The 55991-nt window shown below is 71.9% G+C and carries 51 protein-coding genes, 2 tRNA genes, 1 pseudogene and 1 riboswitch (2 of these 55 running past the window's edge); of the genes and pseudogenes, 31 read left to right on the top strand and 23 right to left on the bottom strand.

Annotated features, from left to right (window positions below; genetic code table 11):
- Positions 1-877, top strand: partial view of a YlbL family protein gene (locus ABD954_RS11115; protein WP_345485757.1) — the 3' portion only. Its footprint begins 212 nt before the window's first position; only the last 877 of its 1089 coding nucleotides appear in the window; its start codon lies off the left edge, out of view; it ends in the stop codon at positions 875-877.
- 102 nt (positions 878-979) lie between these two features.
- Here the strand turns inward: ABD954_RS11115 and ABD954_RS11110 are convergent, their stop codons facing one another.
- Entirely contained in the window at positions 980-1537 is a 558-nt protein-coding gene (locus ABD954_RS11110) for a PPA1309 family protein (protein WP_345485756.1), read from the bottom strand.
- A gap of 144 nt (positions 1538-1681) precedes the next feature.
- Here ABD954_RS11110 and ABD954_RS11105 point away from each other — a divergent pair, with 144 nt between their 5' ends.
- The 4 genes from ABD954_RS11105 (at position 1682) to ABD954_RS11090 (ending at position 7087) form a co-directional block, all read left to right on the top strand.
- Positions 1682-4672 carry a UPF0182 family membrane protein gene (locus ABD954_RS11105; RefSeq protein WP_345485755.1) on the top strand — a complete coding sequence of 997 codons (2991 nt, stop codon included), beginning with the start codon at positions 1682-1684 and terminating at the stop codon, positions 4670-4672.
- Positions 4673-4719: 47 nt separating this feature from the next.
- Positions 4720-4793: transfer RNA gene (locus ABD954_RS11100), tRNA-Met, on the top strand.
- A gap of 185 nt (positions 4794-4978) precedes the next feature.
- Positions 4979-6940, top strand: coding sequence for a tetratricopeptide repeat protein (locus ABD954_RS11095; protein ID WP_345485754.1), 1962 nt, complete (start codon positions 4979-4981; stop codon positions 6938-6940).
- A gap of 73 nt (positions 6941-7013) precedes the next feature.
- Positions 7014-7087 (top strand) — tRNA-Met (locus ABD954_RS11090).
- A gap of 140 nt (positions 7088-7227) precedes the next feature.
- Here ABD954_RS11090 and ABD954_RS11085 read toward each other — a convergent pair.
- Positions 7228-7647 carry a Fur family transcriptional regulator gene (locus ABD954_RS11085; protein WP_345485753.1) on the bottom strand — a complete coding sequence of 140 codons (420 nt, stop codon included), beginning with the start codon at positions 7645-7647 and terminating at the stop codon, positions 7228-7230.
- 153 nt (positions 7648-7800) lie between these two features.
- Between ABD954_RS11085 and ABD954_RS11080 the strand changes: the two genes are divergently transcribed.
- Complete coding sequence (locus ABD954_RS11080) at positions 7801-9252, top strand: catalase (protein ID WP_345485751.1); 1452 nt, start codon at positions 7801-7803, stop codon at positions 9250-9252.
- 87 nt (positions 9253-9339) lie between these two features.
- Here ABD954_RS11080 and ABD954_RS11075 read toward each other — a convergent pair whose 3' ends face one another.
- Positions 9340-9732, bottom strand: coding sequence for a CBS domain-containing protein (locus tag ABD954_RS11075; RefSeq protein ID WP_345485749.1), 393 nt, complete (start codon positions 9730-9732; stop codon positions 9340-9342).
- Between the two features lie 135 nt (positions 9733-9867).
- Entirely contained in the window at positions 9868-10680 is an 813-nt protein-coding gene (gene hisN, locus ABD954_RS11070; RefSeq protein WP_345485748.1) for a histidinol-phosphatase, read from the bottom strand.
- A gap of 166 nt (positions 10681-10846) precedes the next feature.
- Here hisN and ABD954_RS11065 point away from each other — a divergent pair, with 166 nt between their 5' ends.
- Entirely contained in the window at positions 10847-11581 is a 735-nt protein-coding gene (locus ABD954_RS11065) for a TetR/AcrR family transcriptional regulator (protein WP_345492088.1), read from the top strand.
- On the opposite strand, the gene ABD954_RS11060 is transcribed toward ABD954_RS11065, so the two are convergent.
- The 4 genes from ABD954_RS11060 to ABD954_RS11045 form a co-directional block, all read right to left on the bottom strand.
- On the bottom strand, positions 11473-11796 hold the full coding sequence (locus ABD954_RS11060) for a DMT family transporter (RefSeq protein WP_345485747.1): 324 nt from the start codon (positions 11794-11796) through the stop codon (positions 11473-11475). The genes ABD954_RS11065 and ABD954_RS11060 overlap by 109 nt on opposite strands.
- A gap of 183 nt (positions 11797-11979) precedes the next feature.
- On the bottom strand, positions 11980-12990 hold the full coding sequence (gene rsgA, locus ABD954_RS11055) for a ribosome small subunit-dependent GTPase A (protein WP_345485746.1): 1011 nt from the start codon (positions 12988-12990) through the stop codon (positions 11980-11982).
- Positions 12991-12993: 3 nt separating this feature from the next.
- Positions 12994-14322 carry a 3-phosphoshikimate 1-carboxyvinyltransferase gene (gene aroA / locus ABD954_RS11050; RefSeq protein ID WP_345485745.1) on the bottom strand — a complete coding sequence of 443 codons (1329 nt, stop codon included), beginning with the start codon at positions 14320-14322 and terminating at the stop codon, positions 12994-12996.
- Positions 14323-14342: 20 nt separating this feature from the next.
- The gene (locus ABD954_RS11045) at positions 14343-15029 is read right to left on the bottom strand and encodes a M50 family metallopeptidase (RefSeq protein WP_345485744.1); all 687 of its coding nucleotides are present in this window, start codon (positions 15027-15029) and stop codon (positions 14343-14345) included.
- A gap of 62 nt (positions 15030-15091) precedes the next feature.
- Between ABD954_RS11045 and ABD954_RS11040 the strand changes: the two genes are divergently transcribed.
- The 8 genes and pseudogenes from ABD954_RS11040 (at position 15092) to def (ending at position 23071) form a co-directional block, all read left to right on the top strand.
- The gene (locus ABD954_RS11040; protein WP_345485743.1) at positions 15092-15907 is read left to right on the top strand and encodes an SOS response-associated peptidase; all 816 of its coding nucleotides are present in this window, start codon (positions 15092-15094) and stop codon (positions 15905-15907) included.
- Between the two features lie 136 nt (positions 15908-16043).
- Positions 16044-16676 carry an alpha/beta hydrolase family protein gene (locus ABD954_RS11035; protein WP_345485742.1) on the top strand — a complete coding sequence of 211 codons (633 nt, stop codon included), beginning with the start codon at positions 16044-16046 and terminating at the stop codon, positions 16674-16676.
- A gap of 254 nt (positions 16677-16930) precedes the next feature.
- Entirely contained in the window at positions 16931-17587 is a 657-nt protein-coding gene (locus ABD954_RS11030) for a sigma-70 family RNA polymerase sigma factor (protein ID WP_345485741.1), read from the top strand.
- Positions 17584-17895, top strand: a complete 312-nt coding sequence (rsrA, locus tag ABD954_RS11025) for a mycothiol system anti-sigma-R factor (RefSeq protein ID WP_345485740.1) — start codon at positions 17584-17586, stop codon at positions 17893-17895. The genes ABD954_RS11030 and rsrA overlap by 4 nt, the downstream gene beginning before the upstream one ends.
- A 209-nt stretch (positions 17896-18104) precedes the next feature.
- Positions 18105-19469: pseudogene (locus tag ABD954_RS11020) on the top strand (HD-GYP domain-containing protein); the annotation flags it as partial.
- Between the two features lie 557 nt (positions 19470-20026).
- The gene (locus ABD954_RS11015) at positions 20027-21313 is read left to right on the top strand and encodes an HD-GYP domain-containing protein (protein ID WP_345485739.1); all 1287 of its coding nucleotides are present in this window, start codon (positions 20027-20029) and stop codon (positions 21311-21313) included.
- Between the two features lie 79 nt (positions 21314-21392).
- Positions 21393-22373, top strand: a complete 981-nt coding sequence (locus tag ABD954_RS11010; RefSeq protein ID WP_345485738.1) for a tetratricopeptide repeat protein — start codon at positions 21393-21395, stop codon at positions 22371-22373.
- A 68-nt stretch (positions 22374-22441) separates the two neighbouring features.
- A complete protein-coding gene (gene def / locus ABD954_RS11005) occupies positions 22442-23071 on the top strand; it encodes a peptide deformylase (RefSeq protein WP_345485737.1) in 630 nt (209 codons plus the stop codon).
- 72 nt (positions 23072-23143) lie between these two features.
- Here the strand turns inward: def and ABD954_RS11000 are convergent, their stop codons facing one another.
- The 5 genes from ABD954_RS11000 to ABD954_RS10980 form a co-directional block, all read right to left on the bottom strand.
- Complete coding sequence (locus ABD954_RS11000) at positions 23144-23506, bottom strand: ribosomal maturation YjgA family protein (RefSeq protein WP_345485735.1); 363 nt, start codon at positions 23504-23506, stop codon at positions 23144-23146.
- Positions 23507-23553: 47 nt separating this feature from the next.
- On the bottom strand, positions 23554-24564 hold the full coding sequence (locus ABD954_RS10995; RefSeq protein WP_345485734.1) for a ribonucleotide-diphosphate reductase subunit beta: 1011 nt from the start codon (positions 24562-24564) through the stop codon (positions 23554-23556).
- Positions 24564-26933, bottom strand: a complete 2370-nt coding sequence (locus ABD954_RS10990) for a ribonucleoside-diphosphate reductase subunit alpha (RefSeq protein WP_345485733.1) — start codon at positions 26931-26933, stop codon at positions 24564-24566. The genes ABD954_RS10995 and ABD954_RS10990 overlap by 1 nt, the downstream gene beginning before the upstream one ends.
- Before the next feature lie 131 nt (positions 26934-27064).
- Positions 27065-27187, bottom strand: a riboswitch (cobalamin riboswitch).
- Positions 27188-27287: 100 nt separating this feature from the next.
- The gene (mctP, locus tag ABD954_RS10985) at positions 27288-28910 is read right to left on the bottom strand and encodes a monocarboxylate uptake permease MctP (protein ID WP_345485732.1); all 1623 of its coding nucleotides are present in this window, start codon (positions 28908-28910) and stop codon (positions 27288-27290) included.
- On the bottom strand, positions 28907-29122 hold the full coding sequence (locus ABD954_RS10980; protein WP_345485731.1) for a DUF3311 domain-containing protein: 216 nt from the start codon (positions 29120-29122) through the stop codon (positions 28907-28909). Before ABD954_RS10980 ends, mctP (ABD954_RS10985) begins: the two co-directional genes overlap by 4 nt.
- Positions 29123-29527: 405 nt before the next feature.
- Between ABD954_RS10980 and ABD954_RS10975 the strand changes: the two genes are divergently transcribed.
- From ABD954_RS10975 to ABD954_RS10950, 6 genes are read left to right on the top strand one after another with little or no spacing between them, the layout of a single operon-like run.
- Complete coding sequence (locus ABD954_RS10975) at positions 29528-30820, top strand: hypothetical protein (protein WP_345485730.1); 1293 nt, start codon at positions 29528-29530, stop codon at positions 30818-30820.
- A gap of 7 nt (positions 30821-30827) precedes the next feature.
- Complete coding sequence (locus ABD954_RS10970; RefSeq protein ID WP_345485729.1) at positions 30828-31817, top strand: AEC family transporter; 990 nt, start codon at positions 30828-30830, stop codon at positions 31815-31817.
- Positions 31814-33070 carry an Nramp family divalent metal transporter gene (locus tag ABD954_RS10965; protein WP_345485728.1) on the top strand — a complete coding sequence of 419 codons (1257 nt, stop codon included), beginning with the start codon at positions 31814-31816 and terminating at the stop codon, positions 33068-33070. Before ABD954_RS10970 ends, ABD954_RS10965 begins: the two co-directional genes overlap by 4 nt.
- A gap of 23 nt (positions 33071-33093) precedes the next feature.
- On the top strand, positions 33094-33324 hold the full coding sequence (locus tag ABD954_RS10960) for a DUF3311 domain-containing protein (protein ID WP_345485727.1): 231 nt from the start codon (positions 33094-33096) through the stop codon (positions 33322-33324).
- Complete coding sequence (mctP, locus tag ABD954_RS10955) at positions 33321-35000, top strand: monocarboxylate uptake permease MctP (protein WP_345485726.1); 1680 nt, start codon at positions 33321-33323, stop codon at positions 34998-35000. Before ABD954_RS10960 ends, mctP (ABD954_RS10955) begins: the two co-directional genes overlap by 4 nt.
- Before the next feature lie 22 nt (positions 35001-35022).
- Positions 35023-35223, top strand: a complete 201-nt coding sequence (locus ABD954_RS10950) for a hypothetical protein (RefSeq protein ID WP_345485725.1) — start codon at positions 35023-35025, stop codon at positions 35221-35223.
- Between the two features lie 153 nt (positions 35224-35376).
- Here the strand turns inward: ABD954_RS10950 and ABD954_RS10945 are convergent, their stop codons facing one another.
- Complete coding sequence (locus tag ABD954_RS10945) at positions 35377-36141, bottom strand: GntR family transcriptional regulator (protein ID WP_345492086.1); 765 nt, start codon at positions 36139-36141, stop codon at positions 35377-35379.
- 284 nt (positions 36142-36425) lie between these two features.
- Between ABD954_RS10945 and ABD954_RS10940 the strand changes: the two genes are divergently transcribed.
- The 4 genes from ABD954_RS10940 (at position 36426) to ABD954_RS10925 (ending at position 41150) form a co-directional block, all read left to right on the top strand.
- Complete coding sequence (locus ABD954_RS10940; RefSeq protein WP_345485724.1) at positions 36426-37706, top strand: extracellular solute-binding protein; 1281 nt, start codon at positions 36426-36428, stop codon at positions 37704-37706.
- 75 nt (positions 37707-37781) lie between these two features.
- Entirely contained in the window at positions 37782-38774 is a 993-nt protein-coding gene (locus ABD954_RS10935; RefSeq protein WP_345485723.1) for a carbohydrate ABC transporter permease, read from the top strand.
- Positions 38771-39619 carry a carbohydrate ABC transporter permease gene (locus ABD954_RS10930; protein ID WP_345485722.1) on the top strand — a complete coding sequence of 283 codons (849 nt, stop codon included), beginning with the start codon at positions 38771-38773 and terminating at the stop codon, positions 39617-39619. Before ABD954_RS10935 ends, ABD954_RS10930 begins: the two co-directional genes overlap by 4 nt.
- Before the next feature lie 10 nt (positions 39620-39629).
- The gene (locus ABD954_RS10925; protein ID WP_345485721.1) at positions 39630-41150 is read left to right on the top strand and encodes a glycoside hydrolase family 3 protein; all 1521 of its coding nucleotides are present in this window, start codon (positions 39630-39632) and stop codon (positions 41148-41150) included.
- Between the two features lie 122 nt (positions 41151-41272).
- On the opposite strand, the gene nagB is transcribed toward ABD954_RS10925, so the two are convergent.
- Both nagB and ABD954_RS10915 read right to left on the bottom strand, forming a co-directional pair.
- Complete coding sequence (gene nagB, locus ABD954_RS10920; protein ID WP_345485720.1) at positions 41273-42058, bottom strand: glucosamine-6-phosphate deaminase; 786 nt, start codon at positions 42056-42058, stop codon at positions 41273-41275.
- A 182-nt stretch (positions 42059-42240) separates the two neighbouring features.
- Positions 42241-42993, bottom strand: coding sequence for an SDR family oxidoreductase (locus ABD954_RS10915; protein ID WP_345485719.1), 753 nt, complete (start codon positions 42991-42993; stop codon positions 42241-42243).
- A gap of 85 nt (positions 42994-43078) precedes the next feature.
- Between ABD954_RS10915 and ABD954_RS10910 the strand changes: the two genes are divergently transcribed.
- The gene (locus ABD954_RS10910; protein WP_345485718.1) at positions 43079-43693 is read left to right on the top strand and encodes a TetR/AcrR family transcriptional regulator; all 615 of its coding nucleotides are present in this window, start codon (positions 43079-43081) and stop codon (positions 43691-43693) included.
- A gap of 331 nt (positions 43694-44024) precedes the next feature.
- Positions 44025-45491 carry a sensor histidine kinase gene (locus ABD954_RS10905; RefSeq protein WP_345492084.1) on the top strand — a complete coding sequence of 489 codons (1467 nt, stop codon included), beginning with the start codon at positions 44025-44027 and terminating at the stop codon, positions 45489-45491.
- Positions 45492-45674: 183 nt separating this feature from the next.
- On the opposite strand, the gene ABD954_RS10900 is transcribed toward ABD954_RS10905, so the two are convergent.
- Together ABD954_RS10900 and ABD954_RS10895 are read right to left on the bottom strand one after the other, a co-directional pair.
- Positions 45675-45932 (bottom strand): WhiB family transcriptional regulator, encoded by a 258-nt coding sequence (locus ABD954_RS10900; RefSeq protein WP_003953983.1) that lies wholly within the window; start codon positions 45930-45932, stop codon positions 45675-45677.
- 319 nt (positions 45933-46251) lie between these two features.
- On the bottom strand, positions 46252-47220 hold the full coding sequence (locus ABD954_RS10895) for a diacylglycerol/lipid kinase family protein (RefSeq protein ID WP_345485717.1): 969 nt from the start codon (positions 47218-47220) through the stop codon (positions 46252-46254).
- Between the two features lie 191 nt (positions 47221-47411).
- Here ABD954_RS10895 and ABD954_RS10890 point away from each other — a divergent pair, with 191 nt between their 5' ends.
- Positions 47412-47831 carry a hypothetical protein gene (locus ABD954_RS10890; RefSeq protein ID WP_345485716.1) on the top strand — a complete coding sequence of 140 codons (420 nt, stop codon included), beginning with the start codon at positions 47412-47414 and terminating at the stop codon, positions 47829-47831.
- An 81-nt stretch (positions 47832-47912) separates the two neighbouring features.
- On the opposite strand, the gene ABD954_RS10885 is transcribed toward ABD954_RS10890, so the two are convergent.
- The 3 genes from ABD954_RS10885 to ABD954_RS10875 all read right to left on the bottom strand — a co-directional run bounded on the left by ABD954_RS10885 (position 47913) and on the right by ABD954_RS10875 (position 49901).
- On the bottom strand, positions 47913-49013 hold the full coding sequence (locus tag ABD954_RS10885; RefSeq protein ID WP_382745873.1) for an RNA polymerase sigma factor SigF: 1101 nt from the start codon (positions 49011-49013) through the stop codon (positions 47913-47915).
- Entirely contained in the window at positions 49010-49423 is a 414-nt protein-coding gene (locus tag ABD954_RS10880) for an ATP-binding protein (RefSeq protein WP_015036094.1), read from the bottom strand. The genes ABD954_RS10885 and ABD954_RS10880 overlap by 4 nt, the downstream gene beginning before the upstream one ends.
- Positions 49424-49640: 217 nt before the next feature.
- Positions 49641-49901, bottom strand: a complete 261-nt coding sequence (locus tag ABD954_RS10875; RefSeq protein WP_345485714.1) for a UBP-type zinc finger domain-containing protein — start codon at positions 49899-49901, stop codon at positions 49641-49643.
- A gap of 57 nt (positions 49902-49958) precedes the next feature.
- Between ABD954_RS10875 and ABD954_RS10870 the strand changes: the two genes are divergently transcribed.
- Positions 49959-51551 carry a Na+/H+ antiporter gene (locus tag ABD954_RS10870; RefSeq protein WP_345485713.1) on the top strand — a complete coding sequence of 531 codons (1593 nt, stop codon included), beginning with the start codon at positions 49959-49961 and terminating at the stop codon, positions 51549-51551.
- A gap of 104 nt (positions 51552-51655) precedes the next feature.
- Here ABD954_RS10870 and ABD954_RS10865 read toward each other — a convergent pair whose 3' ends face one another.
- Both ABD954_RS10865 and ABD954_RS10860 read right to left on the bottom strand, forming a co-directional pair.
- Positions 51656-52600 carry a 1-aminocyclopropane-1-carboxylate deaminase/D-cysteine desulfhydrase gene (locus ABD954_RS10865; protein WP_345485712.1) on the bottom strand — a complete coding sequence of 315 codons (945 nt, stop codon included), beginning with the start codon at positions 52598-52600 and terminating at the stop codon, positions 51656-51658.
- Between the two features lie 28 nt (positions 52601-52628).
- Positions 52629-53219: an N-acetylmuramoyl-L-alanine amidase gene (locus ABD954_RS10860; protein WP_345485711.1), complete on the bottom strand. Its 591-nt coding sequence runs from the start codon at positions 53217-53219 to the stop codon at positions 52629-52631.
- Positions 53220-53483: 264 nt separating this feature from the next.
- Between ABD954_RS10860 and ABD954_RS10855 the strand changes: the two genes are divergently transcribed.
- Together ABD954_RS10855 and ABD954_RS10850 are read left to right on the top strand one after the other, a co-directional pair.
- Positions 53484-54899 (top strand): family 2B encapsulin nanocompartment shell protein, encoded by a 1416-nt coding sequence (locus tag ABD954_RS10855; RefSeq protein ID WP_345485710.1) that lies wholly within the window; start codon positions 53484-53486, stop codon positions 54897-54899.
- 113 nt (positions 54900-55012) lie between these two features.
- Positions 55013-55991: the 5' portion of a family 2 encapsulin nanocompartment cargo protein polyprenyl transferase gene (locus tag ABD954_RS10850; RefSeq protein ID WP_345485709.1), read on the top strand. The gene runs 74 nt beyond the window's last position; the window shows 979 of its 1053 coding nt (coding positions 1-979); it begins with the start codon at positions 55013-55015; its stop codon lies off the right edge, out of view.

Here is a 55991-nt window from a genome sequence, read left to right as displayed (position 1 = left end):
CACCAGCGCGGACTACAAGATGAACGCCGTCGAGGCCGTCTACGGCTGGCTGGCCCACGACAGCGTCGTGGTGCCCCACGACACGCTCTACCCGGACGGCAAGACCGAGGAGCAGTCGAGCCAGGAGAACGCCGAGGAGTTCTCCCAGTCGCAGGAGAGCGCCAAGGTCGCCGCCCTCCAGGAGCTGGACATCCCGGTGACCACCCGGGTCGTCGTCGCCACCGTCGTCAAGGGCACCCCGGCCGAGGGGAAGCTGCACGCGGGCGACGTCATCCGGGCCGTGGACGGCGTGGCCGTCAAGGCGCCCGGTGACGTGGCCAAGCTCGTCACCAAGCACAAGCCGGGCCAGGACGTCACCTTCACGATCGTCCCGGCCGAGGTGGCGGCCGCCGCGGAGAAGGCCCACAAGGACGCCACCACGACCCGGAAGGTGGTCCTCAGGACCACCAGCTCCCAGGAGGGCGACCGGGCCATCGTCGGCATCCAGGCCGGCACCGACCACGTCTTCCCGTTCACCATCGACATCAAGCTCGCCGACGTCGGCGGCCCCAGCGCCGGACTGATGTTCGCGCTCGGCATCCTCGACAAGCTCACGCCCGGCTCGCTGACCGACGGCCGGTTCGTGGCCGGCACCGGCACCATCGACGACAAGGGCAAGGTCGGCCCGATCGGCGGCATCGAGATGAAGCTGGTCGGCGCGCGCAAGGCAGGTGCCGAGTACTTCCTCACGCCGGCCGCCAACTGCGCCGCGGCCGCCTCCGACACGCCGGCCGGGCTCACGCTGATCAAGGTGGACACGATCGACGACGCCACCGCGTCGCTGGAGAAGCTCCGCAAGGGCGACACGGCGTCCCTGCCCCGCTGCTCGGCAGGCTGATCCGCGGCGAGCGCCCCGCGCCCGCCCCGCCCCGCCCCGCGCCCCGTCACACGCCCGCCCCGCCTCGCCCCGGGCCGTCACCGGCCCGCGGCGAGCGGGCTGCTACGACGCGAAGGTCGCCGCCAGCGCGTCCGCCAGGCCCGGCACCAGGTCGGGCCCGGTCAGCACCTCGCTCGGCGAGTCCTTCTCGCGGAGCCGGATCGCGGCCTCGCGCGCCCCGTCCCGCAGCACCGCGACGGTCATCCGGACCTCCTGGCGCTCCGGGTGGCGGGCCACCCACGCGGCCAGTCCGGCCTCGTCGAGGTCCTTCGGCACGGACGCCTCGGCCGACGGCGGCAGCATCAACCGCTCGACCGTGAGCGCGCAGCCGGCCACCGCGTCGGGCCAGGCGATGGTGCCGAGGAACTCGTCGAGGGGCTTGCCGGCCGGCAGTTCCTCCTGCTCGATGGGGGTGTAGCCGGTGACGGCGGCGTCCGCGCCGAGACCCAGCTGGGAGGCCAGCGAGGGTTCCTGGGCGCGCAGCCGGGCGGTGTCGACCAGGGCGAAGAGCCGGGCCGGCCGGTCCCAGCCGAGGCCGGACGCGTACTCGTCGATCTCCAGCACGGCTCGGGTGAGGGGACTCGCGGCCATCGGGGGACCGGAGGGGGAAACGTTGGACATGAGCAATATCCTGCCTCCTCCACCCCGGAACACGGGAACTAGGTAAAGCCTCAGTAAGTTGCATCAGTGGGCTCTACGATCGCGGAGCCTGCTTATCGACGCATTCGACGCATCAACCTCGAGGGGCGCACGTTGGCTTTCCAGATGCCGGACCGCGGAGGCGGCACAGGTCCTTCCGGGCCAAGGATCAGAGTCGGCCGCCCGTCCCGGCGCGCCCGTACGCTGCTGATGACGCTGGGCGTCCTGGCGGTCCTCGCCATGGCGTTCGTGATGTTCGCAGGGTTCTGGACGGACTGGCTCTGGTACCGCTCGGTCCGCTACCAGTCCGTCTTCACCACCACCCTGTGGACCAAGGTCGGTCTCTTCCTCGTCTTCGGCCTGCTCATGGCCCTGGCCGTCGGCCTGAACATCTGGCTGGCGCACCGGCTGCGGCCGCCGCTGAGCGCGATGTCGATGGAGCAGCAGAGCCTCGACCGGTACCGGATGGGGGTCGCGCCCTTCAAGAAGTGGGTGCTGCTCGCCGTCATGGCCCTGGTCGGCCTGATCGCCGGCGCCTCCGCCTCCGGTCAGTGGCGCACCTGGCTCATGTGGGTGAACGGCGTCCCGTTCGGCGAGAAGGACCCGCAGTTCCGCCTCGACGTGGCGTTCTACGCCTTCGACCTGCCCTGGTACCGCTTCCTGCTGGCCTTCGGCTTCGCGGCCGCGGTCCTCTCGCTGATCGCCGCCGCCCTCACGCACTACCTGTACGGCGGTCTGCGGATCACCAGCCCGGGCGCCCGCGCCACGGCCGCCGCCACCGGCCACCTGTCGGTGCTGCTCGGCGTCTTCGTGTCGCTGAAGGCCGTGGCGTACTGGCTCGACCGGTACGGCCTCGCCGTGAAGTCCAGCGACTTCAAGGCGACCGGCAACTGGACCGGCCTGCGGTACGTGGACGCCAACGCCTATCTGCCGGCGAAGACGATCCTGTTCTGCATCGCCGTGATCTGCGCCGTGCTGTTCTTCGCGACGCTGTGGCGGCGCACCTGGCAGCTGCCGGTGATCGGCTTCGGCCTGATGGTGCTCTCGGCGATCCTGATCGGCGGCCTGTACCCGGCCATCGTGCAGAAGTTCCAGGTCCAGCCGAACGAGCAGGCCAAGGAAGCGCCGTACATCAAGAAGAACATCGACGCGACCCGCAAGGCCTACGCCATCGACACCACCAGGCCGGAGGAGTACTCCGGCAAGTCGACGGTCAAGGACAAGGACCAGCTGCGGGCCGACGCCGACACGGCGGCGAGCTACCGGCTGATCGACCCGAACATCGTGTCGCCGACGTTCCAGCAGCTGGAGCAGAAGCGGAAGTACTACCAGTTCCCGCTCACCCTGGACGTCGACCGCTACCAGGGCAAGGACACCGTGGTCGGTCTGCGCGAGCTCAACATCCGGGGCATCCCGAAGCGGAACTGGATCAACGACCACTTCACCTACACCCACGGCTACGGCGCGATCATGGCCACGGGTACGCAGACGGACGCCAACGGCTCCCCGATCTTCACCGAGCAGGGGCTGCCCACCACCGGTCAGCTCGGCCCGTACGAGCAGCGCATCTACTACGGCGAGAAGACCGACCAGTACTCGATCGTGGGCGGGCCCCAGAAGGAGCTCGACTACGAGGAGAACGGCGAGAAGACCACCAGCTACCAGGGCAAGAGCGGGGTCAACCTCTCCAACACCTTCAACCGCGCCGCCTACGCGGTCGCGTTCAGCGAGCCGCAGATCCTCTACTCGGGGGCCATCGGCGACGGCTCGCGGATCCTCTACAACCGCACCCCCAAGGAGCGGGTCGAGGCGGTCGCGCCCTGGCTGACCATCGACGGCGACGCCTACCCGGCGGTCGTCGACGGCCGCATCCAGTGGATCGTGGACGCGTACACCACCACCAACGGCTACCCGTACGCCTCGCGCACCACGCTCGGCGAGTCCACTGCCGACGCCCTGACGGTCGGCAACCAGCAGCGCGCGGTCGTCGCGCCGCAGAACCAGGTCAACTACATCCGCAACTCGGTGAAGGCCACCGTCGACGCGTACGACGGCACGGTGAACCTCTACCAGTGGGACAAGCAGGACCCGGTCCTCAAGACCTGGATGAAGGCATTCCCGGGCACGGTCAAGGCCCGTGAGCAGATCGACCCGGATCTCATGCAGCACCTGCGCTACCCGCAGGACATGTTCAAGGTCCAGCGCGAGCTGCTCACCCGCTACCACGTGCAGGACCCGGCGCAGTTCTACAGCGGCTCGGACGCCTGGCAGGTGCCCGACGACCCGACCACCAAGGACGGCAACGCGGTCCCGCCGTACTACCTGAGCATCAAGATGCCCGGGGACCCGGCCGAGAAGTTCTCGCTGACGACGACGTTCACGCCGAACGGGCGGCCCAACCTGGGCGGCTTCATGGCGGTGGACGCCGATGCCACCAGCAAGGACTACGGCCGCATAAGGCTGTTGAGGGTCGGCGAGGACGTGCCGGGACCCCAGCAGGTGCAGAACAAGCTCAACAGCCTCCCGTCGGTGGCGACGTTCGTCCGTGACATGAAGGGCGCCGACTCCGACATCCTGTACGGCAACCTGCTCACGGTGCCGCTGGACGGCGGTTTCCTGTACGTCGAGCCGGTCTACGCCCAGGGCCGCAACGCGCAGTACCCGCTCCTCAAGAAGGTCGCGGTGTCGTACGTCGACGCGGACCAGCCGGACGGGGACACGACCAAGGACACCACGGTGTTCGAGGACAACCTGACCGCGGCGCTCAACACGGTGTTCGGGGTCGAGGGCACCGCGCCGCCGGCCACGCAGCCGCCGGGCACCAAACCGCCGGCGCCGGTGACGAACGACGTCGCGCTGAAGCAGGCCATCGCGGACGCCCAGAAGGCGTACGACGACGGTGAGGCGGCGCTGCAGAAGGGCGACTGGGCGGCGTACGGCAAGGCCCAGGAGGCCCTGGCGGACGCGCTCCAGCGGGCGGCTGCTGCGGGAGCGAAGCTCCAGAGCGACACCGGCCGGGGCGGCACCAAGCCCACCCCGAACGCGACCCCGAGTGCGTCGGCGAGCCCCGGCACGCCGGCCTCCCCGAGTCCGAGCGCGAGCCCCGGCGCCGGATAAGCGGTAAGAGCTCCCCTCCGCGTCGTGATAGCGTGTGAACACAACGACGCGGGGTGGAGCAGCTCGGTAGCTCGCTGGGCTCATAACCCAGAGGTCGCAGGTTCAAATCCTGTCCCCGCTACTGAAGACGAGGGCCCGGATCCATCAGGATCCGGGCCTTCGTCATGTCCCCAACGGCGTTGCGGAGGGGGCGAGTTGGCGCGGGACGTGTTTGACTTGTCTCTCTGTGGGCATGTCGACAAAACGCTGAAGTGACCTCACTGGCTGCGGTATACCAGGTGTACGCGGGTTGCAGGTGGTGCGACGATGGTATTTATGGGGGACAGGGCAACTCTGTTGGAGACAGGGCGGTTTGTGCAGCGGCATGCCGGAAACGCCGCAGACGAGATCATCGAGGCCGCGGGAGCCGCCGTCGATGCGGCCGTCGACACCACCACCGCCGAGACCGAGACGGAAGCCGAGACCGAGGCCCGCCACCGGCGCGCCGCCGAGCGCGGCGACGCCGCCGCGATGAGCGCTCTCGGAGCCCTCCTGCTGCGCCGCGGTGACCTGGACGGTGCCGAGCCGTATCTGCGCGGGGCCACTGCCCAGGGTGACCGCGCCGCCGCCAACAACCTGGGCGTCCTGCTGCACCAGCGCGGCTACCCGGACGAGGCCGCCGGCTGGTGGCGGATCGCCGCCGTGGCCGGATCCGCGCCGGCCGCGCACGCGCTCGGCCGCCACCACCGCGAGCGCGGCGACGAGCCGGCCGCCGAGTACTGGCTGCGCCAGTCCGCCGAGCAGGGCCACGCCCTCGGCGCGTACGCCCTCGCCGACCTCCTGGAGCACCGCAGCGACGTCGGCGCCGAGCGCTGGCTGCGCGCCGCCGCCGAGCAGGGCCACCGGGAGGCCGCCTACCGGCTCGCCCTCGCCCTGGAGCGGCGAGCGACGGCGCCGCCGAGCCGCGGCCCGCACGCGTACGACACCGGCACCGGCCTGCGCACCTCGGCCGCGTCCGGCGCCACCCACGGCACGGGCGGGGGCCAGGGCAAGGCCGAGGTGCCGTCGGTGAGCGGGGACTCGCTGGCCGAGGCCGAGCAGTGGTTCCGGCAGGCCGCCGCGCGCGGCCACCGGCGGGCCGCCCTGCACCTGGGCGCGATCCTGGAGAAGCGCGGCGAGCTCAAGGAGGCCGGCCGCTGGTACCTGTCCTCCGCCAAGGACGGCGAGGCCAAGGCCGCCTGCGCGCTGGGCTTCCTGCTGCGCGACGCGGGCGACGAGGAGAGCGCCGCCGTGTGGTGGCTGCGGGCCGCGCAGGACGGTGACGGCAACGCCGCCAACGCGCTGGGCGCGCTGCACGCCGCCCGCGGTGAGCACCAGACCGCCGAGCGCTGGTACCGCGCCGCCATGGACGCGGGCGACGTGAACGGCGCCTACAACCTGGGACTGCTGTGCGCCGCCCAGGAGCGGACCGCGCAGGCCGAGCAGTGGTACCGCCGCGCCGCCTACGCGGGACACCGGGAGGCCGCCAACGCGCTGGCCGTCCTGCTGCTCCAGGCCGGCGACGCGGGCGGCGCCGAGCCCTGGTTCTCCAAGGCCGCCGAGGCCGGCAGCGTCGACGCCGCCTTCAACCTCGGCATCCTCCACGCCGGCCGCGACGACGACCGCACCGCGCTTCTCTGGTACGAGCGCGCGGCCGCCGCCGGGCACACCGAGGCCGCCCTCCAGGTCGGCATCGCCTGCCTGCGCGACGGCGACGAGCAGGCCGCCGAGCGTTATCTGCGGTGCGCGGCGGGCGGCGGCAGCGCCGAGGCGGCCTTCCGGCTCGCCACGGTCCTCGACGCGCGCCGCCCGGCCCCCGGCCCGCCCGCCCTCGGCGCCCAGCGCGAGGAGAAGAGCGAGTGCGAGGAGTGGTACGAGCGCGCCGCCGAGCAGGGCCACCGCCGTGCCCAGGTCCGGGTCGGCATGCTCGCCGCCGCGCGCGGCGACGTGGCGGAGGCCGCCCGCTGGTACCGGGAGGCGGCCGAGGCCGGATCCCGCAACGGGGCCTTCAACCTCGGGCTGCTCCTGGCCCGTGAGGGCGGCGAGCGGGAAGCGGCCCTGTGGTGGACGCGTGCCGCCCACGCGGGCCACGGTCGGGCCGCGCTCCGGCTCGCCCTGCTCGCGGCCCGCCGCGGGGAGCTGACCGAGGGGCGCCGCTGGTGCGCCCGCGCGGTCGAGCTGGGCCCGGCGGAGGTGGCGGAGCGGGCGGCACGGCTGAGCGAGGCGCTGCACCAGGAGCTCACCGCGTAACGCGGCTCACTCCGTTCGCTCGACCTATCGATTTGCCCTGCTGCGAACGGTCCCGTAAGGTTGGGTTCACCGACGCGGGGTGGAGCAGCTCGGTAGCTCGCTGGGCTCATAACCCAGAGGTCGCAGGTTCAAATCCTGTCCCCGCTACTCAGTGGCACGAAGGCCCGGATCCGTCTGACGGATCCGGGCCTTCGTCGTGCGTCGGCCGCGCGAGGCCCACGGCCCGCCGCACGGAGAAGGCCCCCGCCGTCAGGGCGGGGGCCTTCTCCGTGCCGGACGGGGCGCCGTCAGGCGGTGGCCGCGCAGTTCGGGCAGATGCCCCGGTAGGTGACCTCGACGTCCGAGATGGTGAAGCCGAAGCGCTCCGAGTCGGGGAGGTCGGCCAGCGGGTTGCCCGCGGGGTGGACGTCCCGGATCGCGCCGCAGCGGCCGCAGACCAGATGCTGGTGCGGGCGGTGGGCGTTCGGGTCGTACCGCTTGGCGCGGCCGTCCGTCGCGACCTCCAGCACCTCGCCCAGCGTGACCATCTCGCCCAGCGTGTTGTAGACGGTGGCGCGCGAGATCTCCGGCAGGCGCTCCACGGCGCGGGCGTGGACCTCGTCGGCGGTCAGGTGTACATGGTCCCCGTCGAGCACTTCGGCCACGACGCGTCGCTGCGCGGTCATCCGCCAGCCACGGCCGCGCAGTCGTTCCAACAGGTCACTCATGGGGCTCAGCCTAACAGCCGGGCCACAAATCCCGAACCGGTGTGAGTTTGGATCTCTCCTTGACCTAGACAATGTCTATTGTAGGATCGTGTACGGCACAGGCCGGGCAGGCAGGACAGGCTTGCGGCAGAACCCATGCAGCAGGAGGCGCACGTGACGCAGGGACCGCTCACCACCGAGGCCGGGGCACCGGTGGCGGACAACCAGAACAGCGAGACGGCGGGCGTCGGCGGGCCGGTCCTCGTCCAGGACCAGCTGCTGCTGGAGAAGCTCGCCCACTTCAACCGCGAGCGCATCCCGGAGCGCGTGGTCCACGCCCGCGGCGCCGGGGCCTACGGCACGTTCACGGTGACCGCCGACGTCACCGCGTACACCAGGGCCGCCTTCCTCTCCGAGGTCGGCAAGCAGACCGAGACCTTCCTGCGCTTCTCCACCGTGGCCGGCAGCCTCGGCGCGGCCGACGCCGTGCGCGACCCGCGCGGCTGGGCGCTGAAGTTCTACACCGAAGAGGGCAACTACGACCTCGTCGGCAACAACACGCCCGTCTTCTTCATCCGGGACGCCATCAAGTTCCCCGACTTCATCCACACCCAGAAGCGCGACCCGTACACCGGCTCGCAGGAGGCGGACAACGTCTGGGACTTCTGGGGGCTGAGCCCGGAGTCCACGCACCAGGTGACCTGGCTGTTCGGCGACCGCGGCATCCCCGCCTCGTACCGCCACATGAACGGCTACGGCTCGCACACCTACCAGTGGAACAACGAGGCCGGCGAGGTCTTCTGGGTCAAGTACCACTTCAAGACCGACCAGGGCATCAAGAACCTCACCCAGGCCGAGGCCGACCTGCTCGCGGGCCGCGACCCCGACTCGCACCAGCGCGACCTGCGCGAGGCGATCGAGCGCGGTGACTTCCCGTCGTGGACCGTGCAGGTCCAGATCATGCCGGCCGCCGACGCCGCCACGTACCGCTTCAACCCGTTCGACCTCACCAAGGTGTGGCCGCACGCGGACTACCCGCCGATCGAGATCGGCAGGCTGGAGCTGAACCGGAACCCGCGGAACGTCTTCGCCGAGGTCGAGCAGTCGGTCTTCAGCCCGGCCCACTTCGTGCCCGGCATCGGCCCGTCCCCGGACAAGATGCTCCAGGGCCGGCTCTTCGCCTACGGCGACGCCCACCGCTACCGCGTCGGCATCAACGCCGACCAGCTGCCGGTGAACCGCCCGCACGCCACCGAGGCCCGCACCCACTCCCGGGACGGCTTCCTCTACGACGGCCGGCACGGCGCCGCCAAGAACTACGAGCCGAACAGCTTCGGCGGGCCGCGGCAGACCGGCCGCCCGCTGTGGCAGCCCGTGCCGGTCTCCGGTGCCACCGGCGACCACGCCGCCCCCCTGCACGCCGAGGACGACGACTTCAGGCAGGCCGGCGACCTCTACCGGCTGATGTCCGAGGACGAGAAGGGCCGGCTGGTCGACAACCTCGCCGGCTCCCTGGCCAAGGTCTCGCGCGACGACATCGCCGAGCGCGCCATCGGCAACTTCCGCAACGCGGACGAAGACTTCGGCAAGCGGCTCGACGCCGCGGTCCAGGCCCTGCGTGGCTGACGGCCGCCTGCCGTAGGGAGAAGAGGGCCGGACGTCCCGTGTCCGTACGGGAGTCCGGCCCTCTGCCGTCCGCGTCCGTCCCGGACGTCAGGCGGCGGTGGCGCTGTACACCGGAAGCCAGCAGCGGATGATGTCGCGCACGGACACGATGCCGACCGGGCCCTGGTCGTCCAGGACGACCAGATGACGGAAGCCGCCGCGGGTCATCGCCTCCGCGGCCTCCTCGAGGGTCCAGGTCGGGGCGGCGAAGACGACGTCCCGGGTGGTGTGGGCGTCGGCGGTCTCGAGGTCGGGATTCCGGTCGGCGCCGATCGCGTTGAGGATGTCGCGCTCGGTGAGGATGCCGAATCCTCCGGAGTCGCCGTCCTGGACGACCGCCGCGCCGACGCGGCGCGCCGACATCAGACGGGCCGCCTGGCGGAGTGTGTGGGCGGGGCCGATGGTGAGGGTCACGGTGCTCATGGCGTCACGGACGAGCATGGAGGGAACCACCTCCGAATCGGTGACTTCGAGAACTCTTTCACAAGTTCACAAAGGGGGGATTCTCAGAGTGGCACCGGGCCGGGAAGCCGACAAGGGGGCGCGCGAAGCGCGTCCCGGAGTACTGAGGGGCGGTCAGCCCTCCGCGGACGGCTGCTGGTTGAGGTAGGCGAGCAGCTCGCCGTGGAGCAGACCGTTCGACGCGGCCGCGTTCCCGCTGTGCGGACCGTGCCGGCCGTCGAGCCCGGTGAAGGTGCCCCCGGCCTCCTGCACCACGATCGCCGTGGCCGCCATGTCCCACAGCGACAGCTCCGGCTCCGCGCAGATGTCCACCGAGCCCTCGGCCACCATCATGTACGGCCAGAAGTCGCCGTACGCCCGGGTCCGCCAACACGCGCGCGTGAGGTCGAGGAAGCCGTCCAGCCGGCCGCGCTCCTCCCAGCCGCTCAGGCTCGAGTACGCGAACGAGGCGTCCTCCAGGCGGCCGACCTTCGACACCCCGATGCGGGTCGCCGACGCAAGGCTCCGCCCGGTGTAGGCGCCGAGCCCCTTCGCCGCCCACCAGCGGCGGCCGAGCGCGGGCGCCGAGACCACGCCCACCACCGGCTGGAAACCGGTCTCCCCGGCCTCCATCAGCGCGATCAGCGTCGCCCACACGGGCACCCCGCGCACGTAGTTCTTGGTGCCGTCGATCGGGTCGACGACCCAGCGGCGCGGGCCCGTGCCCTCCACGCCGTACTCCTCGCCGAGGATCGCGTCCCGGGGCCTGGCACGCTGCAACTGGCCCCGGATCAGCTCCTCCGCCGCCTTGTCGGCCTCGCTCACCGGAGTCATGTCGGGCTTCGTCTCGACCTTCAGGTCGAGCGCCTGGAACCGGTCCATGGTGGCCGCGTCCGCGGCATCCGCGAGGACATGGGCGAGACGCAGATCGTCGTGGTAATCGGCCATGGTCGAAACTCTATCCCCCGAAGGCGCGTCGCCCCGCCGCGGCCCTTGACAGTGCGTGGCCGTCCGTCAACGCTGTGCGCAGTACCGACCCGGCCGGGAGGCGACGATGCCGACTGCCCCGAAGACGCCGAAGGCGGCGAGGACGCCCAGGACCCGCACGGCGCCGATGGCCCGCGAGGCCCTGCTCGACGCGGCCCTCGCGGCGCTCGTCACGCTGCCCTGGTCCGCGGTGCGGATGGTCGACGTCGCCACCGCCGCCCGGGTCTCCCGGCAGACCCTCTACAACGAGTTCGGCAGCAAGGAGGGACTCGCCCGGGCGCTCGTGCGGCGCGAGGCGGACCTGTACCTGCGGGGCGTCGAGACGGCCCTCGCCGAACCGGGGCCGCCCGCCCGCCGGCTGGTCGCCGCCGCCGAGTGGACGGTCGCCGCGGCCGCCGCCCGGCCCGTGCTGCGCGCCCTGCTCACCGGCGCCTGGAACGAGCGGCTGCCCGTCCCGCGGCCCGCGCGCACCGGGACCCGCGCCGCCGCCGTGCCCGAACAGCGGCGGGCCGACGCCGGGGTGCCCTCACCGGCGGAGCTGCTCGTCCAGGCCAGGGACCGGGCGGCCGCGCTGCTCGCCGAGGACCCGCGGGCGGCCGTCCGCTCCTGCGAGCTCGCGCTGCGCCTCGCGCTGTCCTACGTGGTGGCCTCCGCGCCGGTGGTCTCGCAGCCGTCCCCGCAACCGCCGCCGCTGTCGTCGCCCCAGCGGTCGCCGCGGACCGCCCGGACCGCAGGGCCCCCCGGAGCCGCGGTTCAGTGCGCGGAGCCCGACAGCTGGAGGCCGATGACGCCGACGATCACCAGCGTGATCGAGACGATCTTGAGCGTGGACACCAGGTCGCCGAGGAACACCATCCCGTAGATCGCCGTCCCCGCCGCCCCGATCCCGGTCCACACCGCGTACGCCGGCCCGACGTCGAGCTTGCGCAGCGCGAGGGTCAGCAGGCCGAAGCTGCCGAGCGCGAAGCAGGCGAAGGCGACCGTGGGCCACAGCCGGGTGAAGCCGTGCGAGAGCTTCAGACACACCGCGAAACCGGTCTCGAGCAGTCCGGCGACCACCACCAGCAGCCACGCCATCGCAAGTGCCTCCCACGCCGTCGGTGACTGCTTCGTCTCGCTCGGTGCGATTATGCACTTACCGACGGTCGTGACCCGCAAACGTGCGCGATCCGGGTGACGCGTCGCCGGCCGCCCGAGGCCGGGCCAGGACAGCCGCCCTCCGGCGGGCCCTCCGGTCAGCCGCCCTCCACGGGCCTCCGGTCAGTCGCCCTCGCGCCGCTCGCGCGTCGCCAGCAGCCGCCGCAGCGAGTACAGCCGGGCCGGATCCGCGTGCCCCTCCGCCACCCAGGCGTCCAGCGCGCAGTCCGGCTCGTCGTGACTGCACGCCCGCGGGCACTGTTCCGTGCCCGGCTCCAGGTCCGGGAAGGCGTGGATGACCCGGGACGGGTCGACGTGGTGCAGGCCGAAGGACCGCACGCCCGGCGTGTCGATGACCCAGCCGTCCGTCTTGTCCAGCGGCAGCGCGAGCGCCGAGGTGGTGGTGTGCCGGCCGCGGCCGGTCACCGCGTTCACGTGACCGGTGATCCGCCGCCGCTCCTCGGGCACCAGCGCGTTCACCAGCGTCGTCTTGCCCACGCCGGAGTGCCCCACGAACGCGGTCACCCGGTCGCCCAGGTACTCCCGCACCCGGTCCGCCGCCCCGCCGTCGTACAGCTCCTCGCGGTTCACCACCACGTACGGGATGTCCAGGGCGCCGTACAGCTCAAGGATCTTGTCCGGCGGCGCCAGGTCCGACTTCGTCAGCACCAGGAAGGGGGTGAGCCCGCCGTCGAAGGCCGCGACCAGACAGCGGTCGATCAGGCGCGGGCGCGGCTCGGGGTCGGCGAGCGCGGTCACGATCGCCAGCTGGTCGGCGTTGGCCACCACCACCCGCTCGTACGGGTCGTCGTCGTCGGCCGTGCGCCGCAGCACCGAGCTGCGCTCGCCGATCCGCACGATCCGCGCCAGGGTGTCCTTCTCGCCGGACAGGTCGCCCACCAGGGACACCCGGTCACCGACCACGGCGGCCTTGCGGCCCAGCTCGCGCGCCTTCATCGCCATGACGACCCGGTCCCCGACCAGGCACGTCAGCCGGCCGCGGTCGACGGTGAGGACCATGCCCTCGACGGCGTCCTCGTGCTTGGGCCGGATGGTCGTACGGGGCCGGTTGCCCTTGCGGTTGGGCCGCTGGCGGATGTCGTCCTCGTCGGTGTGCTTGCCGTAACGCCGCATCGCTCAGACTCCGAGCATTTCGGTCCACATCCTCGGGAAGTCGGGCAAGGTCTTCTCGGTCGTCCTCACGTTCTCGATCTCCACGCCGTCGACGGCCAGGCCGATGATCGCGCCCGCCGTCGCCATCCGGTGGTCGTGGTACGTGTGGAAGACGCCGCCGCGCAGCGGGCGCGGCCGGATGTGGAGGCCGTCCTCGGTCTCCGTGACGTCTCCGCCGAGCCCGTTGATCTCCTTGGTCAGGGCGGCCAGCCGGTCCGTCTCGTGCAGCCGCAGATGCGCCACGCCGCGCAGCGTCGAGGGCGAGTCGGCCAGGGCCGCCACGGCGGCGATGCCCGGGGTGAGTTCGCCGACCTCGCCGAGGTCGACGTCGATGCCGTGGATCCGGCCGCCGCCGGTGAAGGTCAGCCCCCGGTCGGTGAGCTCGCAGGAGCCACCCATCTCGGTGAAGATCTCCCGCAGCGCGTCACCGGGCTGGGTGGTCCTGGCGGGCCAGTCCGGCACGGTGACCCGGCCGCCGGTGACCAGCGCGGCCGCCAGGAACGGCTGGGCGTTCGACAGGTCCGGCTCGACGACCAGGTCGCGGCCGAGCAGCGCGGACGGCGCCACCCGCCACACGTTCGGCTGCCCGCCGTGCTCCGGCTCGTCGACCTGCGCGCCGACCGCCCGCAGCATGTCGACCGTCATCCGGATGTGCGGCAGCGAGGGCAGCCGGCCGCCGACGTGCCGCACCTCCACACCGTGGTTGAACCGGGCGCCCGACAGCAGCAGGGCGCTGACGAACTGGGACGACGAGGAGGCGTCGATCTCCACGACACCGCCCTCCACACCGCCGCCGCCGTGCACGGTCATCGGCAGCGCGCCGCGCCCGTCGTCGTCGATCCGGGCCCCGAGCGCGCGCAGCGCGTCGATCACCCCGTGCAGCGGGCGCTCGTGGGAGCGCGGGTCGCCGTCGAAGCGGACCGGCCCGTCGGCGAGGGCGGCGACCGGCGGCAGGAAGCGCATGACGGTGCCCGCGTTGCCGACGTCGACGGTCGCCGGACCGCGCAGCCCGGCCGGGATGACCCGCCAGGCCTCGCCCGTGCCGTCGGGACCCATGCCCTCGTCGATCTTCACGCCCAGGGTGCGCAGCGCCTCCGCCATCAGCAGGGTGTCGCGCGAGCGCAGCGGCCGGCGCAGCCAGCCCGGCTCGGCGGCCAGCGCCGCGAGCACCAGGGCCCGGTTGGTGACCGACTTGGATCCGGGCACGGTGACGGTGGCGTCGACGGGGCCGCCCGCGTACGGGGCGGGCCAGAGGCCGGTGAGCGGATCGGGCTGCGCGGAGCTTTCGGTCATGCCCTCACTTTACGGGGGCGTCACCACCGTACGAGCCAGCGGAAGCCGCCGATCAGGGCCGACAGGGACACCGCGTGGAAGAAGAACAGCCACAGCGGAGCCGGCACATGGGTGAGCCGGGCGAGCTGGTCGGCGTCGGAGTCCCCGGCCCCGCCGTGGCGGCGCTTCGCCTGCAGTTCGAACGCCGGCCGCACCCCGCCGAGCAGCAGGAACCAGACCGCCGCGTACGCGAACACGGACTGCACGGCCGGACCGGTCAGCCAGGAGACGAGGAGGAACAGCGCGCCGGTGAGCAGCACGGTGAAGATCCCGTACGCGTTGCGCACCATGACCAGCATCGCGATCAGCAGCGCCGTGGCCAGCCACAGCAGCAGCGTGACGCGGTGGGAGCCGAGGAGCGCGGCGCCGCCGAGGCCGAGCAGCGGGGCGGCGGTGTAGCCGGCCGCGGCCGTCAGGATCATGCCGAGGCCGGTCGGGCGGCCCCGCGAGACGGTGAGGCCGCTGGTGTCGGAGTGCAGCCGGATCGACTGCAGCCGCCGCCCGGTCACCAGCGCGACCAGACCGTGGCCGCCCTCGTGCGCGATGGTGATCGCGTTCCGCGACAGCCGCCACAACGGGCGGGGCAGCACCGCGGCGAGGGCGGCGACCGCCGTGGCGATCACGATCCACTGGGCGGGCGCGGGCTGGGTGCCGAGGACTTCGGTCATGGGGGCACGGGCTCCTCGGTAGTGCGGTCGGGTGACGGGTGGGACGTGGCATCGTGGCACGTATGTGCGGACGGTATGCAGCGAGCCGGCGGCCCGAGGACCTCGTGGACGTCTTCGAGGTCGAGAAGTGGGAGCCCGAGGAGACCCTCGCCCCCGACTGGAACGTGGCCCCCACCAAAGAGGTCCACGCGATCCTGGAGCGCCCTCTCAAAGACGCGGAATCGCCCCGGCCGGTTCGGCAGATGCGCACCCTGAAGTGGGGACTGGTCCCGTCCTGGGCGAAGAGCCCGGAGGGCGCGGCCCGGATGATCAACGCACGGGCGGAGACCGTGCACGAGAAGCCCTCCTTCAAGCGGGCCTTCTCGGCCCGCCGCTGCATCCTGCCCGCCGACGGCTACTACGAGTGGGTGACCGGCACCGACGAGCGGGAGCTGGAGGTCGAGGGGAAGCGGAAGCGGCCCCGCAAGCAGCCGTACTTCGTGACCCCGGCCGACGGCTCCGTGTTCGCCATGGCCGGACTCTACGAGTTCTGGCGGGACCGCACCCTCCCGGACGACCGCCCGCAGGCATGGTGGGTGACCTGCTCGGTGCTCACCACGGACGCGGAGACCGGTCCGCTCGGCGTGGCCCCCGCCGAGGGGCCGCGCTCGCTCGCCGACATCCACCCCCGGATGCCGCTGATGCTCACCCCGGACCGCTGGGACGCCTGGCTGGACCCGGCCCGCACCGACGTGGAGGAGCTGCGCTCGCTGCTCGCCCCGCCGCCGGAGGGCCTGATGCGGGCCTATCCGGTGGCGACGGCGGTCAGCAACGTACGGAACAACGGGCCGGAGCTCCTGAAGGAACTGGACGGTCCGGAGGAGGCCACGCTCTTCTGAGGCCGAGGCCGAGGCCGCGCTCCCGGCCCGCGGCGCGGCAGGACGGGAGCCCGGCGGCCCGCGCGGCAGGGCGGCGACCCGGGCGGCCCGCGCGGCAGGACGGGAGTCCGGTGGCTCCGCGCGGCAGGATGGGGACGTGACGAAGAGCGAGATCGTTCCGACCGACGCCGGGGACGCCCGGATCACCTGGCACGCCGCGAAGAAGCCGTGGACCGTGCTCGCCGTGAGCCACGGCGCGGGCGGCGGCATCGAGGCGCGTGACCTGCGGGCCCTGGCCGCCGCACTGCCCGCCGAGGGCGTGACCGTGGCCCTGGTCGAGCAGCCCTGGCGGGTCGCCGGCAAGAAGGTCGCCCCCGCCCCGAAGACCCTGGACACCGGCTGGCGCGGCCTGTGGCCCGCGCTCGCCGCCCCCGGCCTGCCGGTGATCTCCGGTGGCCGCAGCGCCGGCGCCCGGGTCGCCTGCCGCACCGCCCAGGAGCTCGGCGCGAGCGCCGTGCTCGCCCTGAGCTTCCCGCTGCACCCGCCGGGCCGGCCCGAGAGGTCCCGGGCCGACGAGCTCCTCGGCGCGGGCGTCCCGACCCTCGTCGTGCAGGGCGGCAACGACCCCTTCGGCAGGCCGGACGAGTTCCCCGCCGGCCCGTACACCCTCGCCGAGGTTCCGCACGGCGACCACGGCTTCGCCGTCCCCAAGCGCGCCCCGCTCACCCAGGACGAGGCCGTGGACACGATCGTCCGTGCGGTCGGGGAGTGGATCACGGCACTCCGCTGAGCGGGAGGCCGCCGCCGGGAATGCGGGGCGGGGAACCGCTGTTGTGACGGACATCGATGCTCGAAAGCAAGGAAGAGGGAGTCCGTCGCATGGGTTCGACCATCTGCCCGGAGCGCCCGCAGGCCGCTGACCTCGACTGGACGGTCCTGCCGGGGCCCAAGGCCCGCCCTATTCGGGCGGCGGGCGGAGCGGTTCCTCGTCTATCCTCCGAAGCGAGCGGGTCCGCGTTCGGGTTCGCCGCAGCGCTGGAGGAGGTGGGTCCGGTCACTGGGACCGACACAGGGACCGACGACGGCCCCGAGGAGACGACCGAGGAGCGCAACGCGCGCTTCGAGCGGGACGCCCTCGGCTACCTCGACCAGATGTACTCGGCCGCGCTGCGCATGACGCGCAACCCCGCGGACGCGGAGGACCTGGTGCAGGAGACCTACGCCAAGGCGTACGGATCCTTCCACCAGTTCCGCGAGGGCACGAACCTCAAGGCGTGGCTGTACCGCATCCTCACCAACACCTTCATCAACTCGTACCGCAAGAAGCAGCGCGAGCCCCAGCGCTCCGCTGCCGAGGAGATCGAGGACTGGCAGCTCGCCCGCGCCGAGTCGCACATGTCGACCGGACTGCGTTCGGCCGAGTCGCAGGCCCTCGACCACCTGCCGGACTCGGACGTGAAGGAAGCGCTGCAGGCGATTCCCGAGGAGTTCCGCATCGCCGTCTATCTCGCCGACGTCGAGGGCTTTGCGTACAAGGAGATCGCGGACATCATGGGGACACCCATCGGTACGGTGATGTCCCGGCTGCACCGGGGTCGCCGCCAGCTGCGCGGCATGCTCGAGGACTACGCCCGTGAGCGCGGGCTGGTACCGGCGGGCGCCGGAGAGTCGACGCACGATCTGAAAGGCTCGGGCTCATGAGCTGCGGAGACCCGCACGAGACGGACTGCTCAGAGGTCCTGGACCATCTCTACGAGTTCCTCGACCGAGAGATGCCCGACGGTGAATGCACCAAGTTCGAGGTGCACTTCGAGGAGTGCTCCCCGTGCCTGGAGAAGTACGGCCTCGAACAGGCCGTCAAGAAGCTGGTCAAGCGCTGCTGCGGCAGCGACGACGTCCCGGTCGACCTGCGGGCCAAGGTGATGGGCCGGATCGACCTCATCCGCTCCGGGCACGGCGTGCCCGAGCAGGACGTCACCGCCGCTCCCGCCGCCCCGCAGGAGCAGTAGCCGGAAGCGGCCGCCCGCACGTGACCGGGAGCCGGGCGAGATCCTCGCCCGGCTCCCGGCTTTCCCGCCGACGGCCTTCCGCTTCCGGTTCCGCTTCTTCCGCTCCCGGCCCACCGGTCGGTCTGCCTATCGGCTTGTATCACCCGATGGTGCGAATCCGCCCCCGCTCGCCCGCTGCACCGTCCGCGCCTCGCTAGCGTGGCAGGGTGATGGTGGTCCCGCGATCGGCGCGCGTCCTGATCTGCTGTGCCCTGCTCGGCGCCGCCGCGAGCACCCTGCCCGCCCTGCTTCCCGGCGCGCACACCCCCTGGCGCAGCGTCGCGTTGCTCGCCGCCCTCTACGCGGTCTGCGAACTGCCGGCCCGCTGCCGCCGCGCCGCCCGGGCGCTCGGCGGCCCCGCCGAAGGCCCGGCTCCGGGCCCCGGCTCCTTCTTCCCGGTCCTGCTCGCCGCCGCGCTGCTGCTGCCGCCCGCCGCCGCCGCGCTCACCGCCCTGCCCGGGGCCGTCCTCGCCCCCGTCGAGCAGCCCCCCGCCGCGGCGCGCCGGGCCTGGCGGGCCGCGCAGCTCGCCCTCGCGGTCGGGGCCGCCGCCCACGTCGGGCAGTTCCTCCAGCGCCCCGGCGCCCTCGGACGCGGCCCGGACACCCCCGACTTCCCGTACGTGCTGCTGCCGACCGCCGCCACCGCCCTCACCTTCTGCCTGGTGCTCACGGTCCTCGACGGCGCCATCCGCGCCACCGCCGAGGGGTTCCCGCTGCGTGCCGCCTGGCGCGGACTGCTCGGCCGGGCCCTCGCCCCGTACGCCGTGCACGGGCTCGCCGGGCTGATGACCGCCGTGTTGTGGCGCAGCAGCCACGGGCCGGTCGCCGCCCTCTTCGTCCTGCTGCCCATGTACATCTCCTGCTGGGGCTTCGCCCAGTACCACCGGGAACGCGCCGCCCACCAGGCCACCATCCGGGCCCTGGTCCAGGCCGTCGACATCAAGGACCGCTACACCCGCGGCCACAGCGAACGCGTCGGCCGCGCCTCCGTCCTGATCGCCCGCGAACTCGGCATGGAGGAAGCCCGCCTGGAAGTCGTCCGCTTCGCCGGCATCCTCCACGACATCGGCAAGCTGGGCGTGCCGACCCGCGTGCTCCGCAAGGACGGGCCGCTCACCCCCGAGGAGCGCCGGATCATCGAGCTCCACCCCGAGTACGGGCACGAGATGGTCCGCGGCATCGCGTTCCTCGACGAGGCCCGCACCGCGATCCTCCACCACCACGAACGCATGGACGGCAGCGGCTACCCGTACGGCCTCAAGGGCCACCAGATCCCGGAGTACGCGCGCGTGGTCGCCGTCGCCGACGCCTTCGACGCCATGACCTCCACCCGCTCCTACAGCCGGGCCCGCCCCGTCGGGACGGCCCTCGCCGAACTGGAGCGGTGCGCCGGCAGCCAGTTCGATCCGCGCATGGTCGCCGCGCTCGGCCGCGCGCTGCGCCGGCACGGCTGGCAGACCGGGGTCACCGCCGACGAGACCGCCGTCCCGGCCCCGCGCACGCCGCCCGCCCGTACCCCGGCCACCCGGCCCGGACCGGTACCGGCCACCGCCGAGCCCCCGCGGGAACACGCGCCCACCGCACCGCCGCGTCACCGCCAAGCCACCACGTCGCCGACTGAGCCCGGGCCCACCGCGTCGCCGGGTGAGTCCGGGCCCCCCGCGTCGCCGGCTGAGGCCGGGTCCGCCGCACCGGCCCGCCGGTCCCCACTCGCCGAGCCCCGGCACGGGCAGGCGCCCACCGCACCGCCGCGTCACCGCCAAGCCACCACGTCGCCGGCTGACCCCAGGCCCACCACGTCGCCGGCTGACCCCAGGCCCACCACGTCGCCGGCTGAGCCCGGGTCCGCCGCACCGGCCCGCCGGTCCCCACTCGCCGAGCCCCGGCACGGGCAGGCGCACTCCGCACCGGCCCGTCAGCCCGGGCCCACCGCGTCGCCGGCTGAGCCCAGGCCCCCCGCACCGGCCCGTCGGTCCCCACTCGCCGAGCCCCGGCACGACCAGACGCCCACCGCGCCTGACCCGTACACCGCGCCCGACCCGTACACCGCGCCTGACCCGTCCGCCGCGCCCGCCCGGCCGCAGGACCGCGCGTGACGGCCGGGCGCGCCACCCTCGGCGCCGTCCACGCGGCCGCCCTGCTGCTCACCCTCACCGCGGTCGCCGCCACCCTCTGGCACGGCCTCGACGAACCCGGCAACGCCCTCGCCTTCGGCCTCCTCATCGCCCTCGGCGAGCTCACCCGCCGCGGCGCCCCGCCCGACGACCGGGAACCCGCCCCGCTCGCCACCGCGGGCTCCCTCGGCTACGCCCTCCTCGGCCAGAACGGCGGCGAGGTCACCACCCACGGTGTCCTCCAGACCATCGCCGTCGTCGTCACCGCCGGCCTCGTCGGCGCCGTGCCGCACGTGGCCCGCGGCCGCGGGCCCCACCTCGACCACATGGCCCGGCGCATCCTCACCGTCGGCTTCGCCGCCCTGTGCTTCCAGCCCCTCTACAACGCGGGCACCCTCACCGCCCACCTGGGCCAGGGCCCCTCCTACGCCCTCTTCCTGCTCCTGCTGCTCCTCCTCACCGCCCTGTGCGACGCCGTCCTCGCCGCCCTCCTGCACCGTGCCCGCGAAGCCGCCCGCAGCGCGTCGCCGCCCCGCACCGCGGCCACCCCCGCCCCCTACGGCCCGCTGCTCCGCGACGAGCTGCGCGCCCTGCTCGGCATCGGCTCCGCCGTCTGCGCCACCGGAGCCGTCATGGCCCTCGGCGTGGCCGCCGCCGGACTGTGGGCGCTGCCCGTGTTCGCCGTACCGCTGCTGCTCGCCCAGGTCTCCTTCCGCCGTTACGCGGCCGTGCGCACCACCAACCGGGAGACCATCGCCTCCCTCGCCCGCGCCACCGAGGTCGCCGGCTGCACGCCGCCCGGCCACGCCCGCCGGGTCGCCGCGCTCAGCCGGGCGGTGGGCCGGGAGCTCGGCCTGTGCGGGCACAAGCTCACCGTCCTCGAATACGCGGCGCTCATGCACGACATCGGTCAGCTCTCGCTCGTCGACCCGGTCCCCGGCGGCGCCACCGCCCTGCTGTCCCCCGAGGAGCAGCGCAGGATCGCCCTGCTCGGCGGCGCCGTCGTCCGCCGGACGGGCGTCCCGGCGGCCGTCGCCGTCATCGTCGAGCGCCAGGCCGACCCCTACCTCGACCAGCCCCTCCCGGCCCGGATCGTCCGGACCGTCAACGACTACGACGACCTCGCCGCCGGCAGCGCGGGCGGCGGCCTCGACGCCCTGGAACGCCTCCGGCTGGGCACCGCCCGTGACTACCACCCCGAGGTCGTGGAATCCCTCGCCCGCGTTCTCGCGCGGGGCGGCGTCGTCCCTGCTCCTCCGGGGTAACCCATGGGTAATGAGCGCGTGTCCGACCGGGCATGGTTGGATGCGAACAAGAGGGTGAAGCGACCGGCAGGCGGGAATCGTGAGGATCTTCGGGAAGGTACGGCATCGGCCCTCCGCCTCGTGGCGGCAGGCCACCGACCGCGCGTTCACGCTGATCGGCGACGGCCGGTACGAGGACGCGGGCGCGCTGCTCACGCGCGCGGCGGACCTGGAGCCCTGGCTCTCGGAGTCCTGGTTCAACCTGGCCCTGCTGCACAAGTTCCGGCACGACTGGGAGCAGGCCCGGGCCGCCGGACTGCGCGCCGTGGCCCTGCTCGACAAGGAGACCGGCGCCCCCGACTGGTGGAACGTCGGCATCGCCGCCACCGCGCTCCAGGACTGGCCGCTGGCCCGCCGCGCCTGGCAGGCGTACGGGCTCAAGGTCCCCGGCGCCGCCTCCGGCACCGGCGAGCCGGCCGGCATGGAGCTGGGCAGCGCGGCCGTGCGGCTCTCCCCGGAGGGCGAGGCCGAGGTCGTGTGGGGCCGCCGGCTCGACCCCGCCCGGATCGAGGTGCTGTCCATCCCGCTGCCGTCCTCCGGCCGCCGCTGGGGCGAGGTCGTCCTCCACGACGGCGTCCCCAACGGCGAGCGCACCACCAGCGCCGGCCCCTCCTACCCGGTCTTCGACGAGATCGAGCTGTGGGCGCCCTCGCCGGTGCCGACCTGGGTGGTGCTCCTGGAGGCCGCCACCGAGGCCGACCGGGACGCCCTGGAGCAGCTCGCCGCCGACGCGGGCTTCGCCGCCGAGGACTGGTCCTCCTCCGTACGGCTGCTGTGCCGGGCCTGCTCCGAGTCGACGATGCCCAGCGCCGAGGGCGAGGGCGAGCACCTGGACCCGCACGACCACAGCGAGCCGGGCCACCCCGGGCCGCTCGGCCACCGCTCGCCCGGCGAGCTGTGGGTGCCGGAGCGCGAGTGCGGCATCGCCGCCCCCGCGGGCCTGGTCCGCGGACTGCTCGACGGCTGGGTCGCGGACAGCCCGGACAGCCGTGAGTGGCGTGATCTGGAAGAGGTCTGCTGAGCCGGGTGGGTTCGGGCCCGTAGGCTGTCCCCCGACGGAATCGGGTTTTCAGGAAGGCCAAGCCGGACATGGCTCAGCAGGAGACGGACGAGCAGATCAACGACGGCTTCGTCGTGGACACGGAGGACTGCGAGGCGCGTGAGCTCGCCCACCGCGAGCGGGGCACCTCGCGTCCGATCACGGTCGTCGGCAACCCCGTGCTCCACCGGGAGTGCAAGGACGTCACCGAGTTCGACGAGAAGCTGGCGCAGCTGATCGACGACATGTTCGCCAGCCAGCGCACCGCCGAGGGCGTCGGCCTCGCCGCGAACCAGATCGGCGTGGACCTGAAGGTCTTCGTCTACGACTGCATGGACGACGAGGGCGTCCGGCACGTCGGCCACGTGGTCAACCCGGTCCTCCAGGACCTGCCGGCCGACCGCCGCCACCTCGACGACTCCAACGAGGGCTGCCTCTCGGTGCCGACCGCGTACGCCTCGCTGGCCCGCCCGGACTACGCCGAGGTGCACGGCAAGGACATGCACGGCAACGACATCAAGGTCCGCGGCACCGGCTACTTCGCCCGCTGCCTCCAGCACGAGACGGACCACCTCTACGGCTTCCTCTACATCGACAAGCTGTCCAAGCGCGACCGCAAGGACGCCCTGCGCCAGATGTCCGAGGGCACGCCGCGCTACCCGGTCGTCCCCAACGACTGACCTCCGCTCACGTACGCGCCAGGGCCCCGCACCTCACCGGTGCGGGGCCCTTCGTGTGCGAGCGGCCGGAGGTCAGTGCCCGGCCGTGGCGCCCTGCCGCCGGGCGAGGCGCCGCGCAGCGCCGTACACCGCCCAGACGACCGCCGCCCCGACCGCGTACCAGAGGAGGTCCGGGGCGTTGAACGTGGTCCCGAGGACGAGGGGCACGAGGGCGCTGTGCGCCGCGAGCGCGGCCGGCACGCCCGTCAGCTGGAACAGCTCCACCGCCCAGGACAGTGCGAGGGCGGCACCGGCCGCCGGCACCGGCCGCAGCCGGGGCGCGACCAGCACCACCAGGGCTCCGACCAGCACGGTGTACAGCGCGTCCCCGGCGTACACCGCCCAGTCGCCCGCCGCCGCGGACCTGGCGCCCAGGCCCGCGGCGACGGTCAGCACGGCGGCGGCACCGGCCGCGAGCCGGGTGGGCAGCGCCCCCGAGCCGGTCAGAAGTCCTCGTCGAGGTCGACGGAACCTTCCACGGCCACCTGGTACGCCGAAGGGCGGCGCTCGAAGAAGTTGGTCAGCTCCTGGACGCCCTGGAGCTCCATGAACCCGAACGGGTTCTCCGAGCCGTACACCGGCGCGAAGCCCAGGCGGGTCAGGCGCTGGTCGGCGACGCACTGGAGGTACTCGCGCATCGACTCGGTGTTCATGCCCGGCAGGCCGTCGCCGCACAGGTCGCGGCCGAACTGGAGCTCCGCCTCGACGGCCTCCTTCAGCATGTCGGTGACCTGCTGCTCGAGTTCGGCGTCGAAGAGCTCTGGCTCCTCCTTGCGGACGGTGTCCACGACCTCGAAGGCGAAGTTCATGTGCATCGTCTCGTCCCGGAAGACCCAGTTCGTCCCCGTCGCCAGGCCGTGCAGCAGACCGCGGGAGCGGAACCAGTACACGTAGGCGAAGGCGCCGTAGAAGAACAGGCCCTCGATGCAGGCGGCGAAGCAGATCAGGTTGAGCAGGAAGCGCCGGCGGTCGGCCCGCGTCTCCAGGCGGTCGATCTTCTCCACCGAGTCCATCCACTTGAAGCAGAACTGCGCCTTCTCGCGGATGGAGGGGATGTTCTCGACGGCGGCGAACGCGGCGGCGCGGTCGTCCGGGTCGGGCAGGTAGGTGTCGAGCAGCGTCAGGTAGAACTGGACGTGCACGGCCTCCTCGAAGAGCTGGCGCGACAGGTAGAGCCGCGCCTCCGGGGAGTTGATGTGCTTGTAGAGCGTCAGCACCAGGTTGTTCGCCACGATCGAGTCGCCGGTCGCGAAGAAGGCGACCAGACGGCCGATCATGTGCTGCTCGCCCGGCGTGAGCTTGGCGAGGTCGGCGACGTCGGAGTGGAGGTCGACCTCCTCCACGGTCCAGGTGTTCTTGATGGCGTCGCGGTAGCGCTCGTAGAAGTCGGGGTAGCGCATCGGACGCAGGGTCAGCTCGAAGCCCGGGTCGAGCAGGTTCTTCTCAACGGTCATTACTGGCAGGCCTCGCAGGACTCGGGGTTCTCAAGGGAGCAGGCGAGTGCGTCGGCGTCCGGCGTCGCCTGCTGGACGGGGAGGGTGGTGGCCTGGGCGGCGCGGGCGATCCGGGTCGCCGGGCGCGAGCGCAGGTAGTACGTGGTCTTCAGGCCCTGCTTCCAGGCGTACGCGTACATCGACGACAGCTTGCCGATGGTCGGCGTCTCCAGGAACAGGTTCAGGGACTGCGACTGGTCCAGGAACGGGGTGCGGGCCGCCGCCATGTCGATGAGGCCGCGCTGCGGGATCTCCCAGGCCGTGCGGTACAGCTCGCGGACCTCCGCCGGCACCCAGGCGAAGCCCTGCACCGAGCCGTTGGCGTCGCGCAGCGCCTCGCGGGTCTGCGCGTCCCAGACGCCGAGCCGCTTCAGCTCGTCCACCAGGTAGGCGTTGACCTGGAGGAACTCGCCGGACAGCGTCTCGCGCTTGAACAGGTTGGAGACCTGCGGCTCGATGCACTCGTAGACGCCGGCGATCGAGGCGATCGTCGCGGTCGGGGCGATGGCGAGGAGCAGGCTGTTGCGCATGCCGACGGCGGCGATCCGCTCGCGCAGCGCGGCCCAGCGCTCGGGCCAGTTCAGCTCGACGTCGTAGTGGTCCGGGTGCAGAACGCCGCGGGCGGTGCGGGTCTGCTCCCAGGCGGGCAGCGGACCGCTGCGCTCGGCGAGGTCGGCGGAGGCCTCGTAGGCGGCGAGCATGATCCGCTCGGCGATCTTCGTGGACAGCGCACGGGCGGCGGGCGAGTCGAAGGGCAGCTTCAGCTGGAAGAAGACGTCCTGGAGGCCCATCGCGCCCAGGCCCACCGGGCGCCAGCGGGCGTTGGAGCGGCCGGCCTGCTCGGTCGGGTAGAAGTTGATGTCGACGACTCGGTCGAGGAAGGTGACGGCGGTGCGGACGGTCTCGTCGAGCCGCTGCCAGTCGAGGTCGCCGGTGGCGGTGTCGACGAAGGCGCCCAGGTTGACCGAGCCGAGGTTGCACACGGCCGTCTCGCCGTCGTTCGTGACCTCGATGATCTCGGTGCAGAGGTTCGAGGAGTGCACGACGGTGCCGGGCTCGGCGGTCTGGTTCGCGGTCCGGTTGGAGGCGTCCTTGAAGGTCATCCAGCCGTTGCCGGTCTGCGCGAGGGTGCGCATCATCCGGCCGTACAGGTCGCGGGCCGGCATGGTCTTGCGGGCCAGGCCCGCCGCCTCGGCCTTGCGGTAGGCGGCGTCGAACTCCTCGCCGTACAGGTCGACCAGCTCGGGCACGTCGGCCGGGGAGAACAGCGACCACTCGGCGTCCGCGTTGACCCGGCGCATGAACTCGTCCGGGATCCAGTGCGCCAGGTTGAGGTTGTGGGTGCGGCGGGCGTCCTCGCCGGTGTTGTCGCGCAGCTCCAGGAACTCCTCGATGTCCGCGTGCCAGGTCTCCAGGTAGACGGCGGCGGCGCCCTTGCGGCGGCCGCCCTGGTTCACGGCGGCGACGGAGGCGTCGAGGGTCTTCAGGAACGGCACGATGCCGTTGGAGTGGCCGTTGGTGCCGCGGATCAGCGAACCGCGGGCGCGGATGCGGGAGTAGGAGAGCCCGATGCCGCCCGCGTGCTTCGACAGGCGCGCCACCTGGTGGTAGCGGTCGTAGATGGAGTCCAGCTCGTCCTGCGGGGAGTCCAGCAGGTAGCAGGAGGACATCTGCGGGTGGCGGGTGCCGGAGTTGAAGAGGGTGGGGGAGGAGGGCAGGTAGTCCAGCCGGCTCATCAGCCCGTACAGAGCCGCCACTTCGTCCACGGCGCGGGTGCTGTCGTCCTCGGCGAGGCCGGAGGCGACGCGGAGCATGAAGTGCTGCGGGGTCTCGATCACCTTGCGGGTGATCGGGTGGCGCAGCAGGTAGCGGGAGTAGAGGGTGCGCAGACCGAAGTAGCCGAAGCGGTCGTCGGCGGCCGGGTCGATCGTCGCGTCGAGCCGGGCGGCGTGCCGGGTGACGAAGCCGGCGGTGCGGTCGGCGATCAGGCCCTCGCGGTGGCCGACGGCCACGGAGGCGGAGAAGGACACCGCGCCCTGGCCGGCGGCCTCTTCGGCGATGGTCCGGGTGAGCAGCCGGGCGGCGAGCCGGGAGTACGCGGGGTCCTCCGCGATCAGGCCCGCGGCGGCCTCGGTGGCCAGCTCGCGCAGTTCCGCCTCGTCCGAGCCGGCGTGCCGGCCGCGCAGCGCGGCGGCGGCGACCCGGCCCGGGTCGGTGTCCGGGAGGTCGGCGGTGAGGTCGGTCAGGGTGCGCAGCAGCGCGGTCCCGGGGCCGTCGTTCGCCGTCTCGGTCGGGGTGACTGAGGCCGGATCGGCGGGCGCGATGGTCACGGTGGGGCTCTCCCTCGGCTCGGCTCGGGGCAGCACGGGGGAGGCGGAAGGCGGCGCGCCGCAGGCACGGCGGCGCCGCGACCACCGGCCCACTCCGCGAGGCCCGGACGTCTGTGGCACCCGGAACGTACGGACCGGGCGCACTGTCGGCAGGTCTTCGGACTCACTTCGTACGGAAGCGCAGGAAGTACACCGTTGCGGGACAGTTCCGGATTTCCACCGGATTCCCCTGCGGCGACAGCGAGCACGAGCATACATGTGGGGGGCGCCGCTCGTGGCACCCCCCACATGTTGTGTCGTACGTCCCAAGTCCTGCAACGGTGTGCGTCGTACGACCCGACTGCGCGCCCCGGGTCAGTGTCCGGCGCCCACCTTCGGCAGCTCGGTCACGACGCCCTTGTCGCCCGCGTCGGCGGTGTAGTCGCCGGGCTCCGTCTCGTCGACGCCCTCGGGGGCCTTGACGGCCTTGAGGACGACGGTGAGGACGACGGTGACGAGGAGGTTGAGGACGAAGGCGGTGAGGCCGATGTAGCCGATCTCGCCGATGCCCGGGATCGCGGCGGCGGAGCCGCCGAAGTGCTTCTGGGTCGGGCTGGCGACTCCGTACGCCGCCACCGTGCCGTAGATCATGCCGGCGGCCCAGCCCGCCACCAGCGCCCAGCGGTGGAACCAGCGGGTGAACAGGCCGAGCACCAGCGCGGGCATCGTCTGGAGCATCCAGATCCCGCCGAGGAGCTGGAAGTTGATCGCGACGGACTTGTCCATGGTGAGGATGAAGACCAGCGCGCCGACCTTCACCAGGAGCGAGGCGATCTTGGAGACCTTGTGCTCCTGCTCGGGGGTGGCGTCCGGCTTGAGGAAGTCCTTGTAGACGTTGCGCGTGAACAGGTTCGCCGCGCCGATGGACATGATCGCGGCCGGGACCAGGGCGCCGATGCCGATGGCGGCGAAGGCCAGACCGGCGAACCAGTCGGGGAACATGTCCTCGAAGAGCTGGGGGATGGCCAGCTGGGGGTTGGTCACGCTGACGCCGGCGGCGATCGCCATGAAGCCGAGCAGGGCGAGGAAGCCGAGGAGCACCGAGTACAGCGGCAGGATCGTCGCGTTGCGGCGGATCACCTCGCGTCCGCGCGAGGAGAGGGTGGCCGTGATGGAGTGCGGATACATGAACAGCGCGAGCGCCGAGCCCAGCGCCAGGGTGGCATAGGCCCACTGGCTCTGCGGTGCGGTCACCAGCTGGCCGCGGGGCTTGCCGGTCGCGGGGTTGGGCTGGCCGAAGGCGGCCTCCGCCTTGTCGAAGATCTCGGCGAAGCCGCCGAGCTTGATGGGGATGTAGATGACCGCGACCACGATGACGACGTAGATGAGCACGTCCTTCACGAAGGCGATCAGTGCCGGGGCGCGGAGCCCGGACGAGTAGGTGTAGGCGGCCAGCACGCCGAAGGCGATCAGCAGGGGCAGGTCCTTGACGAACCAGTGGGTGTGCGCGTCGCCGCCGACGCCCATGACGTCCAGGACGGCCTGGATGCCCACCAGCTGCAGGGCGACGTACGGCATCGTGGCGAGGATGCCGGTGAGCGCGACGGCCAGCGAGAGGCCCTTGGAGCCGAAGCGCCCGCGCACGAAGTCGGAGGCGGTGACATAGCCCTTGCGGTGGGAGACCGACCACAGGCGGGGCAGGAAGACGAAGGCCACCGGGAAGGCGAGGATCGAGTACGGGATGGCGAAGAAGCCGGCCGCCCCGGCCGCGTAGATGGCCGCCGGAATGGCGACGAAGGTGTACGCGGTGTAGAGGTCGCCGCCGAGCAGGAACCAGGTGATCCAGGTGCCGAAGCTCCGCCCGCCCAGGCCCCACTCGTCGAGGTTGTTCGCGTTCTCCACGCGGCGCCACCGGGCCGCCAGGAAACCCATGACCGTTACGAGAGCGAAGAGCAATCCGAAAACCGCGAGCGCGACGCCGTTTATCCCTTGGGTCATCGCGGCGTTCCTTCGCTGTCGGTCCGCCGGTCACGGCGCAGCAGTACGAGGGCCAGGGCGGTGAGCCCGGCGGCGACCGGAATCCAGAGCATCTGGTACCAGTAGAAGAACGGGATGCCGAGCAGGGTCGGCGTGATGCGCGCGTACGAACTCACCCAGAGGATCCCGGCGAACGGGGCGGCCAGGCAGAAGATGGCCAAGAGACGTCTCACCGTGAACCTGGGTCCCGGATTTCCGTTTTCGGACGGAGCGGACATTTCCGCGGCTCCCATTCTCTCTGTGACGTGTGCAGGGGTGGACGAAATTTGGCAGGTTACCGGTGCGTAGCGCAAGCGCTCACACCGAATGATCACTTTGTCCGCTCGCGCTGCCTGCGACTTCGGTTCTTTGCGTATGCGGCGAGTTTTGTCAAGAGGGTTTTCCGAGAGGGTCGTTCGCATGCCGGGAAGGGGGTTGACTGGCTGAGAGCAGGCTCGTTAGCGTCCATCGGCGGCGAGAACTTCGCCGGTCAAAAAGTGAGTTCTGTATGGCGGAAAATCTTCGGTGCCGGCCCGGCTCCGAAGGCTCAGCTCAGTGGATGGAAACGCAGCGCGATCTCACAGAGGGGAACCTCGTTCATGGCTCTGCACATGCCCGCCGACCACCAGCCGCGATACTCCGACTTCAACCTCACGGGACTTTCTGACGAAACCATGCGAGAGGGCGGTGAAAGGGCTCTCTTCGGCGCTGACGACGACCTCAAGTTACAGTTGATCGAGGCGCTGGCGAACGCAGGAATCCGCGATATCGACCTGGGCTCCGGACTCACCGAGCCGGCCTTTCTGCGACGCGTTCTCGATTCGAAGTACCTCCTCGGCCGCATACCGGAGGACACCCAGTTCGTCTTCAACCTGACGCTCAAGACCTGGGAACCGCTCTCCGAGGCGCTCAAGGTCGTGCCGCGTGAATACCTCTCGCGCATCCAGGTCTCGCTCGGAATGGTCGAGTACAAGCAGGAGGAACGACTCCTCGAACGTGCTCACGAGAAGCTGACCAGCATCGGCGTCGGATCCTTCCGGTCCAGCATTCTCAATGCCTTCTCGCACGAGATCGACGAAGAGCGCTATGCGTTCATCAACGAGCAGATCGAGCGGGTGCGCCGGCTCGGCATCAATCTGGTGCGCGTCAACGACTCCATCGGCACGCTGCTGCCCCACGCCACCGGGATCCTCGCCGCCAACCTGGTCCGCGACAACCCGGACGTCACCTTCTACCTCCACGCCCACGACGACATCGGACTCGGCCTCGCCAACTCCCTCGCCTCCGTCTTCAACGGCTTCAGCATGGTCGAGGGCGGCGTCGCGGGCTTCGGCAACCGGGCCGGCCTCGCCAACGTCGAGGTGATGAGCCACATCTTCGCCGACCGCCGGATCACCGTCGGCGGCCGCACCCTCGACAGCAAGAAGCTCTCGGAGGTCGCGCACCTGGCGGAGCGGGTCTTCATGGCCCTGCCCAACGTCTACCGTCCGATCAGCGGCCTGCTCACCCAGACCGAGAACGCCGGCATCGTCAACGTGCCCGACTACCTCGGCGTGACCCGCGAGGTCGAGTACTTCCTCAACCCGATCGGCCTCTTCCCGGTGACCGTCGGCCAGATCCTCGGGAACGCCGGAATGCCCGAGGAGATCACCTCGGACGAGAAGTTCCTCGCGGCGGTCTGCGACCGGATCAAGAACTACATGGAGAAGGACCTCTACGAGCGCAAGCGCGCCCACTTCGAGGAACTCGTCCGCCAGGTCCACGAGTTCTACGCGGACTTCGTCCGGCTCGACGACGTCCAGACGACCGCCCTGGAGGTCCTCCAGGAGCAGGGCTCCGCCTCCGACGCGGCGACGGCCCGCGCCAAGGCCGTGGTCCGGTCCGAGGGCTGATGACCCAGTGGAACTGAGCGCGATCCTGAACGCGATCGTGCCGCTGTTCGCCATCGTGGCGATCGGCTACGGCGCGAGCGCGTTCAGGGTGTTCCAAGGAAACACGGCACAGGCGGTCAACGACTTCGTCTACTGGATCGCCCTGCCGGCCCTGCTCTTCCTCGCGGTGGCGAAGGCGGACCTGTCCGAAGGGGTGCCCTGGCAGTTCGTCGCGGTGGCCCTGGTGTCGATCGTGGTGTCCTATCTCGTCGCCATGGCAGGTGCCCGCGGGATCTTCCGGCGGGACACCAAGGTCGCCTTCACCCTCGGACTGATGGCGGGCTACGGGAACGTCGCGTACATGGGAGTGCCCCTGCTGCTCGCGGCCCTCGGGCCGCAGGCGGCACTCCCGGCCGCCATCGGCCAGCTGATCCACAACATGTTCAACATGGTCTGCTATCCGGCCGTCCACACCCTGCTCGACGCCAAGGCGCCGCGCAAGGACGGCCCGGGTGCCATGCTGAGCACCGACCGGCCCGCGATCGGGCGGGAGATCGCCAAGAAGGTCCTGCTCAACCCCGTCTTCCTGTCGGTGGTCGCGGGCCTCGCCTTCTCGCTCTCGGGCCTCGGCCTGGCCCGGCCGGTGCACGACACGATCGATCTGCTGGGCGGCGCGGCCGCGCCGGGCGCCCTCTTCGCGGTGGGCCTGACCCTGCGCAAGGCGGTGAGCGGGATGCGCGACGGGTCGGTCGGCGTGGCCGAGGTGGGCTTCGCGGTCGTCATCAAGACCGTGGGCATGCCCCTGCTGGCGCTGTTCCTGGTCACCGTGGTGTTCCCGATGCCCCCGCTGTGGGCCGCCGCGAGCGTCATCCTCGCCGCCATGCCCAACGCGGCGACCGCCTACGTGCTGGCCCAGCAGGCCCGCACGTACGTGCAGGAGTCCGCGGCCGCGGTCGTCGTCTCCACCGCCGTGGCCGTCGTCACGCTGGCGCTCTGGATCGGTGTCGTCGAACCATGAGGCACAAGGGTGAGTCGGTCAGGGAGGCCGCCCGGCCCCGCACGCCGGGGGCCCCCTCGCCGCTGCTGCTGCTCGGGCCGGCCTTCGTCGCGGCCGTGGCCTACGTCGACCCGGGGAACGTCGCCACGAACGTGACGTCGGGCGGGCGCTACGCCTACCTGCTCGTCTGGGTCGTGGTGGTGGCGAACGTCATCGCGATGCTCGTGCAGTACCTCGCGGCGAAGGTCACCATCGCCACCGGCGCCACCCTCGCGGAACTGTGCAGAACGCGCTTCCGCCGCCCCGTGGCCCTCGGCCTGTGGGCCCAGGCGGAACTGGTCGCCGTCGCCACCGATCTCGCGGAACTGATCGGTGGCGCGGTCGCCCTCGGCCTGCTCTTCGACATGCCGCTGATCCTGGGCGGCGCCGTCACCGGCCTCGTCTCGTGGGTCGTCCTGGTCCTCCAGCAACGCGGCGGCTACCAGCGCTTCCAGGCCGTGATCGCGGGGATGCTGCTCGTCGTCGTCGGCGGGTTCTGCTACAGCGCGATCGTGTCCGGACCCGACCTCGGCGCGCTCGCGGCCGGCGTCGTCCCACGCCTGGCCGGCACCGACACGGTGCTGCTCGCCGTCGGCATCCTGGGCGCCACCGTGATGCCGCACGCGATATACCTGCACGGTGCCCTGGTACGCGACCGCCACGGCGCCGCGCTCCAGGACCCCGCGCGGCGGCGCTCCCTGGTGAGCGCCACCCGGCTCGACATCGTCATCGCCATGGGGCTCGCCGGACTCGTCAACCTGTCGATGCTGGTGGCCGCGGCCGCCACGCTGACACCGGCGGACGCCGAGAGCCTGCAGGGCGCCTACGACGGCTTCGCCCGCGAACTGGGCACGCCCCTGGCGGTGATCTTCGCCCTGGCGCTGCTCGCCTCGGGGTTCGCCTCCACCGCCGTGGGCAACTACGCGGGCGCGGTCATCTTCGAGGGCTTCCTGGGCCGCCGTACCTCGGTCATGGTCCGCCGGGGAGTCACTCTGGTGCCCGCCTTCGCGGTGCTCGCCACCGGGGTCGAGCCCGGGTTCGCACTCGTACTCTCCCAAGTGGTCCTCAGCTTCGGCATTCCGTTCGCGCTGTGGCCGCTGGCCGGCTTCGCCCGTCGGGCCGACCTCATGGGGGAGTTGGTCAACCGCCGGATCACCACGGTGGCCGCGTACGGGGCCACCGTGGTGATCACGGTACTGAACCTGGCTCTCATCGCGCTGGTCGTCGTGGGATGAAGTCGTGGAGAGGAAGAGAGTCCTTGTCAACGCCGGAAAAGGAAGACACGACCGTCGCGCCCCCTTCGGAGCGCAGTCGGTGGCACTGGATCCTGCTGGTGGCCGTCGTGGTTCCGCTGATCCCGTTCCTGTACAACCACGATGAGCCGCGTCTGTTCGGCTTCCCCGCCTTCTACTGGATCCAGCTCGTCTTCGGCGTGCTGAGCATGGCGGCGACCACCGCCGTCTACCAGCTGACCAAGGGGAAGAGATGAGCGAGCACATCACCGAGATCGTCGTCTTCGTCTCGCTGTTCCTCCTGGTGAGCGTGATGGGTTTCGCCGCCTCCCGGTGGCGCAGGCCCAAGGAGCTGGCCTCGCTGGACGAGTGGGGCCTGGGCGGCCGTAGCTTCGGCGCCTGGATCACCTGGTTCCTGATCGGCGGCGACCTGTACACGGCGTACACCTTCGTCGCCATCCCCGCCCTGCTGTTCGGCGCCGGGGCCGTGGGCTTCTTCGCCCTGCCCTACACGGTCGTCGTCTACCCGCTGGTCTTCCTGGTGCTGCTGCGCCTGTGGTCGGTCTCCCACCGGCACGGCCTGGTCACGCCGGCCGACTTCGTCCGCGTCCGGCACGGCTCGCGGCTGCTCGCGCTGCTCGTCGCGGTCACCGGCATCGTCGCCACCATGCCGTACATCGCCCTGCAGCTGGTGGGCATCGAGGCGGTGCTGCGCTCGATGGGCATCGCCGGGCACTGGCCGATCACGGTCGCCTTCCTCGTGCTCGCCGCCTACACCTACCACTCCGGTCTGCGGGCCCCGGCGCTGATCGCGTTCGTCAAGGACATCCTGACGTACCTGGTCATCATCGTCGCGGTGATCTACATCCCGCCGAAGCTCGGCGGGTGGGGGAGCATCTTCGGTGCGGCGGAGGAGAAGTTCGGGGAATCGCCCAACCCCGCCGACGGTCTGCTGCTCTCCGGCGGCGGCCAGCTCCAGTACATGACCATCGCGTTGGGATCGGCGCTCGCGCTCTTCCTCTATCCGCACATGGTGACCGGCATCCTCGCCTCGCAGGGCCGCAAGGCGATCAAGAAGAACATGGCCGCGCTGCCGGTCTACAGCCTGCTGCTCGGACTGATCGCGCTGCTCGGCTACATGGCCATCGCGGCCGGGGTGACGCCGCTGACCGGTGAGAACGGCAAGCCCAACGCGAACACCGTCGTGCCCCAGCTGTTCGACGCCGTCTTCCCGGACTGGTTCGCGGGCGTGGCGTACGCCGCCATCGGCATCGGTGCCCTGGTGCCCGCGGCCATCATGTCCATCGCGGCCGGCAACCTCTTCACCCGCAACATCTACCGGGAGTACTTCAAGCCGCGGGCCACGGACGCCGACGAGGCGCGCGTCTCCAAGATCGTCTCGCTGCTCGTGAAGGTCGGCGCGGTCGTGGTGATCGTCTTCCTGGACCCGCAGTTCTCCGTCGACCTCCAGCTCATCGGCGGTGTGCTGATCCTGCAGACGCTGCCCGCCGTGGGCCTCGGCCTGTACACGCGCTGGTTCCACCGGCACGCGCTCACCGCCGGCCTGCTGGCCGGTCTCGTCGCCGGTCTGACGATGCTCTACAACATCTCCAACCCGGCCACCGGCAAGAAGCACTTCGCCGGCTCCGCCTTCCCGCTGGAGAAGCTGGGCCTGGAGACCTCGTACACCGTCTACGCGGGGCTGCTCGCGGTGGCCGTCAACATCGTCGTCGCGGTGGCCGCCACCTGGATCCTGCGCGCGGCGCGGGTCGCCGACGGGATCGACGGCACCCTGACCGCCGACTACTACGTCGACAGGGACGAGACGTCCGAGGCGGCCGAGGCCGGCGCCGCACCGTCCGGCGGCGCACCGGGCGGCACCGAGGCGGCGGCGCCGCCGACGGACGAGGGCACCGCTGTCGGCGCGAGGTGAACGCGAGGGGCGTGACCGACCGATGAGCACGGAGCGGCTGAAGCAACGCGCGGTGCGCCGCCTGCAGTGGATCCTCGTGTTCTACGCGGTGGTCGGCGCCCTCGGCATCGTCGCCGAACTGGCCGCGGGCCGCGCGCCCGCGCCGCTGGTGGTGGCGTGGACGCCGCTGGCCGTGCTCGGTGCGACGGTCCTCGCCGTACGCCGTCGGCGCACGCGGCGCTGACACGGGGGCCCGGACCTCGCCTTCCCGGCGGGGTGCCGGGCCCTCGTGCCGACCGGCCCGGGTCTCGCCTTCCCGGCGGGGTGCCGGGCCCTCGTGCCGATCGCGGCGGCGCCCCTTCCGGACGGCGGGGCACCGGCCGCGGCCGCAGTGACCTCAGCCGTTGGGCCGCTGGAGGCGGGCCACGAACTTGTAGCGGTCGCCGCGGTACACCGAGCGCACCCATTCCACCGGCTCGCCCTGGGCGTCGAGCGAGTGCCGGGAGAGCATCAGCATCGGCAGGCCCACGTCGGTGCCGAGCAGGCCGGCCTCGCGCGGGGTGGCGAGGGAGGTCTCGATGGTCTCCTCGGCCTCGGCGAGATGGACGTCGTACACCTCGGCGAGCGCGGTGTAGAGCGAGGTGTACTTCACCAGGGAACGCCGCAGCGCGGGGAAGCGCTTGGCGGACAGGTGGGTGGTCTCGATGGCCATCGGCTCGCCGCTGGCCAGGCGCAGCCGCTCGATGCGCAGCACCCGTCCGCCGGGGGAGATGTCGAGCAGCCCGGCGAGGGTGTCGTCGGCGGTGACGTAGCCGATGTCCAGCAGCTGCGAGGTGGGCTCCAGGCCCTGTGCCCGCATGTCCTCGGTGTACGAGGTGAGCTGGAGGGCCTGGGAGACCTTGGGCTTGGCCACGAAGGTGCCCTTGCCCTGGATCCGTTCGAGCCGGCCCTCGACGACCAGTTCCTGCAGGGCCTGGCGCACGGTGGTGCGCGAGGTGTCGAACTCCGCGGCGAGGGTGCGCTCGGGCGGGACGGGGGTGCCCGGGGGCAGGGTCTCCGTCATGTCGAGCAAGTGCCGCTTCAGTCGGTAGTACTTGGGCACGCGCGCGGTACGGGTGGCTGCGCCGCCCTCTGTCTCCGTGCTGCCCGCGTCCGTGGCCATGGCCTGCCTTCCCGACTCCTGTGCTGTTGCCGTCACCGGCTCCTCCGTCTGTCGCGGCTCACATGGTGGCACGGACCGGTCACGGGTCGTCGCCCTCCCTCAGGTGTCGGTCCGATAACGGACCCGACTGCCCTTCTTATACACCCTTGACACCCCTAAAGGTCTAGGCCAAGCTCCGGGTACTGGTCTAAACCACTAAAGACCAGGTCCCAGCCCCGCAGCACTACTCGACGTATGTCTTCGCGCGGTGGGCAGGGGGAGCAGGCATCCCTGAGGAGGGTGGCGTGAAGCGCAAGCTCATCGCGGCGATCGGCGTCGCGGGCATGATGGTTTCGATCGCGGCGTGCGGGGGCTCGGACAAGGGCGGCGACAAGGCCGGCGGCGGCGCCAAGGAGCTCACCGTCTGGCTGACGGTCGACGCCCAGAACAACTGGCCGGAGCTGGTCAAGGCCGCCGACGACGCGGTGGCCAAGAAGCACCCGGGCATCAAGATCAAGCACGAGTACTACGGCTGGCCGGACAAGAACACCAAGCTCGACGCGGTGCTCGCGACCGACAAGGCCCCGGACGTTGTCGAGATGGGCAACTCCGAGATGATCAGCTACATGGCCAAGGGCGCCTTCGCCGAGGTCGACCCGTCGAAGTTCGAGAACTCCGACAAGTGGCTGGACGCCCTGAAGGACTCCGTCACCTACAACGGCAAGACCTACGGCGTCCCCTACTACGCCGGCGGCCGCGTGGGCACCTGGCGCAAGGACATCGCCGCCGAGGCGGGCGTCAAGGCCGCCCCGAAGACCTGGGCCGAGCTGACCGCCGCGCTCGACGCCATCCAGAAGAAGAAGGGCGACAAGTTCAGCGCCTGGTACCAGCCGTCGCCCGACTGGTACGCCGCGATGTCCTTCGTCTTCGACGCCGGCGGCTCGATCGCCAAGCAGGACGGCGAGACCTGGAAGGCGAACCTCTCCTCGCCCGAGTCCCTCAAGGGCCTCACCGCGTACAAGACCATCCTCGACAAGTACATGCACGGCGACAAGACGAAGGACGAGTCCGACCGTCCGGTCGTCTTCGGCCAGGGCAACTCCGCCACCATGTTCGCCGCCGGCTGGGAGGGCGCCACCGCCGCGGACCCGAAGACCGACAAGGTCGGCGGGCTGAAGGACAAGCTCGAGAACTTCGTCATGCCCGGCCCGTCCGGCAAGAACCTCCCCGTCTTCCTCGGCGGCTCCGACCTGGCCGTCCCGGTCAAGTCCAAGGCCCAGGACGTCGCGGCCGAGTGGATCGCCGCCTTCACCGGCGCCGAGGGCCAGAAGGGCCTCGTCGCCAAGGGCAACCTGCCCAACAACAAGGCGGACCTCGCCCCGCTGAAGAACGACCCGGCCACCGCCGTCCCGGCGACCGCGGCCGAGTCCAGCTGGTTCGTCCCGACCGCCCCCGGCTGGGGCCAGGTCGAGAAGGCCCAGATCCTCAAGACGATGCTCATCGAGATCGCCAACGGCAAGAAGTCGGTCGAGCAGGCGGCCAAGGACGCCGACGCCGCGATCGACAAGGTCATCAACACCAAGTGACCTGACGCGCGGGGCCCCGTCACCTGACGGGGCCCCGCGGCCCGTACCACGAGAGGGACCGCTGAGGAGCACGGGATGAGTGCCGCAGACACAACCACCGCGAAGGTGCCGCCGGTGCGGCAATCGCCACCCCCCGGCTCCACGGCCGGTACGCCCGCGCCACGGGCCGGGAAGTCCACGGGCGGAGCCGGCGTCCCATGGCTGCTCCTCGCGCCATGCCTGCTCGTGCTCCTGCTGGTGCTCGGCTATCCGTTCGTACGCCTGGTCACCCTCTCCTTCCAGAAGTTCGGCCAGCCGCAGCTGTGGGGCTTCCAGGAGCCCGAGTCCGCCGGCCTGGAGAACTTCACCAAGATCCTCGGCGACGGCGAGTTCTGGGCCGTCGTCCTGCGGACCGTGATCTTCGCGGCCGGCGCCGTGATCGTCACCATGGTCCTCGGCATGGCCATCGCCCTGCTCCTCCAGCGCGTCTCGCCCTGGGTCAAGGTGCTGATCAGCATCGTCCTCGTGGCGAGCTGGGGCATGCCCATCATCGTCGCCACCGCCATCTTCAAGTGGATCTTCGACGCCGACTACGGCGTGCTCAACTGGCTGCTCAGCCGCCTCCCCGGGGTCGACATGATCGGCCACAACTGGTTCGCCAGCGGTCCCCAGGGCCTGGCCGTGATCATGCTCCTGGTGGTCTGGGGCGCCGTGCCCTTCGTGGTGATCACCCTGAGCGCCGGCCTCACCCAGGTGCCCAAGGAACTCGAAGAGGCCGCCCGCCTCGACGGCGCCGGCGCCTGGGGCGTCTTCCGCTACGTCACCCTGCCCATCCTCAAGCCGATCATCGTCATGCTGACGACGCTCTCGGTGATCTGGGACATGGGCGTCTTCCCGCAGGTCTACGTGATGCGCAACGGCCACCCCGAGGCCGAGTTCCAGCTGCTCACCACGTACTCCTTCGACAAGGCGTTCGTCGTCAACGACTACGGCACCGGCTCCGCGATCGCGCTCGTCACGGTCCTGCTGCTGCTCGGCGTCGTGGCGGTCTACATGCGCCAGATGCTCAAGATCGGAGATGTCGAGTGAGCGCCGTCACCTCTCGCCCGCGCAAGCCGGGCCGGTCGAAGCTCGGCTGGAACCTCCTCGGTCTGCTCGTCGTCCTCACGGCCGGCTTCCCGGTCTACTGGATGCTCAACACGGCCTTCAAGCCGGCCAAGGACGCGATCGACCCGAACCCGCACTTCTTCCCGTCGACCTTCACGCTCGAGAACTTCGAGCGCGCCCTGGACATCGCGGACTTCTGGGGCCCGGTCACCCGCAGCCTCGTCGTCTCGGCCGTCGTCGTCGTCATCGGCATCGCCGTCGGCCTGCTCGCCGCGCTCGCGATCTCCCGCTTCGCCTTCCGCGGCCGCAAGATCGTCATCGTCGGCATCCTCGCCGTCCAGATGGTCCCGCTCGTCGCCATGATCATCCCGGTCTTCCTGCTGCTCAACGACCTCGGGCAGTACGACAAGATCAGCGGTCTGATCATCACCTACCTGACCTTCATCCTGCCCTTCACGGTGTGGACGCTGCGCGGCTTCATCGTCAACATCCCCAAGGAGCTGGAGGAGGCCGCCCAGGTCGACGGCTGCACCCCCACCGGCGCCTTCATCCGCGTCGTCTTCCCGCTGCTCGCCCCGGGCATGGTCGCCACCTCGGTCTACGGCTTCATCCAGGCCTGGAACGAGTACCTGTACGCCCTGATGCTCATGAGCCAGCAGAACCAGACGGCCACCGTCTGGCTCTCCAACTTCATCACCAAGAACGGCACCGAGTACGCCCCGATGATGGCCGGCTCGACCATGATGGCCGTCCCCATCGTGATCCTCTTCCTCCTCGTCCAGCGCAAGATGGCCGCTGGTCTGACGGCCGGCGCCGTGAAGGGATGACGACCGCCCCATGACCACACTCACCACCGGCTCGGACACCCTCACCAGGGACGCGCTCACCGTCCTCCAGCCGGGCTTCGTCGGAACCACCGCCCCCGACTGGCTGCTCCGCCGGATCGGCGAGGGCCTGTCCTCGGTCGGCCTCTTCGGCCGGAACATCGTCGCCCCCGGGCAGCTGGCCGCCCTCACCGCACAGCTGCGCGCCGAACGCGACGACGTCCTCGTCGCCATCGACGAGGAGGGCGGCGACGTCACCCGCCTGGAGGTCAAGGAGGGCTCCTCCTTCCCCGGCAACTACGCCCTCGGCAGCGTCGACGACATCGAGCTCACCCGGGCCGTCGCCCGCGAGCTCGGCCGCCGGCTCGCCGCCTGCGGCGTCGACCTGAACTGGGCGCCGTCCGCCGACGTCAACTCCAACGCCGACAACCCGGTCATCGGGGTCCGCTCCTTCGGCGCCGACCCCGACCTGGTGGCCCGGCACACCGTGGCCTACGTCGACGGGCTCCAGGCCGTGGGCGTCGCCGCCTGCACCAAGCACTTCCCCGGACACGGCGACACCAACGTCGACTCGCACCACGCGCTGCCCCGGATCGATGTGGACCTCGCCACACTGCACGCCCGTGAGCTGGCACCTTTCCGCGCCGCGATCGCCGCGGGTTCCAAAGCCGTCATGAGCGCGCATATCCTGCTCTCCGCGCTCGACCCCGAACGTCCGGCCACCCTCAGCCCGCGGATCCTCACCGGTCTGCTGCGCCGGGAGCTGGGCTTCGAGGGGCTGATCGTCACCGACGGGATGGAGATGCAGGCCATCTCGTCGACGTACGGCATCGAGCGCGGATCCGTCCTCGCGATCGCCGCGGGCGCCGACGCCATCTGCGTCGGCGGCGGGCTGGCCGACGAGGACACCGTACTGCGACTGCGCGACGCGCTGGTGACCGCCGTACGGACCGGTGAACTGCCCGAGGAACGGCTGGCCGACGCCGCGGGGCGCGTACGCGCCCTGGCGGCCTGGACCCAGGCGCACCGGGCCAGGGGGGCTGCATCGGGGCCGGGCGCGGCGTCACAGGAGGGGACCGCGCCCGGCACCGAGGTCGGTCTCGTCGCGGCCCGCCGGGCCCTGGTGGCGACCCCGGGGGAGCGGCCGTACACACCGATGACCAGCGCTCCCTACGTCGCCTCCTTCACCCCCGTCGCCAACTTCGCGGTCGGCGACGAGACGCCCTGGGGCATCGCCGCCGAACTGGAACGGCTGCTCCCGGGCACCGCGACCGGCTCCTACGGGGCCGAGGCCACGGCGGAGCAGGTCCTGGCCGCGGCGGGGGAGCGGCGCGTGGTCGCGGTCGTCCGCGACGCCCACCGGCACCCGTGGATGTCCCGTGCCCTGGACGCCCTCCTCGCGGCCCGTCCGGACACCGTGGTGGTGGAGATGGGCCTGAACGAATCGGTGCCCCGCGGTGCCCTGCACCTCGCCACCCACGGCGCCGCCCGCGTCTGCGGCCAGGCCGCCGCGGAGGTCATCGCGGGCCGCTGAACCACCGCCGCCCGCCCGTGCCCGCATGGCGAAGGGGCCCGGCACCTGGACCAGGTGCCGGGCCCCTTCGCCATGCGGGCACGGGCCGACGCGGGCGGACGCGGGCCTCGCGTGCGAGAAGGCTAGATGCCCTGCCAGGACGGCTTGTTCGCGAAGGTGTGGCGGAAGTAGTCGGCGAGCTTCAGCTTGGAGGCGGCGGCCTCGTCGACGACCACGGTGGCGTGCGGGTGCAGCTGGAGCGCGGAGGCCGGCACGAGCGCGGCGACCGGGCCCTCGACGGTCTGCGCCACCGCCTCGGCCTTGCCCTCGCCGGTGGCGAGCAGGACCAGGTGACGGGCCTCCAGGATGGTGCCGATGCCCTGGGTGATGACGTGGTGGGGCACCTGCTCGATGTCGTCGTCGAAGAAGCGGGCGTTGTCCACGCGGGTCTGTTCGGTGAGCGTCTTGATCCGGGTGCGGGAGGCCAGCGAGGAGCAGGGCTCGTTGAAGCCGATGTGGCCGTCGGTGCCGATGCCCAGGATCTGGAGGTCCACGCCGCCGGCGTCGGCCAGTGCCTTGTCGTAGGCCTCGCAGGCCGCCTGGACGTCCTCGGCCGAGCCGTCGGGACCCATGAAGGCGTCCTGGGAGAGCCCGAGCGGCTCGACGACCTGGCGCAGCACCGTGGAGCGGTACGACTCGGGGTGCCCGGCGGGCAGGCCCACGTACTCGTCGAGCTGGGCGATGCGGGCCCGGGAGGCGTCCACGGAGCCGGCCCGGACCTGGGCGATCAGGGCGTCGTAGATGGGCAGCGGGGTCGATCCGGTGGCCACGCCGAGCAGCGCGTCCGGCTTGCGGCGCAGGAGGTCGGCGATGCCGTCCGCGATGAGCTCGCCGCCCGCCTTGGCGTCCTTGACGATGACAACTTCCACGCTGAGCCTGCCGATCTGGTGAGGGGCTGGAAAGGAGCCTGGTGGTATAGACCAATCGAGCTCAAATCTAGCAGAGCGCGGGCCGTCCGCCCATGCCCTTCCGGCCCGCGGGACGGCTCCTTCCCATCGTCGGCCGCACCCGCCCCACCAGCCACTCGAACCCCACCGCGACCCTTCTCCCGTCAGGCCAGCGAACCGCCCGTCGCGTCGATCCACTGCCCCGTCACCCAGCGCCCGTCAGGGGAGGCCAGGAAGGCCACCACGTCGGCTATGTCCTCGGGGGTGCCGACCTTGCCGAGGGTCGACATCGCCGCCGCGCCGGCCCACGCCTCCTCGTTCCCCCGCAGCCAGCCGGCGTTGACGTCCGTGTCCACGATGCCCGGCGCCACCGCGTTGACCGTGATCCCGCGCGAGCCCAGCACCTTCGACAGATAGCGCGTGAAGACGTCGAGCGCGCTCTTCGACATCGCGTACGCGATGAGGTCCGGCATCAGCGCGGCGTGCGTGAGCCCGGTCGACACGTTCACGATCCGGCCCCCGTCGCGCAGCCGCTGGGCGCCCAGCTGGGCCAGGAAGAACGGTGCCTTGGTGTTGACGGCGAAGATCCGCTCGTACTCCTCCTCGCCGATCGTGGCGAAGGGGGCCGTGGCGCCGATCCCCGCGTTGTTCACCAGGATGTCCAGGCCGTCCGCGTGGGCGTCAAAGGCCGCCCACAGGGCTTCCGCGTCCCCGGGAACCCCCAGCTCCTGCCCGAGGGCGAAGGCCTCGCCGCCCGCCGCCTCGATCGCGGCGACCGTCTCCTTGGCCGCCGCCTCGTTGGTCCCGTAGTGCACGGCGACCCGCGCGCCGTCACGCCCCAGCCGCTCGGCGATCCCCCGTCCGATGCCCCGGCTGCCGCCCGTGACCAGTGCCGTCTTCCCCTTGAGCGCGCTCATGCCGACGCCCCCCCTTGCTTCTGTAGCAGTCGTTACGAAAAGAATCGTACCCCATCTTCCGTAGCGGTCGCTATAGAATTTCCCCATGACCACCAAACAGCGCGGCCGCCCCCGCTCCTTCGACCGCCCGACGGCCCTGGAGCAGGCGACGATGGCCTTCTGGGAGCACGGGTACGAGACGACCTCCGTCTCCGACCTGACCCGGGTCATGGGCATCAGCGCACCGAGCCTGTACGCGGCCTTCGGCGACAAGAAGACACTGTTCGAGGAGGTCGTCGCCGCCTACGCGGAGTCGTACGGAGCCTTCGGCGGGCGCGCCTTCGCGGAGGAGCCCACCGCCCGCGCGGCCGTCGGCCGGATGCTCCGCGAGGCCGCGGTGGAGTACACCGACCCGGCCCACCCGCGCGGCTGCCTGATGATCTCCGCCGCCATCAACTGCTCGACGCCCGAGGTCGAGGAGGCCCTGCGGGCCCGGCGCAACGCCAACCTGGCCTTCTTCGAGGAGCACATCCGCCGGGACGTCGAGTCCGGCGAGCTCCCCGCCGGCACCGACCCCGTCGCCCTCGCCCGCTTCAGCGGCGCGGTCCTCCAGGGCATGTCCCAGCAGGCGCGCGACGGGGCGACGAAGGAGCAGCTGGCGGCCGTGGCGGAGATGGCGATGCGGGCCTGGCCCGAGGTGGGAGCACCGTCCGGAAGCTGACCGGCCCCGGAAGAACCCGCGGGCCGCGGCGCCCGACGGGACCCTCAACCCGTCCGGCACCGCAGCCCGGAGCTGCCCGGCCGGGGGTGTGCGGTCCCTCGGCCGTGATGAGAGGTCTCGGCGCAGTCAGGGCAGAGAGCGCCGGGTACCTCGTTCCACCCTCCTGTGCGGGGAGGATGGAGGTTCCATGGAATGCATTGTGGACTAGACCATTCTTGTCTGTCCATCCATGCGACAGCGGTCGTACCGGGCCCATCCTCCAACACGCAGCCCGTGAGATCCAGGTTCACCGCCTGTTAATTCCGCGGGTACGCTCGCACACGTGCCCTCCATGAACGACCTCGTACGCCAGCACACCGCCCTGAGCGAGTCCGACCTCGACTGGCTCCACATGCTGGTGTCGGAGTGGCAGCTGCTCTCCGACCTCTCCTTCGCCGACCTCGTCCTGTGGGTGCCCACCCTGGACGGCACCCGCTACGTCTCCGTCGCCCAGATGCGCCCGAACACCGGGCCCACCTCCTACCAGGACGACATGGTCGGCCACCTGGTCCCGCGCGGCCGCCGTCCGCTCCTCGACGCCGCCCTCGACGAGGGACGGATCGTCCGCGAGGGCGACCCCGAGTGGCGCGAGGAGGTCCCGGTCCGGGTCGAGTCCATCCCCGTACGCCGTGAGGGCCGCGTCCTCGGTGTGATCGCCCGCAACACCAACCTGCTCACCGTGCGGACCCCGTCCCGCCTGGAGCTCACCTATCTCCAGTCCGCCTCCGACCTGGCCCAGATGATCGCCGCCGGTTCCTTCCCCTTCCCCGGGGAGCAGGTGGACATGGACTCCTCACCCCGGGCCGGTGACGGACTCATCCGGCTCGACGCCGACGGCGTCGTCCAGTACGCCTCGCCCAACGCGCTCTCCGCCTACCACCGGCTCGGCCTGGCCGCCGACCTGGTCGGCCAGGACCTCGGCCAGATCACCGCCGAACTCGCCCCCTCGCGCGGCCCGGTGGACGAGGCCCTGGCCAAGATGGCCTCCGGCTACGCCCCGCGCGAGTTCGAGGTCGAGGGCAACGGTGGTGTGATCCAGCTGCGCGCGATCCCGCTCAAGCCCAAGGGCACCCGCATCGGTTCGCTCGTCCTGCTCCGGGACGTCACCGAACTGCGTCGCCGGGAGCGCGAGTTGATCACCAAGGACGCCACCATCCGGGAGATCCACCACCGGGTGAAGAACAACCTCCAGACGGTGGCGGCCCTGCTCCGGCTGCAGGCCCGCCGGATGGACTCCGACCGGGGCCGGGAGGCCCTCAACGAGGCCGTGCGGCGCGTGGGTTCGATCGCGATCGTCCACGAGACGCTCTCGCAGAACCTGGACGAGCGGGTCGAGTTCGACGAGATCGCCGACCGCGTGATCGCCATGGTGGCGGAGATCTCACCGGGCAAGGTGACCTGCCGGCGCAACGGCCGCTTCGGCATCCTCGACGCCGAGGTCGCCACCCCGCTCTCCATGGTCCTCACCGAGGTCCTGCAGAACGCGCTGGAACACGCCTTCGCGCCGGGCGAGCAGGGCACGGTCGAGGTCACCGCCGTCCGCGGCGAACCGCGCGCCGACGCCCGGCTGCTGATCACGGTGAAGGACGACGGGCGCGGACTGCCCGAGGGCTTCGACCCGCAGCGCGCCGGCAACCTGGGCCTGCAGATCGTGCGGACCCTGGTCGAGGGTGAGCTCGGCGGCAGCTTCGACATGCAGCCGGGCACGGAACGCGGCTGCCGGGTGGTGCTCGACATCCCCGTCAAGGCGCCCAAGTAGCGAGGCAACGGCCCTGCACGGCAAGGACGTTGCAGGCCCCCGGGCCGTTCACAGCAGCGAGCCCCGGACCGAGGTGAATCGGTCCGGGGCTCGAATGCTGTGGGTTACTGCGCGAGCTGCGGCTCGGGGGCGGTGATTGCGTACACGACGTACGCGCCGCTTGCCTCAGGCTGTGCAGGTGGCTCAGGCGCTGGCGTTGCGCGCCCGGTTGCGGGCGGCGCGGCGCTTCATCGCGCGGCGCTCATCCTCGCTGAGGCCACCCCAGACGCCGGAGTCCTGGCCGGACTCGAGCGCCCACTGCAGGCACTGCTCCATGACGGGGCAGCGGCGGCAGACGGCCTTGGCTTCCTCGATCTGCAGCAGCGCAGGACCGGTGTTGCCGATGGGGAAGAACAGCTCGGGGTCTTCCTCACGACAAACGGCGTTGTGACGCCAGTCCATGGCTGCTACCTCTCTCAGGTGTTACGTGCAAGTTGCTTGTGAATGTGAACGCTTTCACGAATCCCCCCGCAGGGGAAGGGCCGACTGCCAGGTGAACTGGCGTGGTCCTTGTCACTGGGGTGGGGTTCTGGCTCTCAGTGGAGGCCGGTCCTGCGGGCCGTCCCGATCGCCAAGAAGAGACTCCCAAACCCCAGCAGCGGATACAACCCCTTCTGGAAAGTTTTTTTTGATTCCTCGGTGTCGGCTCGGTCACAGCCGTACTTCTGGGGGGTGGATGGCAGCCTAAACGTTCGAGTGGAAGGACTTTCGGTCCTTCTGGTCACACAATCACACGCAGTGCACGGCGTACGCCTGTGAACGTCACGCTCGTTCGCAGTCCCAGGTGGTCTCCGTCCATCTGGAGGGGGAGCGGGACCTTCGAATGCAAGGTGAAGTCGGTCAGATCGTGCAGGGTCAGGGCGTGCTTGCCGTGCGGCCCGCGTTCGGGCGTAGAGGTGAGCAGCTGGGTGGCGTACCGGGCCACCGCGGGAGCCGAGAGCCGGCTCAGTCCGAGCACGTCCAGGGCCGTCTCGAAGGACGCGTCCGGCGACGCGTACACCGGACGATTCCCCAGGTAGGTCCAGGGAGAGGTGTTGCAGATTATGGAGAGGACCAGATCCTCCACAGGATCCTCACCCGGCCGCTCCAGGGTGATCGTGCCGCGCCGCCGGTTCGGCTCGCCCAGGAACTGGCGCACCACCTGGCGCAGGTAGAGCGCGTGCGTCGAACGCTTGCCCCGCTCCCGCTGCTGTTCGACCCGTCCGATCACACTCGCGTCGAACCCGAATCCGGCACAGAAGGTGAACCAGCGCTCCGGCACCGCTTCGTCCTCCGTGCCCGGCGTCCCGGACGCGAGCCCGAGGCTCACCGTCCGTGCCCGGCGCTCACGCAGCGCGTCGAGCAGCGCGCCCGTCGCCTCCACCGCGTCGTTCGGCAGACCGAGCGCCCGCGCGAACACATTGGTCGAGCCGCCCGGCACCACCGCGAGCCCCGGCAGCCGGTCGGGATCGGGCCCCGCGTGCAGCAGCCCGTTGACCACCTCGTTGACCGTGCCGTCGCCGCCGAGCGCCACCACCAGGTCGATGTCGTCCGCCTCGGCGGCGCGTCGCCCCAGGTCACGGGCGTGCCCCCGGTACTCGGTCGTCACCGCCTCCAGCTTCATCTCGCTGGCGAGCGCGTGGATCAGCACATCCCGGGTGCGGGCACTGGTGGTGGTGGCTGCCGGGTTGACCACGAGAAGCGCGCGCATGGTCGCCAGGGTACCTACCCGGCGGTACCGGGCGCAGTCCCGGCCCGGGGCCCGCGCCCGCGGCCCCCGGGACCCCCGTCCTTCCCCGGGGCCCGCGCCCGCTGCCCCCGGGACCCCCGTCCTTCCCCGGGGCCCGCGCCCGCTGCCCCCGGGACCCCCGTCCTTCCCCGGGCCCCGGCTACCCTGCCTGCATGAGCAGTACGGAGCAGACCCCCCGTCCCGGGCGCCTCACGGCCGCCGCCGCGGTGGCCGGCGCCGAGGGCCTCGCCCTCGTGGCCGGCGGCCTCTACATGCTGGTGGCCGTTCTCGCCGACCGGCCCGACGACCTCACCTCGGGGCTCATGGGCGGCGCCACCCTGATCGCCCTCGGACTGATCCCGCTCGCCGCCGCCCGCGGCCTGTGGCTGCGCCGCTCCTGGAGCCGCGGCCCCGCGGTGATCACCCAGATCCTCGCGCTGCCCGTGGCCTGGCAGCTGCTCCAGGCGGACAGCGTCATGATCCCGGCCGGCGTCGCCCTCGCGGTCCTCGCCGTGACCGGCCTCGTCCTGCTGGTCAGCCCGTCCACGACCGAGGCGCTCGGCATCAAGCGCCCCGGCCAGGACACCGCGTAACCCACCGCGCGACGCCACCGCGTCACCGCACGTCACACCCGCACGCCCGTACCGCCCCGCGGCACTCCGCGCGGCCCCGGGCTACTCCTCGACGAGGAGCTTCTCCCGGAGCTGTGCCAGCGTCCGCGCGAGCAGACGCGACACGTGCATCTGCGAGATGCCGACCTCCTGCGCGATCTGCGACTGGGTCATGTTCCCGAAGAAACGCAGCAGCAGGATCCGCTTCTCGCGCGGCGGCAGGTCCTCCAGGAGCGGCTTGAGCGACTCCCGGTACTCGACCCCCTCCAGCGCCTCGTCCTCCGCGCCCAGCGTGTCCGCGACCGCCGGCGACTCGTCGTCCGTGTCCGGCACGTCCAGGGAGAGCGTCGAGTAGGCGTTCGCCGACTCCAGGCCCTCCAGGACCTCCTCCTCCGAGATCCCGAGCCGCTCCGCCAGCTCGTGCACCGTCGGCGAGCGCCCGTGCTGCTGCGACAGCTCCGCCGTCGCCGTGGTCAGGGACAGCCGCAGCTCCTGGAGCCGCCGGGGCACCCGCACCGCCCAGCCCTTGTCACGGAAGTGGCGCTTGATCTCGCCCACCACGGTCGGGGTCGCGTACGTGGAGAACTCCACGCCGCGGTCCGGGTCGAACCGGTCCACCGACTTGATCAGGCCGATCGTCGCCACCTGCGTCAGGTCGTCCAGCGGCTCGCCCCGGTTGCGGAACCGCCGGGCCAGGTGCTCCACCAGCGGCAGGTGCATCCGCACCAGCCGGTCGCGCAGCGCCGCCTTCTCCGGCGACCCCTCCGGGAGGCCCCGCAGCTCGACGAAGAGGGCCCGCGCGCCGGTGCGGTCGTGCGGGTCGGGCACCGCGGGGTACTCGGCGGGCCCGTGGACCTCCTCGGCCTCGGAGGGCCCCTCGGCGCCGTGACCGGCCCCGGCCGTGTCGGCAGCGACCGCGGGGGCCTCCCGCCCGGCGTGGGCGGCCGCGCCCCCCGGGGCCGCGGGAACCGCTTCGTGCTGCTCGTGCTCGCTCATCTGGTCCGCCTGCTCCGCGTGATCCGTAGCGACCTCGACTCCGGTCCTGGCTCCGGACCGGCTTCCGGTCCCGGTTCCGGCATCGGCCGGGACCGCCCCGGTCTCCGGCTCCGGATGCGGCCGTGCCTGCTGCTCAGGGATGCCGGCCGTCGCGTCCCCGCTCCTCACGCCGGGCCTGGCCCCGCGCCGCGCTGTTTGTACAGGCTGATGGAGACCGTCCGGTCCTCCGCCACGGACGACTCCACCTTCCCGGCCAGCGCCGAGAGCACCGTCCACGCGAAGGTGTCCCGCTCGGGCGCCCGGCCGTCCGTGGTCGGCGCCGAGACCGTGACGTCGAGCGAGTCGTCGACCAGCCGGAACACGCAGCTCAGCACCGACCCCGGCACCGCCTGCTGGAGCAGGATCGCGCACGCCTCGTCGACGGCGATCCGCAGGTCCTCGATCTCGTCGAGGGTGAAGTCCAAACGTGCCGCGAGGCCGGCCGTGGCCGTACGCAGCACGGACAGGTAGGCACCCGCAGCGGGCAGCCGGACTTCCACGAAGTCCTGGGTCCCGGGCTCGCCTGCGATCTGGGACACCCTCACCTCCAAGGTGGCACAAGCTCTTTCGGGGTCCGGGAGGGAACGCCCTCCGGACCAGGCGGTACGCGGTCGGTTCGCGCAGTCCGCCGAGACGCTATCGCGATCCGTCCCGTCGTGTCGCCGGGCCAGGACGGACCGCCCCCCTGAGGACCTGCCCCGAAGGGCCCGTCCCGGCGGCCGCGGAGAACCCGCGGAGGGGTGACGTACCCAGCCGTCAGACGATCGAACCGTCCACGAAGCACCAGCGCCAGCGCTCGTTCGGCTCGAAGGTCCGCATCACCGGGTGTCCGGTGGCGGTGAAGTGCGCCGTCGCGTGCCGCCCCGCCGAGGAGTCGCAGCAGCCCACGTGCCCGCAGCTGAGACACAGCCGGAGCTGCACCGGGTGCGTCCCGTCGGCCAGGCACTCCTGACAGGTCTCGTGCAGCGGCACGGGCTCCGGGTGCGGCATTTCGGCAATGTGCGGACACTCGCTCATGATGGCCAGGTTACGTTGCGACAGGAGTGACGTACGGGCCGAAGACGGGGACGGGGCATGGACGCACTGCAACTGGTGGCGCTGGTCGCGGCGAGCGCCGCGGTGGCGGGCTCGGCCCGCAGGACCCCGGTGCCGGCACCCCTCCTCCTGGTGGCGGCCGGCCTCGTCGCCTCCTATGTGCCCGGGGTGCCCGACTACACCCTCGACCCGCACATCGTGCTGCCGCTGATCCTGCCCCCGCTGCTCTACACGGCCGCGGTCGACTCCTCGTACCTCGACCTGCGCGCCAACATCCGGCCCGTGGCGCTGCTCTCCGTCGGCTACGTGCTCTTCGCGACGGTCGCGGTGGGCTGGCTCGCGTACGTCCTCGTGCCCGATCTGCCGCTGACCGCCGCCCTCGTCCTCGGCGCGGTCGTCGCCCCGCCGGACGCGGTCGCCGCCACCGCCATCGCCCGCAAGCTCGGCCTGCCGAACCGGATCACCACGATCCTCCAGGGCGAGTCCCTGGTGAACGACGCCACCGCCATCACCGCCTACAAGGTCGCCCTGGCCGCCGCCGTGGGCGAGGGCATCAGCTGGTCGGGCGGCATCGGCGAGTTCGCGCTCGCCGCGATCGGCGGCATCGGCGTCGGCCTGCTCCTGATGCTGCCCATCCACTGGCTGCGGCTCCGGCTGCGCGAGGCGCTGCTCCAGAACACCCTCTCCCTCCTCATCCCCTTCATCGCCTACGCCGCCGCGGAAGAGGTCCACGCCTCCGGTGTGCTCGCCGTCGTCGTGGTCGGCCTCGCCCTCGGCCACAAGAACTGGCAGGTCGACTTCGCCACCCGGCTCCAGGAGGAGGCCGTGTGGAAGATGGTCGCCTTCGTCCTGGAGTCCGCCGTCTTCGCCCTGATCGGCCTCCAGCTGCCGTACGTCGTCCAGGGACTCGGCCGGTACGGGGTGGGGGAGGCCGCCTGGTACGCGGCCGGGGTCTTCGTGGCCGTGGTGGTCGTCCGTTTCGTCTGGGTCTACCCGGCCACCTTCCTGCCCCGGACGTCCGCTCGGATCAGGGAGCGCGAGCCCGGTGTGGACTGGAGGGCCCCGCTGGTCGTGGGCTGGGCCGGCATGCGCGGGGTCGTCTCGCTCGCCATCGCCTTCTCCATCCCCGTCGTCACCGACGACGTGCCGTTCCCGGCCCGCAACCTGGTCCTCTTCCTCACCTTCACCACCGTGATCGGCACCCTCGTCGTCCAGGGCCTCACCCTGCCCCCGCTCATCAGGGCCCTGAAGCTGCCCGGACGCGACCGCTACCAGGAGACCCTCGCCGAGGCGCAGGCCCAGAGCGAGGCGTCCAGGGCCGCCGAGGAGCGGCTCGACGCGCTCCTCGCCGACGAGCGCAACGCCCTGCCGCAGCCCCTCGCCGACCGGCTCCGCACGGTCCTGGAGCGGCGCCGCAACGCCGTCTGGGAACGGCTCGGCGCCGTCAACGAGCTCACCGGGGAGACCGCCGACGACACCTACCGGCGGCTCGCGCGGGAGATGATCGACGCCGAGCGCGAGGTCTTCGTGCGCCTGCGCGACGCCCGCCGCATCGACGACGAGATGATGCGCACCCTGCTGCGCCGCCTCGACCTGGAGGAGGCGGCGGCCTACCGCGAGGAGACCGGCTAGCTGTACTGACCTGTGAGGCTGGGGACGCGGCCGGCGGGTGTCTCGCCGATCTCGCCGGGCTCGCGCCGCCCGGCCCTGATCCGGCCTGATCGACACGACACCCCCTAACCGCTCCCGCGTGGCCGCCCGGCGCCGGAGTCCGGGCCGGGCTCCGGCGCCCCGGTGACGACGGCGGCGATGCGGGTGCCGGGGGCGAAGGCGCCCTCCTCGGCGAGGGCGGTCAGTCCGTAGAGCATTTTGGCGACATACAGTCGCTCGATGGCGAGTTCATGCCGCGTGCCGAAATCCTGTGCGAAGGCGTCGAGTTCCGGGGTCGTACGGGCGTAGCCGCCGAAGTGGAAGCGCTCGTCGAGCCGCCAGTCGCCGCGCGGACCGCCGAACGCCGCCTCCTGCAGGGCCTGGACCTCGCGGCCCAGGAAGCCTCCCCTGAGGACCGGCACGCCCAGGGTCCGCCCCTCGAAGGCGGCGGCCAGACCGGCGAGGGTCCCGCCGGTGCCGCAGGCGACGGCGACGACGTCCGGCGGGTCCTCGGCGCCGTTCAGCTCGCGGCCGAGCTCCACGCAGCCGCGGACGGCGAGCACGTTGCTGCCGCCCTCGGGGACCACGTACACGTCGTCGGGGGCGCCGGCCAGCGCCAGGAGCCGGGCCAGGGCCTCGGGCCGGTGCTTCGCGCGGTACGTGGCGCGGTCGGCGAACACGAGCCGCATGCCGTCCGCCGCGCAGCGCGCCAGGGACGGGTTGAGCGGCCGGCCGGCCAGCTCGTCGCCGCGCACGACGCCGATCGTGGCGAAGCCGAGCAGCCGGCCGGCGGCGGCCGTCGCCCGCAGGTGGTTGGAGTAGGCGCCCCCGAAGGTGAGCACCGGCCGTCCGCCGGCCTCCCGCAGGTTGAGGGCGAGCTTGCGCCACTTGTTGCCGGGCAGGTCGGGGTGGATCAGGTCGTCCCGCTTGAGCAGCAGCGTCAGGCCGCGCCGGGTGAAGCGCTCGTCCACGGCCGGCTCCAGGGGGGAAGGGAGCCGGGGCCGCAGGCGGGCGGGATCGAACGCGTTCACCCGGACATTCTCGCCGCCCTCGCGGGCGTCAGCGCAGCCGGTCGGCGATCCGTCCGCGCATCGAGGCCATGGTGAAGCCGCGCGGGTCCACCTTGCCCGGCTGCCACTCCAGGTGGCCGATGACCGAGCGGTGGGTCCAGCCGTGCACCCGGCACACCGCCGCCGCGGCCTTGGCGATGGCGTCCAGCTGCACCTTCGGCCACGGGTCCTCGCCGTCGCCGAGGTTCTCGCACTCGAATCCGTAGAAGTGGCGGTTGCCGTCCGTGGTGGCCTCGTCGTCGCGCGGCAGGCGCTTCTCGGCGATGACCGCCCGCAGCACCTCGTCGTCGCCGAGACCGGCGTGGTTGGCTCTGCCGTAGCCGACCAGGTGGACGGTGCCGTCCTTGGCGATCACGCCGTGGCACAGCGGCCCCGGCAGGCCGCTGTGGCCGTCCCGGCAGATGCGCACGGTGTTGCTGGTGCCCCGGGTGACGGTGTGGTGGATCATCACGCCGTGCACCGGGCCCCAGGGCCCTTTGTGGTTGCGGTTGTGAGTACGCCAGTCGCCGACCTCGACGACCGTCAGGCCCTCGTCGCGCAGCGCGTCGAGGAAGCGGCTCGCGGACATGGGTGAGGCCATGACCGGCTCCTTTCAGGCAGGGGATAGCGGTTCCTCCGGAGTACCGGAGCGATCGACTCCGCTGCCATCCGTTCGGACCGTGTGCGAGCCGATCCGGACAGGGCCCGCGGGACGGGAGCGAGGCGCCGTGCCGGGCGCCCGCGACATCGTGCGCCGATGCCCCGGTCGAGTCCCGCCCACTCCCACTCTTTTGTGTAATGGCGCGGACACGCTCCGTGCTGAAAGGCTTTCCCTCGCAGTTCTGTCGTATCGAGAGGGAGTTCCATGTCCGTTGGTTCGGTTGGTGACGAGGTCCGCGCGGGCCGGGCGGTCCCGCAGCAGAGTCTCGGGACCGCCGCCGCGCGGAACCTCGCGACCACCACCAAGTCGGTCCCGCAGATGCAGGAGATCAGCTCCCGCTGGCTGCTGCGGACGCTGCCCTGGGTGCAGGTCAAGGGAGGCACGTACCGGGTCAACCGCAGGCTCAGCCACGCCGTCGGCGACGGGCGCGTCACCTTCGTGCAGACCGGTGAGCGCGTCGCCGTCATCCCGGCCGAGCTCGGTGAACTCCCCGCCCTGCGCGGTTACGACGACGACGACGCCCTCGCGGAGCTGGCGTCCCGCTGCCGGCAGCGGGAGTACGCGGCGGGCGAGGTCATCGCCCTCCGCGGCGAGAACACCGACCGGGTCCACCTGCTGGCCCACGGCAGGGTCGAACAGGTCGGCGAGGGGCCCTACGGGGACGAGGCCGTCCTCGGCGTCCTCGCCGACGGCGCCTACTTCGGCGACGCCTCGCTGGTCAGCGAGGACGCCACCTGGGAGTGGACCGCCCGCGCCGCCACCGCCTGTACGGTCCTGGAGCTCACCCGGGCCGACGTGCTCAACCTCGCCGAGCGGGCCGGCTCGCTCGCCGGTCATCTCGCGGAGTACGCCGCGCTGCCCCGCCGGCGCACCAACAAGTACGGCGAGGCGGCCATCGACCTGTCCGCGGGCCACGTCGGCGAGGCCGTGCTGCCGCACACCTTCGTGGACTACGAGGCCTCCCCGCGCGAGTACGAGCTGAGCGTCGCCCAGACCGTGCTCAAGGTCCACACCCGCGTGGCCGACCTCTACAACCAGCCGATGAACCAGACCGAGCAGCAGCTGCGGCTCACGGTCGAGGCGCTGCGCGAGCGCCAGGAGCACGAGCTCGTCAACAACCGCGAGTTCGGTCTCCTCTCCAACTGCGACTACGGGCAGCGCCTCCAGCCGCACGACGGCGTGCCCGGTCCGGACGACCTGGACGAGCTGCTCTCCCGCCGGCGCGGCTCCCGGATGTTCCTGGCCCACCCGCGCGCCATCGCCGCCTTCGGCCGCGAGCTCAACAGGCGGGGCCTGGCCGCCGACACGATCGACGTCGACGGCACCCGCATCACGACCTGGCGCGGGGTGCCGATCTACCCCTGCGACAAGATCCCGGTCTCGGACGCGGGCACCACGTCCATCATCTGCATGCGTACGGGCGAGTCCGAGCAGGGCGTGATCGGCCTGCACCAGCCCGGCCTGCCCGACGAGATCGAGCCCAGCCTGTCGTGCCGCTTCATGGGCATCGACGAGCAGGCGATCATCTCCTACCTCGTCACGGCCTACTACTCGGCGGCCGTCCTGGTGCCCGACGCGCTGGGCGTCCTGGAGAACGTGGAGGTCAGCCGCTGGCGGTGAGCCGGCCTCCGGCCCGGCGGGGGCGGCCGACCGCCCCCGCCGGCCACTCCCGACGCTCCCGGCTCCCGCCGCGGGGGCCGCCGTACCGGCCGCGAGGAAAGCGACTGTTGAACATGACCACCACGACCAGCGCGGACACCGCGAGCGGAGCGCAGGGCGCCGTGCTCCTCCTGGACCGGGCGCGCAGCGTCGTCGATCCCCAGCTGCGGACGACCGTCGAGTCGCTGCCGGGATCCATACGGCGCATCGCGAAGTACCACTTCGGCTGGGAGCACGCGGACGGCAGCCCCGCCGCGGGACAGGCCGGCAAGGCGATCCGGCCGGCCCTGGTGCTCGCCGCCGCCCGCGCGCTCGGCGCCGACCCCGCCCCGGCCGTGAAGGCCGCGGCCGCGGTGGAGCTGGCCCACAACTTCACCCTGCTCCACGACGACATCGTCGACGAGGACCCGACCCGGCGGCACCGCCCCACCGCCTGGGCCGTGTTCGGCATCCCCGACGCCCTGCTCGCCGGCGACGCCATGAACGCGCTCGCGCTGCGGCTGCTCGCCGAGGACCCGCACCCGGCGTCCACCGAGGCGTCGGCCCGGCTGGCCGCCTGTGTCATCGAGCTCTGCGCGGGCCAGCAGGCGGACTGCGCCTTCGAGCAACGTGGCCCGCACGAGGTCTCCCTGGACGAGGTGGTGGCGATGGCCACCGCCAAGACCGGCGCCTTGCTGGGCTGTGCCTGTGCGCTCGGCGCGCTGTACGCGGGAGCGGACGAGGAGGCGGTCGCGGCACTGGACGCCTTCGGCCGGGAGGCCGGCCTCGCCTTCCAGCTGATCGACGACCTGATCGGCATCTGGGGCGACCCGGGGCGGACCGGCAAGCCCGCCGGCGCCGACCTCGTCGCCCACAAGAAGTCGCTGCCGGTGGTGGCGGCGCTCGTCTCCGGGACCCCGGCGGGGGAGGAGCTGGCCGCGCTCTACGCCCGCCCGGCCCTGGACGCCGAAGCGGTGCGGGCGGCGGCGGACGCGGTGGAGCGGGCGGGCGGCCGGGACTGGGCGCAGAACCAGGCGGCGGAGCGGATGGCGCGGGCCGTGGAGCAACTCTCGC

It is taken from the genome of Streptomyces roseoviridis (genome assembly GCF_039535235.1).
Classification (GTDB): domain Bacteria; phylum Actinomycetota; class Actinomycetes; order Streptomycetales; family Streptomycetaceae; genus Streptomyces; species Streptomyces roseoviridis.
The sequence above is the reverse complement of the archived record's forward strand: the minus strand, read 5'-3'. Positions and strand labels throughout refer to the sequence as shown.

What these genes read in the sequence shown, in the direction of transcription:
- ABD954_RS11110 (WP_345485756.1), bottom strand. Translation starts at nt 1,537, where the DNA reads ATGTCCAACGTTTCCCCCTCCGGTCCCCCGATGGCCGCGAGTCCCCTC.
- ABD954_RS11105 (WP_345485755.1), top strand. Translation starts at nt 1,682, where the DNA reads ATGCCGGACCGCGGAGGCGGCACAGGTCCTTCCGGGCCAAGGATCAGA.
- ABD954_RS11095 (WP_345485754.1), top strand. Translation starts at nt 4,979, where the DNA reads ATGGTATTTATGGGGGACAGGGCAACTCTGTTGGAGACAGGGCGGTTT.
- ABD954_RS11085 (WP_345485753.1), bottom strand. Translation starts at nt 7,647, where the DNA reads ATGAGTGACCTGTTGGAACGACTGCGCGGCCGTGGCTGGCGGATGACC.
- ABD954_RS11075 (WP_345485749.1), bottom strand. Translation starts at nt 9,732, where the DNA reads ATGCTCGTCCGTGACGCCATGAGCACCGTGACCCTCACCATCGGCCCC.
- hisN (WP_345485748.1), bottom strand. Translation starts at nt 10,680, where the DNA reads ATGGCCGATTACCACGACGATCTGCGTCTCGCCCATGTCCTCGCGGAT.
- ABD954_RS11065 (WP_345492088.1), top strand. Translation starts at nt 10,847, where the DNA reads ATGGCCCGCGAGGCCCTGCTCGACGCGGCCCTCGCGGCGCTCGTCACG.
- ABD954_RS11060 (WP_345485747.1), bottom strand. Translation starts at nt 11,796, where the DNA reads ATGGCGTGGCTGCTGGTGGTGGTCGCCGGACTGCTCGAGACCGGTTTC.
- rsgA (WP_345485746.1), bottom strand. Translation starts at nt 12,990, where the DNA reads ATGCGGCGTTACGGCAAGCACACCGACGAGGACGACATCCGCCAGCGG.
- aroA (WP_345485745.1), bottom strand. Translation starts at nt 14,322, where the DNA reads ATGACCGAAAGCTCCGCGCAGCCCGATCCGCTCACCGGCCTCTGGCCC.
- ABD954_RS11045 (WP_345485744.1), bottom strand. Translation starts at nt 15,029, where the DNA reads ATGACCGAAGTCCTCGGCACCCAGCCCGCGCCCGCCCAGTGGATCGTG.
- ABD954_RS11040 (WP_345485743.1), top strand. Translation starts at nt 15,092, where the DNA reads ATGTGCGGACGGTATGCAGCGAGCCGGCGGCCCGAGGACCTCGTGGAC.
- rsrA (WP_345485740.1), top strand. Translation starts at nt 17,584, where the DNA reads ATGAGCTGCGGAGACCCGCACGAGACGGACTGCTCAGAGGTCCTGGAC.
- def (WP_345485737.1), top strand. Translation starts at nt 22,442, where the DNA reads ATGGCTCAGCAGGAGACGGACGAGCAGATCAACGACGGCTTCGTCGTG.
- ABD954_RS10995 (WP_345485734.1), bottom strand. Translation starts at nt 24,564, where the DNA reads ATGACCGTTGAGAAGAACCTGCTCGACCCGGGCTTCGAGCTGACCCTG.
- mctP (WP_345485732.1), bottom strand. Translation starts at nt 28,910, where the DNA reads ATGACCCAAGGGATAAACGGCGTCGCGCTCGCGGTTTTCGGATTGCTC.
- ABD954_RS10975 (WP_345485730.1), top strand. Translation starts at nt 29,528, where the DNA reads ATGGCTCTGCACATGCCCGCCGACCACCAGCCGCGATACTCCGACTTC.
- ABD954_RS10965 (WP_345485728.1), top strand. Translation starts at nt 31,814, where the DNA reads ATGAGGCACAAGGGTGAGTCGGTCAGGGAGGCCGCCCGGCCCCGCACG.
- mctP (WP_345485726.1), top strand. Translation starts at nt 33,321, where the DNA reads ATGAGCGAGCACATCACCGAGATCGTCGTCTTCGTCTCGCTGTTCCTC.
- ABD954_RS10950 (WP_345485725.1), top strand. Translation starts at nt 35,023, where the DNA reads ATGAGCACGGAGCGGCTGAAGCAACGCGCGGTGCGCCGCCTGCAGTGG.
- ABD954_RS10945 (WP_345492086.1), bottom strand. Translation starts at nt 36,141, where the DNA reads ATGGCCACGGACGCGGGCAGCACGGAGACAGAGGGCGGCGCAGCCACC.
- ABD954_RS10935 (WP_345485723.1), top strand. Translation starts at nt 37,782, where the DNA reads ATGAGTGCCGCAGACACAACCACCGCGAAGGTGCCGCCGGTGCGGCAA.
- ABD954_RS10925 (WP_345485721.1), top strand. Translation starts at nt 39,630, where the DNA reads ATGACCACACTCACCACCGGCTCGGACACCCTCACCAGGGACGCGCTC.
- ABD954_RS10915 (WP_345485719.1), bottom strand. Translation starts at nt 42,993, where the DNA reads ATGAGCGCGCTCAAGGGGAAGACGGCACTGGTCACGGGCGGCAGCCGG.
- ABD954_RS10910 (WP_345485718.1), top strand. Translation starts at nt 43,079, where the DNA reads ATGACCACCAAACAGCGCGGCCGCCCCCGCTCCTTCGACCGCCCGACG.
- ABD954_RS10905 (WP_345492084.1), top strand. Translation starts at nt 44,025, where the DNA reads ATGAACGACCTCGTACGCCAGCACACCGCCCTGAGCGAGTCCGACCTC.
- ABD954_RS10900 (WP_003953983.1), bottom strand. Translation starts at nt 45,932, where the DNA reads ATGGACTGGCGTCACAACGCCGTTTGTCGTGAGGAAGACCCCGAGCTG.
- ABD954_RS10895 (WP_345485717.1), bottom strand. Translation starts at nt 47,220, where the DNA reads ATGCGCGCGCTTCTCGTGGTCAACCCGGCAGCCACCACCACCAGTGCC.
- ABD954_RS10890 (WP_345485716.1), top strand. Translation starts at nt 47,412, where the DNA reads ATGAGCAGTACGGAGCAGACCCCCCGTCCCGGGCGCCTCACGGCCGCC.
- ABD954_RS10875 (WP_345485714.1), bottom strand. Translation starts at nt 49,901, where the DNA reads ATGAGCGAGTGTCCGCACATTGCCGAAATGCCGCACCCGGAGCCCGTG.
- ABD954_RS10870 (WP_345485713.1), top strand. Translation starts at nt 49,959, where the DNA reads ATGGACGCACTGCAACTGGTGGCGCTGGTCGCGGCGAGCGCCGCGGTG.
- ABD954_RS10860 (WP_345485711.1), bottom strand. Translation starts at nt 53,219, where the DNA reads ATGGCCTCACCCATGTCCGCGAGCCGCTTCCTCGACGCGCTGCGCGAC.
- ABD954_RS10855 (WP_345485710.1), top strand. Translation starts at nt 53,484, where the DNA reads ATGTCCGTTGGTTCGGTTGGTGACGAGGTCCGCGCGGGCCGGGCGGTC.